General features: G+C 70.3%; 56 protein-coding genes and 1 pseudogene (1 of these 57 running past the window's edge). 32 read left to right on the forward strand and 25 right to left on the reverse strand.

Annotation, left to right across the window (positions count from 1 at the left end):
* Window positions 1–69 precede the first annotated feature (69 nt).
* Window positions 70–639 carry an NUDIX hydrolase gene (locus tag D3869_RS05795; RefSeq protein WP_137139288.1) on the reverse strand — a complete coding sequence of 190 codons (570 nt, stop codon included), beginning with the start codon at window positions 637–639 and terminating at the stop codon, window positions 70–72.
* 210 nt (window positions 640–849) lie between these two features.
* Between D3869_RS05795 and rmuC the strand changes: the two genes are divergently transcribed.
* The 7 genes from rmuC to D3869_RS05830 all read left to right on the forward strand — a co-directional run bounded on the left by rmuC (window position 850) and on the right by D3869_RS05830 (window position 6864).
* Window positions 850–2340 (forward strand): DNA recombination protein RmuC, encoded by a 1491-nt coding sequence (gene rmuC, locus D3869_RS05800; protein WP_137139289.1) that lies wholly within the window; start codon window positions 850–852, stop codon window positions 2338–2340.
* Window positions 2341–2541: 201 nt separating this feature from the next.
* Complete coding sequence (locus D3869_RS05805) at window positions 2542–2751, forward strand: cold-shock protein (RefSeq protein ID WP_014239340.1); 210 nt, start codon at window positions 2542–2544, stop codon at window positions 2749–2751.
* Between the two features lie 108 nt (window positions 2752–2859).
* Complete coding sequence (locus D3869_RS05810; protein ID WP_014239339.1) at window positions 2860–3090, forward strand: hypothetical protein; 231 nt, start codon at window positions 2860–2862, stop codon at window positions 3088–3090.
* A gap of 140 nt (window positions 3091–3230) precedes the next feature.
* Window positions 3231–3737, forward strand: coding sequence for a peptide deformylase (gene def, locus D3869_RS05815; protein WP_137139290.1), 507 nt, complete (start codon window positions 3231–3233; stop codon window positions 3735–3737).
* A 24-nt stretch (window positions 3738–3761) separates the two neighbouring features.
* Window positions 3762–4730, forward strand: a complete 969-nt coding sequence (gene fmt / locus D3869_RS05820) for a methionyl-tRNA formyltransferase (protein WP_137139291.1) — start codon at window positions 3762–3764, stop codon at window positions 4728–4730.
* Complete coding sequence (gene truA / locus D3869_RS05825; protein WP_137103521.1) at window positions 4712–5449, forward strand: tRNA pseudouridine(38-40) synthase TruA; 738 nt, start codon at window positions 4712–4714, stop codon at window positions 5447–5449. Before fmt ends, truA begins: the two co-directional genes overlap by 19 nt.
* 83 nt (window positions 5450–5532) lie before the next feature.
* Window positions 5533–6864 carry a branched-chain amino acid ABC transporter permease gene (locus D3869_RS05830; protein ID WP_137139292.1) on the forward strand — a complete coding sequence of 444 codons (1332 nt, stop codon included), beginning with the start codon at window positions 5533–5535 and terminating at the stop codon, window positions 6862–6864.
* Window positions 6865–6884: 20 nt separating this feature from the next.
* On the opposite strand, the gene D3869_RS05835 is transcribed toward D3869_RS05830, so the two are convergent.
* The 5 genes and pseudogenes from D3869_RS05835 to leuC all read right to left on the reverse strand — a co-directional run bounded on the left by D3869_RS05835 (window position 6885) and on the right by leuC (window position 9992).
* A complete protein-coding gene (locus tag D3869_RS05835) occupies window positions 6885–7325 on the reverse strand; it encodes an EVE domain-containing protein (protein WP_137139293.1) in 441 nt (146 codons plus the stop codon).
* A gap of 8 nt (window positions 7326–7333) precedes the next feature.
* Window positions 7334–7711, reverse strand: a complete 378-nt coding sequence (locus D3869_RS05840; protein WP_137139294.1) for a VOC family protein — start codon at window positions 7709–7711, stop codon at window positions 7334–7336.
* A 105-nt stretch (window positions 7712–7816) separates the two neighbouring features.
* The gene (locus D3869_RS05845) at window positions 7817–8296 is read right to left on the reverse strand and encodes a helix-turn-helix transcriptional regulator (protein WP_247895738.1); all 480 of its coding nucleotides are present in this window, start codon (window positions 8294–8296) and stop codon (window positions 7817–7819) included.
* A 45-nt stretch (window positions 8297–8341) separates the two neighbouring features.
* Window positions 8342–8506, reverse strand: a pseudogene (locus tag D3869_RS34395) (helix-turn-helix transcriptional regulator); the annotation flags it as partial.
* Between the two features lie 82 nt (window positions 8507–8588).
* Window positions 8589–9992 carry a 3-isopropylmalate dehydratase large subunit gene (leuC, locus tag D3869_RS05850; RefSeq protein ID WP_137139296.1) on the reverse strand — a complete coding sequence of 468 codons (1404 nt, stop codon included), beginning with the start codon at window positions 9990–9992 and terminating at the stop codon, window positions 8589–8591.
* Between the two features lie 248 nt (window positions 9993–10240).
* Here leuC and D3869_RS05855 point away from each other — a divergent pair, with 248 nt between their 5' ends.
* Both D3869_RS05855 and D3869_RS05860 read left to right on the forward strand, forming a co-directional pair.
* Entirely contained in the window at window positions 10241–10438 is a 198-nt protein-coding gene (locus tag D3869_RS05855; protein WP_137139297.1) for a hypothetical protein, read from the forward strand.
* A gap of 110 nt (window positions 10439–10548) precedes the next feature.
* Window positions 10549–11463 (forward strand): DMT family transporter, encoded by a 915-nt coding sequence (locus D3869_RS05860; RefSeq protein ID WP_175426403.1) that lies wholly within the window; start codon window positions 10549–10551, stop codon window positions 11461–11463.
* Between the two features lie 117 nt (window positions 11464–11580).
* Here the strand turns inward: D3869_RS05860 and rplS are convergent, their stop codons facing one another.
* The 5 genes from rplS to ffh all read right to left on the reverse strand — a co-directional run bounded on the left by rplS (window position 11581) and on the right by ffh (window position 15328).
* Window positions 11581–11976, reverse strand: a complete 396-nt coding sequence (rplS, locus tag D3869_RS05865; protein ID WP_137139299.1) for a 50S ribosomal protein L19 — start codon at window positions 11974–11976, stop codon at window positions 11581–11583.
* A gap of 40 nt (window positions 11977–12016) precedes the next feature.
* Window positions 12017–12817: a tRNA (guanosine(37)-N1)-methyltransferase TrmD gene (gene trmD, locus D3869_RS05870; RefSeq protein WP_119509113.1), complete on the reverse strand. Its 801-nt coding sequence runs from the start codon at window positions 12815–12817 to the stop codon at window positions 12017–12019.
* The gene (gene rimM / locus D3869_RS05875) at window positions 12814–13410 is read right to left on the reverse strand and encodes a ribosome maturation factor RimM (RefSeq protein ID WP_137103527.1); all 597 of its coding nucleotides are present in this window, start codon (window positions 13408–13410) and stop codon (window positions 12814–12816) included. Before rimM ends, trmD begins: the two co-directional genes overlap by 4 nt.
* 115 nt (window positions 13411–13525) lie before the next feature.
* Window positions 13526–13879, reverse strand: coding sequence for a 30S ribosomal protein S16 (gene rpsP / locus D3869_RS05880; RefSeq protein ID WP_014239325.1), 354 nt, complete (start codon window positions 13877–13879; stop codon window positions 13526–13528).
* An 81-nt stretch (window positions 13880–13960) separates the two neighbouring features.
* Window positions 13961–15328 (reverse strand): signal recognition particle protein, encoded by a 1368-nt coding sequence (gene ffh / locus D3869_RS05885; RefSeq protein WP_038526052.1) that lies wholly within the window; start codon window positions 15326–15328, stop codon window positions 13961–13963.
* Window positions 15329–15724: 396 nt separating this feature from the next.
* On the opposite strand from ffh, the gene D3869_RS05890 reads away from it, so the two are divergent.
* Window positions 15725–17089: a pentapeptide repeat-containing protein gene (locus D3869_RS05890; protein ID WP_137139300.1), complete on the forward strand. Its 1365-nt coding sequence runs from the start codon at window positions 15725–15727 to the stop codon at window positions 17087–17089.
* 39 nt (window positions 17090–17128) lie between these two features.
* Here the strand turns inward: D3869_RS05890 and D3869_RS05895 are convergent, their stop codons facing one another.
* From D3869_RS05895 to D3869_RS05910, 4 genes are all read right to left on the reverse strand, one after another.
* A complete protein-coding gene (locus D3869_RS05895) occupies window positions 17129–17824 on the reverse strand; it encodes a hypothetical protein (protein ID WP_137139301.1) in 696 nt (231 codons plus the stop codon).
* A gap of 147 nt (window positions 17825–17971) precedes the next feature.
* Window positions 17972–18613 carry a hypothetical protein gene (locus tag D3869_RS05900; protein WP_137139302.1) on the reverse strand — a complete coding sequence of 214 codons (642 nt, stop codon included), beginning with the start codon at window positions 18611–18613 and terminating at the stop codon, window positions 17972–17974.
* Window positions 18614–18639: 26 nt separating this feature from the next.
* Complete coding sequence (locus tag D3869_RS05905) at window positions 18640–19974, reverse strand: DUF2336 domain-containing protein (protein ID WP_137139303.1); 1335 nt, start codon at window positions 19972–19974, stop codon at window positions 18640–18642.
* Entirely contained in the window at window positions 19971–21563 is a 1593-nt protein-coding gene (locus D3869_RS05910) for a sensor domain-containing diguanylate cyclase (protein ID WP_247895739.1), read from the reverse strand. Before D3869_RS05910 ends, D3869_RS05905 begins: the two co-directional genes overlap by 4 nt.
* A 291-nt stretch (window positions 21564–21854) precedes the next feature.
* Between D3869_RS05910 and D3869_RS05915 the strand changes: the two genes are divergently transcribed.
* From D3869_RS05915 to D3869_RS05935, 5 genes are all read left to right on the forward strand, one after another.
* Window positions 21855–22526, forward strand: coding sequence for a pyrimidine 5'-nucleotidase (locus tag D3869_RS05915; RefSeq protein ID WP_372712354.1), 672 nt, complete (start codon window positions 21855–21857; stop codon window positions 22524–22526).
* 134 nt (window positions 22527–22660) lie between these two features.
* Complete coding sequence (gene dapD / locus D3869_RS05920; protein WP_014239316.1) at window positions 22661–23503, forward strand: 2,3,4,5-tetrahydropyridine-2,6-dicarboxylate N-succinyltransferase; 843 nt, start codon at window positions 22661–22663, stop codon at window positions 23501–23503.
* A 19-nt stretch (window positions 23504–23522) separates the two neighbouring features.
* The gene (gene dapE, locus D3869_RS05925) at window positions 23523–24713 is read left to right on the forward strand and encodes a succinyl-diaminopimelate desuccinylase (RefSeq protein ID WP_137139306.1); all 1191 of its coding nucleotides are present in this window, start codon (window positions 23523–23525) and stop codon (window positions 24711–24713) included.
* Between the two features lie 47 nt (window positions 24714–24760).
* Window positions 24761–25330 carry a hypothetical protein gene (locus D3869_RS05930; RefSeq protein ID WP_137139307.1) on the forward strand — a complete coding sequence of 190 codons (570 nt, stop codon included), beginning with the start codon at window positions 24761–24763 and terminating at the stop codon, window positions 25328–25330.
* Between the two features lie 110 nt (window positions 25331–25440).
* On the forward strand, window positions 25441–26127 hold the full coding sequence (locus tag D3869_RS05935) for a hypothetical protein (protein WP_137139308.1): 687 nt from the start codon (window positions 25441–25443) through the stop codon (window positions 26125–26127).
* 47 nt (window positions 26128–26174) lie between these two features.
* On the opposite strand, the gene cobT is transcribed toward D3869_RS05935, so the two are convergent.
* Entirely contained in the window at window positions 26175–27203 is a 1029-nt protein-coding gene (cobT, locus tag D3869_RS05940) for a nicotinate-nucleotide--dimethylbenzimidazole phosphoribosyltransferase (RefSeq protein WP_137139309.1), read from the reverse strand.
* A 177-nt stretch (window positions 27204–27380) separates the two neighbouring features.
* Between cobT and cobS the strand changes: the two genes are divergently transcribed.
* The 3 genes from cobS to D3869_RS05955 are packed head-to-tail and all read left to right on the forward strand — an operon-like array spanning window position 27381 to window position 29332.
* Window positions 27381–28160, forward strand: a complete 780-nt coding sequence (gene cobS / locus D3869_RS05945; RefSeq protein ID WP_137139310.1) for an adenosylcobinamide-GDP ribazoletransferase — start codon at window positions 27381–27383, stop codon at window positions 28158–28160.
* Entirely contained in the window at window positions 28157–28786 is a 630-nt protein-coding gene (locus D3869_RS05950; RefSeq protein ID WP_137139311.1) for a histidine phosphatase family protein, read from the forward strand. Before cobS ends, D3869_RS05950 begins: the two co-directional genes overlap by 4 nt.
* A 36-nt stretch (window positions 28787–28822) precedes the next feature.
* Window positions 28823–29332, forward strand: coding sequence for a pyridoxamine 5'-phosphate oxidase family protein (locus D3869_RS05955; protein ID WP_109070743.1), 510 nt, complete (start codon window positions 28823–28825; stop codon window positions 29330–29332).
* Between the two features lie 238 nt (window positions 29333–29570).
* Here D3869_RS05955 and D3869_RS05960 read toward each other — a convergent pair whose 3' ends face one another.
* From D3869_RS05960 to D3869_RS05970, 3 genes are all read right to left on the reverse strand, one after another.
* Complete coding sequence (locus D3869_RS05960; RefSeq protein WP_137139312.1) at window positions 29571–30698, reverse strand: UDP-3-O-(3-hydroxymyristoyl)glucosamine N-acyltransferase; 1128 nt, start codon at window positions 30696–30698, stop codon at window positions 29571–29573.
* 80 nt (window positions 30699–30778) lie between these two features.
* On the reverse strand, window positions 30779–31615 hold the full coding sequence (locus D3869_RS05965) for an ABC transporter permease (protein WP_051657739.1): 837 nt from the start codon (window positions 31613–31615) through the stop codon (window positions 30779–30781).
* Window positions 31602–32405 (reverse strand): ABC transporter ATP-binding protein, encoded by an 804-nt coding sequence (locus D3869_RS05970; RefSeq protein ID WP_137139313.1) that lies wholly within the window; start codon window positions 32403–32405, stop codon window positions 31602–31604. Before D3869_RS05970 ends, D3869_RS05965 begins: the two co-directional genes overlap by 14 nt.
* 109 nt (window positions 32406–32514) lie before the next feature.
* Here D3869_RS05970 and D3869_RS05975 point away from each other — a divergent pair, with 109 nt between their 5' ends.
* Window positions 32515–33855 (forward strand): ActS/PrrB/RegB family redox-sensitive histidine kinase, encoded by a 1341-nt coding sequence (locus D3869_RS05975; protein WP_137139314.1) that lies wholly within the window; start codon window positions 32515–32517, stop codon window positions 33853–33855.
* A gap of 14 nt (window positions 33856–33869) precedes the next feature.
* Window positions 33870–34454, forward strand: coding sequence for an ActR/PrrA/RegA family redox response regulator transcription factor (locus D3869_RS05980; protein WP_014239303.1), 585 nt, complete (start codon window positions 33870–33872; stop codon window positions 34452–34454).
* Between the two features lie 77 nt (window positions 34455–34531).
* Here the strand turns inward: D3869_RS05980 and D3869_RS05985 are convergent, their stop codons facing one another.
* The 4 genes from D3869_RS05985 to D3869_RS06000 all read right to left on the reverse strand — a co-directional run bounded on the left by D3869_RS05985 (window position 34532) and on the right by D3869_RS06000 (window position 37366).
* Window positions 34532–35500, reverse strand: a complete 969-nt coding sequence (locus D3869_RS05985; RefSeq protein ID WP_137139315.1) for a DMT family transporter — start codon at window positions 35498–35500, stop codon at window positions 34532–34534.
* Between the two features lie 70 nt (window positions 35501–35570).
* Window positions 35571–36329: a helix-turn-helix transcriptional regulator gene (locus D3869_RS05990; protein WP_137139316.1), complete on the reverse strand. Its 759-nt coding sequence runs from the start codon at window positions 36327–36329 to the stop codon at window positions 35571–35573.
* An 80-nt stretch (window positions 36330–36409) separates the two neighbouring features.
* Window positions 36410–36601 carry a YgaP family membrane protein gene (locus D3869_RS05995; RefSeq protein WP_137139317.1) on the reverse strand — a complete coding sequence of 64 codons (192 nt, stop codon included), beginning with the start codon at window positions 36599–36601 and terminating at the stop codon, window positions 36410–36412.
* A 72-nt stretch (window positions 36602–36673) separates the two neighbouring features.
* Window positions 36674–37366 carry a Crp/Fnr family transcriptional regulator gene (locus D3869_RS06000; RefSeq protein ID WP_137139318.1) on the reverse strand — a complete coding sequence of 231 codons (693 nt, stop codon included), beginning with the start codon at window positions 37364–37366 and terminating at the stop codon, window positions 36674–36676.
* Between the two features lie 226 nt (window positions 37367–37592).
* On the opposite strand from D3869_RS06000, the gene D3869_RS06005 reads away from it, so the two are divergent.
* The 8 genes from D3869_RS06005 (at window position 37593) to D3869_RS06040 (ending at window position 48692) form a co-directional block, all read left to right on the forward strand.
* Window positions 37593–39866: a GumC family protein gene (locus D3869_RS06005; RefSeq protein WP_137139319.1), complete on the forward strand. Its 2274-nt coding sequence runs from the start codon at window positions 37593–37595 to the stop codon at window positions 39864–39866.
* 117 nt (window positions 39867–39983) lie between these two features.
* Entirely contained in the window at window positions 39984–41429 is a 1446-nt protein-coding gene (locus D3869_RS06010; protein WP_137139320.1) for a flippase, read from the forward strand.
* Window positions 41430–41659: 230 nt separating this feature from the next.
* Window positions 41660–43015, forward strand: coding sequence for a nucleotide sugar dehydrogenase (locus D3869_RS06015; RefSeq protein ID WP_041810881.1), 1356 nt, complete (start codon window positions 41660–41662; stop codon window positions 43013–43015).
* 53 nt (window positions 43016–43068) lie between these two features.
* Window positions 43069–44070, forward strand: coding sequence for an NAD-dependent epimerase/dehydratase family protein (locus D3869_RS06020; protein ID WP_137139321.1), 1002 nt, complete (start codon window positions 43069–43071; stop codon window positions 44068–44070).
* Between the two features lie 13 nt (window positions 44071–44083).
* Window positions 44084–45058 (forward strand): GDP-L-fucose synthase family protein, encoded by a 975-nt coding sequence (locus D3869_RS06025; protein ID WP_137139322.1) that lies wholly within the window; start codon window positions 44084–44086, stop codon window positions 45056–45058.
* 6 nt (window positions 45059–45064) lie between these two features.
* Window positions 45065–46336 carry a glycosyltransferase family 4 protein gene (locus D3869_RS06030; protein WP_137139323.1) on the forward strand — a complete coding sequence of 424 codons (1272 nt, stop codon included), beginning with the start codon at window positions 45065–45067 and terminating at the stop codon, window positions 46334–46336.
* On the forward strand, window positions 46333–47544 hold the full coding sequence (locus tag D3869_RS06035) for a glycosyltransferase (RefSeq protein WP_137139324.1): 1212 nt from the start codon (window positions 46333–46335) through the stop codon (window positions 47542–47544). Before D3869_RS06030 ends, D3869_RS06035 begins: the two co-directional genes overlap by 4 nt.
* A complete protein-coding gene (locus D3869_RS06040) occupies window positions 47544–48692 on the forward strand; it encodes a glycosyltransferase family 4 protein (protein WP_175426404.1) in 1149 nt (382 codons plus the stop codon). The genes D3869_RS06035 and D3869_RS06040 overlap by 1 nt, the downstream gene beginning before the upstream one ends.
* A gap of 22 nt (window positions 48693–48714) precedes the next feature.
* On the opposite strand, the gene D3869_RS06045 is transcribed toward D3869_RS06040, so the two are convergent.
* A complete protein-coding gene (locus D3869_RS06045) occupies window positions 48715–49305 on the reverse strand; it encodes a demethoxyubiquinone hydroxylase family protein (protein ID WP_137139325.1) in 591 nt (196 codons plus the stop codon).
* A 4-nt stretch (window positions 49306–49309) separates the two neighbouring features.
* Entirely contained in the window at window positions 49310–51262 is a 1953-nt protein-coding gene (locus tag D3869_RS06050; protein ID WP_137139326.1) for a right-handed parallel beta-helix repeat-containing protein, read from the reverse strand.
* 280 nt (window positions 51263–51542) lie between these two features.
* Between D3869_RS06050 and D3869_RS06055 the strand changes: the two genes are divergently transcribed.
* The 4 genes in view from D3869_RS06055 to D3869_RS06070 are tightly spaced (at most 29 nt apart) and all read left to right on the forward strand, a layout consistent with a single transcriptional unit that may run on beyond the window.
* Complete coding sequence (locus D3869_RS06055) at window positions 51543–52985, forward strand: hypothetical protein (protein WP_137139327.1); 1443 nt, start codon at window positions 51543–51545, stop codon at window positions 52983–52985.
* On the forward strand, window positions 52982–54163 hold the full coding sequence (locus D3869_RS06060; protein ID WP_137139328.1) for an alginate O-acetyltransferase AlgX-related protein: 1182 nt from the start codon (window positions 52982–52984) through the stop codon (window positions 54161–54163). Before D3869_RS06055 ends, D3869_RS06060 begins: the two co-directional genes overlap by 4 nt.
* Window positions 54164–54192: 29 nt before the next feature.
* Window positions 54193–55227, forward strand: a complete 1035-nt coding sequence (locus D3869_RS06065; protein ID WP_137139329.1) for a glycosyltransferase — start codon at window positions 54193–54195, stop codon at window positions 55225–55227.
* A protein-coding gene (locus D3869_RS06070; protein ID WP_137139330.1) for a glycosyltransferase family 2 protein crosses the window boundary here: on the forward strand, window positions 55227–55483 show its 5' end (the start). Its footprint extends 673 nt past the window's final position; 257 of the gene's 930 nt are visible here — the first part of the coding sequence; it begins with the start codon at window positions 55227–55229; its stop codon lies off the right edge, out of view. The genes D3869_RS06065 and D3869_RS06070 overlap by 1 nt, the downstream gene beginning before the upstream one ends.

Here is a 55483-nt window from a genome sequence, read left to right on the forward strand (position 1 = left end):
GGCCGCACATGCGGCCGAAGCCCGCCGGCAAGTGAGGCGATGTGAGTCTAAAGCGAACGGAAGTTCGCTTTAGAGCATCCGCTCCCACTGCGCCAGCACGTCCGGCGTGGGGTTCACCGCCGGGGCGAAGTCCTGGCGGCCGAGACGCGACCGGTGCTCGCGCAAGGCCCACTGAACGGTCGGGAAGGCCAGATCGTCCCAGGGGATCTCCTCCCAGCGGAACAGACCGACCTCCTGGCTTTCCGGCCCGGCGGACACGTCCGGCGACAGCAGGCGGGCGCGGAAGATCAGTTGCACCTGGCTGATGCGCGGGATGTCGTAGACGGCCAGCAGCGAGTCGATGGCGATTTTGGCCCGCGCCTCCTCCCACGCCTCGCGCGCGGCACCCTCCATGGTGCTTTCCCGCTCCTCCATGAAGCCGGCGGGCAGCGTCCAGTAGCCCTTGCGCAGTTCGATGGCGCGGCGGCACAGCAGGATGCGGTCCTCCCACGTCGCCACCGACCCGACGACGATCAGCGGGTTCTGGTAGGCGATGTAGCCGCAGTCCGGACAGGTCAGCCGCTCGCGGTCCTCGCCGGGCGGGATGGTGCGGACGCGGGGGCCCTTATGGGGGCCGGGGGAGGACGGATCGTCGGGCATCCGTCGGATATGGCGCAGACGGGGACGGCGGGCAAGCCCGCATCGCCACCCGTGCCGCAGGCGGAACGGAGCCGCGGAGGGGTTCTTCTTTGTTCATTGCCCGTTCTCTTTCCTGATTCGTTCCTGTAGTCTCGCCTGAGATCTCGCCTATGGTCTCGCCTGTGGTCTCGCTTGTGGTCTCGGGATTTGCAGCGTTCTTTGGGGAATTTCATGCAGTTCGCGTTCGACGCACAGTCGGTGCTTCTCGGCGGCCTCGCCGGCGCCCTTCTCGGGGCGATCCTCGCCGGCATGATCGTGCGCCTCTACGCCGCACGCGCCGAGGCGGAGGCCGCCGCCATCCACGCCGAACTGGTCACCCGGCTCGACGTCGCCGAGCGAATCGAGGGCGACCTGCGCGAGGAGGTCGAGGCCCGCGACCACCAGATCACCCGGCTGACCGGCGAGCTGTCCGCCGCCCGCGAGCGGCAGGCGGAGCTGTCCACCACGCTGGCCCGCGAGCGCGCGTCGGCGGCGGAGAAGCTGGCCCTTCTGGAGCGCGCGCAGGCCACCCTGTCCGACAGCTTCAAGGCCCTGTCGGCGGAGGCCCTGCGCTCCAACAACCAGAGCTTCCTCGACCTCGCCAAGGAAACCCTGACGACCTTCCAGGAGCAGGCGCGCGGCGACCTGGAGAAGCGGCAGACCGCCATCGCCGACATCGTCGCCCCGGTGCGCCAGTCGCTGGAGCGCATGGACGGCCAGATCCAGGAGATGGAGCGCAGCCGCGCCGGCGCCTACGAGGGGCTGAAGCAGCAGGTGCTGTCGCTGGTGGAAACCCAGTCCCAGCTCCGCGCGGAGACCGGCAACCTCGTCCGCGCCCTGCGCAGCCCGGTGGCGCGCGGGCGCTGGGGCGAGATCCAGCTCCGCCGGGTCTGCGAGATGGCCGGGATGCTGGACCATTGCGACTTCGCGGAGCAGATGAGCGTGGAGGCTGCCGGCGGGCGGCTGCGCCCCGACCTCGTCGTCAAGCTGCCCGGCGGCAAGACCATCGTGGTGGACGCCAAGACGCCGCTGGAGGGCTATCTCGACGGCGTGCAGGCGGCCGACGACGGCGCCCGCCGCGACGGGTTGTCGCGCCACGCCCGCCATGTGCGCGAGCATATGAAGCAGCTCGGCACCAAGGCCTATTGGGACCAGTTCGCGGATTCCCCGGAATTCGTCGTGCTGTTCCTGCCCGGCGAGAACTTCTTCTCCGCGGCGCTGGAGCACGACCCGGCGCTGATCGAGGCCGGCATCGACCACCGGGTGATCCTCGCCACCCCGACGACGCTGATCGCGCTGCTGCGCGCCGTCGCCTACGGCTGGCGCCAGGAACGGCTGACCGACAGCGCCCGCGAGATCAGCGCCTTGGGCGCCGAGCTGTACAAGCGCCTGCACGACCTGGGCGGCCATATGGAGCGGCTGGGCGGGCAGCTCGAAAAGGCCGTGGGCAGCTACAACGGGGCGGTCGGCAGCCTGGAATCCCGCGTCCTGGTCACCGCCCGCCGCTTCCGCGACCTCCACGCCACCCCGGACAGCGCCGAGGAGATTCCCCTGCTGGAACCGCTGGACCACGCCCCGCGCCCGCTCCAGGCGCCGGAGCTTCGCGCGGCCGAGCCCCGGGCAGCGGAATTGAGGGCAACGGAATTGAGAGCCGCGGACCTGCGAGCGGCAGCCAGGGCGTAGGGCCGAAGCCTGCAACCAAGATTTGCCCGTCTTGTTTCGCCTTGCAAAGGACGGGAGCGGTCCCAATTTCCCTCCTGTCATTCTGCTTCGGACTGCCGGCCTGCTACGCCTTCGGGTGCCCAGATCGTCGCTATGCCTGGACACAGTCTGATGCGCCGCACCGGCCGATGCGGCGCCTTTCATACGAAACGGAGAGCAATCATGCCCGTCGGTACCGTCAAGTGGTTCAACAGCACCAAGGGTTATGGCTTCATTCAGCCGGACAACGGCGGCGCGGACGTCTTCGTCCACATCTCCGCGGTCGAGCGTGCGGGCCTGCGCAGCCTGAATGAAGGCCAGAAGGTGTCCTACGAGGAGCAGCGCGATCCGAAGCGCGGCAAGACCTCGGCGGAGAACCTGAAGGCCGTCTGAGCCACGTCTCACGGCACGGCATCGGAGGGGGCACCGGGAAACCGGTGCCCTTTTCCGTTGCACGCTTTTCCTCTACAAGCACCCCCCTGACGTTCGGAGTTTCCCCCCATGGCCAAGACCAAGAAGAAGCAGCCGGTGGACAGCGCCTTCGTGCTGTTCGACGTGCTGTACGAAGACGGCGCCCGCACCTCCAACCGCAAGGTCCCCGGCACGCTGGTCGGCGGGCTGGACGGCGACGAGCCGGCCCGCGGCTTCATCGAGGAGCAGGACCGCAAGATCGCCGAGATGTCCGGCAATCCGCGCGGCCCCATCAAGTCGATCACCCGCTCGCCCCTCTGAGACGAGGCCAGCATGGCTGGGCCGTCATGACAGGATCGGCGGGTCGCCGCGGGTTGTGCCTTGCGCCTTCCTTGACCTCGTGGCCCGCCCCTCATATTTTGACGGATTGTCGCACCTCCACGCACCGTTGCTGAGTTCCCATGGCCGTTCTCGATATCCTCGTCGCCCCGCACCCCGTCCTGAAGCAGAAGGCGAAGCCCGTCGAAAAGGTCGACGCCCGCATCGCCAAGCTGATGGACGACATGGTCGAGACCATGTACGCCGCGAAGGGCATCGGCCTCGCCGCGCCGCAGATCGGCGTCCTGGAGCGCGTGATCGTCGTGGACGTGCACGACAAGGATGAGAAGCCGAACCCCATCCGCCTCGCCAACCCGGAAATCGTCTGGAAGTCGGACGAGACATCGGTGTGCGAGGAGGGCTGCCTGTCGGTGCCCGACCAGTACGCCGAAGTCACCCGCCCCTCGTCGGTCCGCGTCCGCTATTTGGACGAGACCAACGAGACGCGCGAGATCGAGGCCGACGGCATGCTGGCCACCTGCATCCAGCACGAGATCGACCATCTGAACGGCGTGCTGTTCGTCGACTACCTGTCGATGCTGAAGCGCAACATGATCCTGCGCAAAGTCCAGAAGATGCAGCGCGCCTAACTTTCTGACGTTGGACGACTCTTCATGACGCCGCTCCGCCTCGTTTTCATGGGCACGCCGGACTTCGCCGTGCCCAGCCTGCGCGCCCTGGCCGATGCCGGGCACGAGGTGGTCTGCGTCTACAGCCAGCCGCCCCGCCCCGCCGGGCGCGGGCAGCAGGTCCAGAAATCCCCGGTCCACCGCTTCGCCGAGGAGCGCGGCATCCCCGTGCGCACGCCCAAGTCGCTGCGCAACGCCGAGGCCCAGGCGGAGTTCGCCGAGCTGAAGGCCGACGCCGCGGTGGTCGCCGCCTATGGGCTGATCCTGCCGCAGCCGATCCTCGACGCGCCGCGGCTGGGCTGCCTGAACGTGCACGGCTCCCTGCTGCCGCGCTGGCGCGGGGCGGCCCCGATCCAGCGCTCGATCCTGGCCGGCGACGCCGAGACCGGCATCACCATCATGCAGATGGACATCGGGCTCGACACCGGGGCCATGCTGCTGAAGGACGCGGTGCCGATCACCGCGGAGACCACCGCCAGCAGCCTGCACGACGCGCTGGCCGACATGGGCGCCCGGCTGATCGTCGAGGCGCTCGACGGCCTCGCCGCCGGCCGCCTGACCGGCGAGCCGCAGCCCGAGGCGGGCGTGACCTACGCCGCCAAGCTGACGCGCGAGGATGGCCGGCTCGACTGGACGCGTGATGCCGCCTTCGTGGAGCGGCAGGTCCGCGCCCTTACCCCCTGGCCCGGCTGCTGGTTCGACGCCCCGACGCCGACCGGCGGGGTGGAGCGCATCAAGGTGCTGAAGGCCGAATTGGCACCAGACGCCCGCAAGGCGGCGCCCGGCACGCTGCTCGACGACCGGCTGACCATCGCCTGCGCCGACGGCGCCGTGCGCCTCACTCTGGTGCAGCGGCCCGGCAAGGCCCCGGTGGACGGCGCCGCCCTGCTGCGCGGCTTCACTCTGCCCGTCGGCACCCGTCTCGGCGACGCCGCATGCAGCGCTGGAAACTGACCCTCGAATATGACGGCCGGCCCTTCGTCGGCTGGCAGCGGCAGGACAACGGCCCCTCCGTCCAGCAGACGCTGGAGGAAGCCATCGAGCGCCTGTCCGGCGAGACCGTGCGCGTCCACACCTCCGGGCGGACGGACGCCGGGGTGCACGCGCTGGGTCAGGTCTGCCATTTCGACCTGGAGAAGCCCTTCACCGGGCTGAAGCTGCGCGACGCGCTGAACTTCCACCTGAGGCCCGCCCCCGTGGCCGTCCTGCTGGCCGAGGCGGTGCCGGAGGAGTTCCACGCCCGCATGACCTGCCTGGGGCGCAGCTACGTCTTCCGCATCGTCAACCGCCGCGCCCCGCTCGCCCTGGAGACAGGCCGCGCCTGGCACGTCATGCGCCCGCTGGACGCCGAGGCGATGCACGCCGCCGCGCAGGTCCTGGTCGGCCGGCACGATTTCACCAGCTTCCGCGCCGCGCTCTGCCAGGCCAACTCCCCGGTCAAGACGCTGGAGCGGCTGGCCGTCGAGCGGGTCGGCGACGAGGTCCGGGTGCACGCTGCCGCCCGTTCCTTCCTGCACCATCAGGTGCGCAACATGGTGGGCACTCTGGAGCTGGTCGGGGCCGGCAAGTGGAGCGCCGACGACCTGCGCCGCGCGCTGGAGGCCCGCAACCGCTCCGCCGCCGGGCCGACCGCCCCGCCGGATGGGCTGTATTTCGTCAACGCCCGCTACTGACGCCCATAAGGCGGCGTCTGGCGCTCGTCGCCAATTGCCGATAGACTCTCAGGCGAAGCACAACCGGCCGGATTTCCGTCGCCGTGCACCGCCGTCCGCCACGCCTGTTCCCACCCTTCCTTCTGCTGATCGTCGCGCTGCTGCTGACCGGCTGCGGCGTGGACGGCGATCAGGCCGCGCTGTGCGGCAAGCTGATCCCCGCCTTCGACTCCGGACCCGTCACCATCCTGGGCACGGAAGCGCTGGGCGGCGACGAGCCGGCGCTGCGCCTGACCTACCGCACGGACACCGGACCCCACTGGATCGCCTGCCGCTTCGGCGGCCGCTTCTTCGATTCGCGCCGGCACGAGCTGGTGATGGTGGCGACCGACCGCATGGGGCGGCTGCGGCCCATGCAATTCACCATGCTGCGCATCTGGGCCGGCCTGCCCGCCTCCCGCCTCGGTTTGCCGCCGGAGACGAGCGGAGCGGAACGGGGACCGCAAACGGACTGGGCGCCGTTGCTGTTCTTCCTGCAGCAGGTCATCAACGCCGCCACGGTGGCCTGCGTCTACGGGCTGCTGGCGCTGGGCTACACGCTGGTCTACGGCATCCTCGGGCAGATCAACCTCGCCATGGGCGAGCTGACGATGATCGGCGCCATGCTGACCGCCATGGGGGCGGCGGCGCTGGGCATGGCCGGGCTGGGCGGGATGCCGCTGGCGGTGCTGGGCGTCTTCGCCACGGTGATGGCCTTCACCGCGGTCCAGGGCTGGACGATGGACCGGCTGGTGTTCCGCCGCCTGCGCCGCGCCCGCAACCACACGCCGCTGATCGCCGCGGTGGGCCTGTCCATCGCCTACCAGGAGGGGATGCGGCTCCTGCACGGCGCCCGCGACTGGTGGCCCGCCCCCTTCCTGGCCGACCGGCACGAGCTGCTCAGCGACGGCGCCTTCACCGTCACCGCCCTGACCTCGCAGGCGGTGATCCTGTTGATGACCGGCGGGCTCTACGCCCTGCTCTGGGCGATCATGCAACGCACCGCCTACGGCCGCGCCCACCGCGCCTGCGCCGACGACGTCGGGGCGGCGGAACTGGTCGGGGTGGATGTCGACCGCACCGTCGCCACCACCTTCGCCGTGGGCGGCGCGCTGGCCGCGGCGGCGGGGGCGGTGATCGCGCTCTACTATGGCGGGGTCAATTTCTACACGGGCTATCTGATCGGCTTCAAGGCGCTGGCCGCCGCGGTGGTCGGCGGCATCGGGTCGGTCCCCGGCGCCATGCTGGGGGGCGCGCTGCTGGGGCTGGTCGAGACCTTCTGGTCGGCCTATTTCGCCATCGCCTACAAGGACATCGTGGCCTTCGGCCTGCTCACCCTCTTCCTGATCTACCGCCCGGACGGGCTGATGGGGCGCCGCCGCGGGCGGGGGGACTGAGCCCCCGCACCGCAGGCCGGTCAGGGGAGAGCCGCCCCCATGGCCGCGGCGATGGTGTTCAGGTCGCGGTCGGTGACCGTGAACAGCCCGAAGCGCAACGGATAGCCCCAGTTCCGCACCCCGGCGGAGAAGTCCAGCCGGTCGAGCAGGGGCAGGATCGGCGTCTCCCGCCCGCCCAACCACCGCACGTCGCGGCGAAAGGGAACGAAGCCTCCGCCCATGTCGAACGGGTAAGGCGTGCCGTCCCGCACGATCCCCACGGCGGTGAAGGATTGCAGGCGGTCCTTCCCCTGGAAGCGCTCGGTCGGCGAATAGTAGGCGACGCGGTCCCCCGGACGGATGCGGCGCAGCGGCGCCGCCTTGCCGTGGCAGACCTGCATGAAGCCCTCCGCCCGCCCCCGCCGGACATGCTCGGCGGAGGCGACGGCGATCCAGCTGCGGCTGGTGGTGGCCTGATCCATGGCGGACCTCACGCTTCCGTCGGGGCGAAGACGCGCAGGCGGTGACCGTCCGGGTCCAGCGCGACGAAGGTGTGTCCGAAATCCATGGCGGTCGGAGGCTGGGCGATGGTCAGGCCGCGCCGCACCCAGTCGTCGTGAAGGGCCTGCACCGCCTCGGCGCCGGCCACCCGGAAACCGATCTCGCCGCTGCCGCCGAGCGGTCCCGTGGAGGCCGGCGGCTGCACCGTGTGGCGCGACCACAGCCCCAGCATGACGCCGGAGTCCAGGGCGAACATGGCGAAGGTCGGCGACGCCTCGACCGGCGGCTTGCCGGTCAGGTCGGCATAGAAGGCGGCGCTTGCGGTCGGGCTGTCCACATAGAGGAGGATGATGTTGGCGCTGAACATGGGCTGGTGTCCTCGCTGGTCTCCGGCTCGGGCGATCCCGTCCGGTGAAGACCAAGCTAGGGCAACACACTGACAGTTTCTGTCAGCAGTCGTGCGCGGCGACGCTCACCGCGCCGGGATGCCCTCGGCCTCGCGCCACTCCTTGAGCAGCGCCTGCCGCCGCCGCGGGTAGCGGGCCTCCAGCGCCGTCACGGAGACGATGCGGTCGGCGCGGAAATGGCGGATCGCCCCGCGCAGTTCGCACCACGCGACCATGACGCGCAGCCGGTCGAAGAAGCCGAGCGCGAAGGGCCAGACGATGCGTTCGGTGGCGGCCCCGTCGCGGTCGCGGTAGGCGATGGACAGCTTGCGCTCGCCGCGGATGGCCCGCCGGACCACGGCGAGGTCGACGCCGTCCCCGACGATCGGTTCCCCCGGCCCGACGAGCAGCGCCGAGGCGTCCATGCGGTCGCGGAGGTCCGGCGGCAGCACCGCCGCGATCTTGGCGAGCGCGTTCTGCGCCGCCGCCCCCAGCGCGCCGTCCGCCCGGTCGGCCACCCAGCGGATGCCGAGGGCGAGCGCCTCGATCTCCTCCTCCGCGAACATCAGCGGCGGCAGCAGGAAGCCGGGCTGGAGGAGATAGCCGACGCCCGGCTCGCCGTCGATGCGGGCGCCCTGCGCCTGGAGGGTGGCGATGTCGCGGTAGATCGTGCGCAGGCTGACGCCGAGTTCGTCGGCGAGGACGTGCCCGCTGACCGGCCGGCGGTGGCGCCGCAGGCACTGGATCAGATCGATGAGGCGTTCGGCGCGCGACAGCGGAGGATGCCCCTAAAAACGACGAAGCGGGGACGGCTGGAAGGCCATCCCCGCTTCGGGCGTCACAGCGGACCGCGAGCGCTTAGAGGCTGCGCACGTCGGTCAGGTGCCCGGTCACCGCCGCCGCGGCGGCCATGGCCGGGCTGAGCAAGTGGGTGCGCCCGCCGCGGCCCTGGCGGCCCTCGAAGTTGCGGTTGGAGGTCGAGGCGCTGCGCTCGCCCGGCGACAGGCGGTCGGCGTTCATGGCGAGGCACATGGAACAGCCCGGCTCACGCCACTCGAAACCGGCCTCGGTGAAGATCTTGTCCAGACCCTCTTCCTCCGCCTGCTCCTTGACGAGGCCCGAGCCCGGGACGACCAGGGCGCGCACGCCCTCGGCGACCTTGCGGCCCTGGGCGATCACCGCGGCGGCGCGCAGATCCTCGATGCGGCCGTTGGTGCAGGAGCCGATGAAGACGGTGTCCACCTTCACGTCGGTCAGCTTCTGGCCGGGCTCCAGGCCCATGTAGGCCAGCGAGCGCTCGACGGCGGCGCGCTTGCCGGCGTCGGCCACGTCCGCCGGGTTCGGCACGGTCGCGGTGATCGGGAGCACGTCCTCCGGGCTGGTGCCCCAGGTGACCTGCGGGATGATGTCGGCGGCGTTCAGAACGACGGTGGTGTCGTAGACCGCGCCCTCGTCCGACGGCAGGGTCTTCCAGTACTCCACCGCCTGCTCCCAGGCGCCGGCCTTCGGGGCCAGGGCGCGGCCCTTCACATACTCGAAGGTCTTCTCGTCCGGGGCGATCAGGCCGGCGCGGGCGCCGCCCTCGATGGCCATGTTGCAGACGGTCATGCGGCCTTCCATCGACAGGCCGCGGATGGCGTCGCCGGCGAACTCGATGACGTGGCCGGTGCCGCCGGCGGTGCCGATCTTGCCGATGATCGCCAGCACGATATCCTTGGCGGTCACGCCCGCCGGCAGCTCGCCGTCGACGCGGACCAGCATGTTCTTGGCCGGCTTCTGCAGCAGGGTCTGGGTGGCCAGCACATGCTCCACCTCGGACGTGCCGATGCCGAAGGCGAGCGCGCCGAAGGCGCCGTGCGTCGCCGTGTGGCTGTCGCCGCAGACGATGGTGGCGCCGGGCAGCGTGAAGCCCTGCTCCGGACCGACGATGTGCACGATGCCCTGGCGGACGTCGTCCATCGGGAAGTAGCGGACGCCGAAGTCGCGCGCGTTCTTGTCCAGCGTCTCGACCTGGATGCGGCTCTCCTCCTCGGTGATGCCCTTGGAGCGGTCGGTGGTCGGCACGTTGTGGTCGGGAACGGCGAGGGTCGCTTCCGGACGGCGCACCGGACGGCCGGCAAGCCGCAGCCCCTCGAACGCCTGCGGGCTGGTCACCTCATGGACCAGATGGCGGTCGATGTAGAGGATGCAGGTGCCGTCGTCCTGACGGTGGACGACGTGGCTGTCCCAAATCTTGTCGAACAGGGTGCGCGGCTTGGACATAGCAACTCTCTCTCGCGGCAATTCTCTCTCGCAAACCACAGACCGGACGAACGAAGCGTGCGGTAAGAGGGCCGCACAATAGCCGTCTCTTTCAACCAGGACAAGGCCGAGCCTGTGGAAAACACCCCGCATCCCGCAGCGAAAAATCGCCGCTCCTTCGCCCCGCCCATCGGCTGGCGGGCGGGGCGCTGCTTATGGTAGCGTCCGCCCACCGATCTCCTTTGCCCCATTCGATGAAGGGTCATCCCGTGACGGACCCCACTGTCCGCTGTGAGCGCTGCGAACGGCCGTATCCCGCCAACCTGCCCGGCTGCCCGAACTGCCGGCGCATCCGCCAGACCAACATCGCCATCGCCACCACCATGGTCCTTCTGGTGCTGTTCGCCATCGGCGGCTGGTTCGGCATCCAGGTCCTCACCGGCTTCTCCACCGGCGGCACGCCGTAACGCCGCCCCCTCGCGGGGCTGCCGCACCGGGAACGCAGACCTCCCGCCCCCACCCGCGCCGTAGGATGCGGCAAAATTCGGGGTTGGGAGGACTCATGGCGGATCAGGCCATGCCACGCGCCGCGGCCGGCCAGGGACCCGTCGGCGGGCCAGGCGCCGTGGTCTACGCGCAGCTTGCGGGAATCGTTCTGTTCTGGGGCGCCAACTGGCCCCTGATGAAGCTGGCCCTGTCCGACATCGGGCCGCTGACCTTCTGCTTTCTCCGTTTCGCCGGGGCGGCGGCGGTGCTGGCCCTGCTGTCGCGGGTGCTGCGCTTCCCCCTCCTGCCGCCGCCGGGGGAGCGCTGGCCGCTGGCCCTGGTCGGGCTGCTGCAGATCGCCGGCATGCTGGACCTCAGTTCCATCGCGCTGCGGGTCGTACCGCCGGGGCGGGCCGCGGTGCTGGCCTACACCATGCAGATGTGGGCGCTGCCGCTCGGCGTCCTGCTGGCCGGGGAGCGCTTCACGCGCGGGCGGGTGATCGGCGCGCTGCTGACCTTCGCCGGCGTCCTCGTCTTCTTCAACCCGGCGCTGATGGACTGGAGCGATCCGGCGGTGCTTCTGGGCAACGGCCTGCTGCTGGCCTGCGCGCTGAGCTGGGCGCTGGGCGCCACCCTCTACCGCCGACGCCGCGGCGGCTGGCGCACGCCCTTCTGGACCCAGACCTTCTGGCAGATCGCCGTCAGCGCCGTGGCGACCGCGCCGCTGGCCCTGGCGGCGGAGCACGCCCGGCCGATCCACTGGACGCCCGCGCTGGGCACCGTCCTGGCCTTCAACTGGGTGAGCGCGACGGGGCTGTGCTTCTGGTGGTGGGCGAAGTCGCTGACCGCGATGCCGGCGGCCCAGGCCGGGCAGATCATCTGCCTCGTCCCCGTCACCGCCCTGCTGCTGAGCGCGGTCTTCATGGGCGAGCCGCTGACCGCCGGCGTGCTGATCGCGGTGGCGCTGATCGGCGCGGGGATCCTGACGACGATGCGGGCACGGTAGGGGGTGACGTTCGAGGGTGGTTGAATCGCCCCCTCCCAGCTTCCCCAACGCCAAACACCCGCCCGGATCGCTCCGGGCGGGTGCTGGCTCAGGCGTACCGAACGAAAGGGCGCCGGATTACTCCGCGGCGGCCTTCGTGCTGTTCATGCCGCGGCCGGTGGTGCGCTCGGCGATACGGGCCGACTTGCCGCGACGGTCGCGCAGATAGTACAGCTTGGCGCGGCGGACGGCGCCCTTGCGGACCAGCTCGATCGACTCCAGACGCGGGGAGTAGAGCGGGAACACGCGCTCCACACCCTCGCCGTAGCTGATCTTGCGGACGGTGAAGGACGAGTTCACGCCGGCGTTCCGGCGGGCGATCACGACGCCCTCGTAAGCCTGGACACGCTCGCGCGTGCCCTCGACCACCTTCACGTTCACGCGGACGGTGTCGCCCGGCGAGAACTCAGGAATGGTCTTGCCGCCGAGGGCCTTCTCGATCTGCTCCTGCTCGAGCTGCTGCAACAGGTTCATGACACTACCCCTTTCCATCGGTGCGCCTCGCGGCGGACCGTCACTCTGGTTTCGGGCCGCGCCGGCGACCCCGTTTCCCAATCTGACCCTCGGCCTTCCTGCCCGCCTCGTAGCGGTCCCACAGGTCCGGTCGCCGGGCCTGGGTGATCCGCTCCGCCTCGGCGAGCCGCCAGGCGCGAACCTTCTCGTGGTGGCCGGACAACAGGATGTCCGGAACCGACCGTTCCACACCCTGCCCGTCGGTCCAGACCGCGGGCCGGGTGTAGTGGGGGTATTCGAGCAACCCCCGTTCGAAACTTTCCTCGCCCGCCGTCTCCACATTGCCCATGACACCGGGGAGCAAGCGCACCACGGCGTCGATCAGGCACAGGGCGGCGGTCTCGCCGCCGGACAGCACGAAATCCCCGAGGCTGACCTCCTCAAGGCCGTGCGCGTCCAGCACCCGCTCATCCACCCCTTCGTACCGGCCGCAAAGCAGGGTGACCACCGGGGTGGCCGCCAGCTCCTTGACCAGCTCCTGGTCGAGCACCCGTCCGCGAGGCGACAGGTAGATCGCCCGTCCGCGTCCAGGAGTGCCCGGAGGACCCGCCGTCGCGGTCAGAGCCGCGTCCAGCACGTCGGGCCGCATGACCATGCCGGCCCCTCCGCCGAAGGGGGTGTCGTCGACGGAGCGGTGTTTATCGCGCGCGAACGAGCGAATGTCCACTGATTCCAACGCCCAGACTCCATTTTCCAGCGCCTTTCCCGCGAGGCTGAGCCCCAGCGGACCCGGAAACATCTCCGGGAACAGCGTCAGAACCTTGGCCGTCCAGACAAGAGAACCGGAAGCGCCGTGATTCACGGGCGGGTTCCCTTGTTTTCAACGTCGTCTTCAGCGACATCCGCGCCCTCCGGCGCGTCCTCTCCGTCCTTTTCCGCCTCGCCTTCGCGCGCTTCGATGACCGCGGGAAGATCGACCACGACGCGGCCTCCCTTCACATCGACCACCGGAACGCAGGCGCGGGTGAAGGGCAGCATCTCCAGCGGCCCCGATTCCGTGCGGATCTCCAGCACGTCACCGGCTCCGAAGTCATACAGCGCCTTCACCGTGCCCCAGACGGTGCCGTCGGCGAGTTCCGCACGCAGCCCGATCAGGTCGGCGTGGTAGAACTCGTCCTCGTCCTCCGTCTCGGGCAAGGCGGAACGGTCCACGTAAAGCCGGACGCCGGTCAGCTCCTGCGCCTGTTCGCGCGTGGCGATGCCATCGACGCGGACCAGGAACAGGTCCTTCATGGTGCCCTGAAGCGTCAGCGCGAAGCGCCGGGCGCCCCGCTCGTCCGAGAGGGGGCCGTAGGACGCCACGGCCGGCGCGTCCTCGGTGAAGCTTTTCACCTTCACGAGACCGCGCACACCGTGCGCCCCGGCGAACTGGCCGACGCAGACTTTTGTGGACATGGCTTGAGCGTGTGCGTTGCGGGGCGTCACTTGCCCCCTCCCTACCCCTCCCCCGCCTTCGGCGAGGGAGGGACCCGCAAAGCGGGAGGGAGGGGGGCAAACACGCCGATCCCTATCAGCCCTCGGCGGCGGCCTTGGCGGCGGCCTCGGCCTTCAGACGCTCCTGCGCCTTGGCCTTCGGGGCGGACTTCTTCGGGGTCTCGCGGATTTCCGGCTTGGCGATCAGGCCGGCGTTCGCCAGGAACAGGGCGACGCGGTCCGTCGGCTGGCCGCCGACCGACAGCCAATGCTTGGCGCGCTCGGCGTCCAGGACGATGCGCTGCTCGTGCTCGCGCGGCAGCATCGGGTTGTAGGTGCCGATCTTCTCGATGAAGCGGCCGTCACGCGGGCTGCGGGCGTCGGCGACGACGATCGAGTAGAACGGGCGCTTCTTGGCGCCGCCACGGGCCAGACGGATCTTCAGGGACATGGGACAGTCGCTTCCTTGGTGTAGTCGCTTGGTGTGCGGTTGAAGGTGATCGCGCTCATCGCGCGTTGCGGTCGCCGGGGATCAGTTCGGTCCCCGGAAATTCTTCGGCAGGAGGCTCTGCAGCCCGTGGCGCATCAGCCCCTTCTGCCCCAGCTTCTGCACCTGCTTCATCATGCCGCGCATGGTGTCGTACTGCTTGAGCAGCTTGTTCACCTCCTGCACGCTGGTGCCGGAGCCGGCGGCGATGCGCTTGCGGCGCGACGCCTTGATGAGCTCGGGGTGCTTGCGCTCCTTCTTCGTCATCGAGGAGATGATCGCCTCCTGGCGCTTGATCACCCCGTCGTCGATGTTCGCGTCCTTGAGCTGGTTCTTGATCTTGCCGATGCCCGGCAGCATGCCCATCAGGCCGGACATGCCGCCCATCTTGCGCAGCTGTTTGAGCTGGGAGGCCATGTCGTCGAGGTCGAAGCCCTGGCCCTTCTCCATCTTGCGGGCGAGCTTCTCGGCCTCTTCCTTGTCGATGGTCTCGGCGGCCTTCTCGACCAGCGACACGACGTCGCCCATGCCGAGGATGCGGCCGGCGATGCGGTCGGGGTGGAAGGCCTCCAGGGCGTCGATCTTCTCGCCCATGCCCAGCAGCTTGATCGGCTTGCCGGTGATCTGCCGCATCGACAGGGCGGCACCGCCGCGGGCGTCGCCGTCCACACGGGTCAGCAGGATGCCGGTGATGCCGACCTTGTCGTTGAAGTTGGTGGCGACCGTCACCGCGTCCTGGCCGGTCATGGCGTCGGCGACCAGCAGCGTCTCCGCCGGCTTGGTCGCGTCGCGCACGGCCGCCACCTCGGCCATCAGCTCCTCGTCGATGGACAGGCGGCCGGCGGTGTCGAGCATGACCACGTCGTAGCCTTCGCGCCGGCCGGTCTCGATGGCGCGGCGGGCGATGGCGACGGGGTCCTGGCCGGGAACGATCGGCAGCGTGGCGACGCCGGTCTGCTCACCGAGGACCTTCAGCTGCTCCTGGGCCGCAGGACGGCGCACGTCCAGCGAGGCCATCAGGACCTTCTTGCGGTCCCGGTTCTTCAGGCGCAGCGCGATCTTGGCGGTGCTGGTGGTCTTGCCCGAGCCCTGCAGGCCGACCATCAGGATCGGCACGGGGGCGGCGGCGTTGAGGTTGATCTCCTCGCCCTGCCCCAGCATCTCCACGAGGTTGTCGTGGACGATCTTGATGACCTGCTGGCCGGGGGTGATCGAGCGCAGGACCTCCTGGCCGATCGCGCGTTCCTTGACCTGGTTGACGAACTGCTTGACCACCGGCAGGGCGACGTCGGCCTCCAGCAGCGCCACGCGCACCTCGCGCAGCGCGGCGTTGACGTCCTCCTCGCTCAGCGCGCCGCGGCGGCGCAGCTTGTCGAAGATGTCGCCCAGGCGTCCGGTCAGGCCATCGAACATGGGTCAGCGGTCCTCAGTTTCGGTCTCCATCCGCTCGAACGCGATCGGCTCAAGCACAAACGAGCCAGTGCGCGAAACTCGCGGACTGGCGGAGGTCCCCGGCACGCAGGCCGATGGTACCCGGTCGATGGCTCGACGGATGCAGGTCGGCGGACCATACGCATCGCGGGGTGCGGAGTCAACCATGCAGAAACGCCCTGCCCAAGCGGAGCCTCTTGCGCAACGGCGCGCAAAAGGTCACTATTTCCATACACAACAAGGGGCTTTGCGGCCCAGGGAAAGCGCCCGCGATAGAACGCATTCGAGGCGTACTTGAATAAAGCGTTACCGATTGTTAACTTTTTCTTCGCGGCTCCCCTTTAGAGTGTGTCGCGACTCCAACCCGGGATTTCCCTGATGCCCCCCGCGCAAGGCTTCGGAACGAACACGCCGCGCACGAAGCTGACGCAGAGTCAGCTGAACACGATCCTGCTCCGCCATCAGGCTTTCCGGAAAAGTCAGCCGGGCGGCGTGCGCGCGAATCTGAAGATGCGCGACCTGTCGCATCTGGACCTGTCCGGCATCGACCTGTCCGACGCCGACCTGTCCGGGGCGAAGCTGTTCAGCGCCCGGCTGACCCGGGCCAACCTGACCAACGCGAACCTCTACGCCGCCGACCTGCGGCTGGCCAACCTGGAGAAGGCCGACCTGCGCCGCGCCGACCTGCGCGGCGCCTGCCTGCGCGGCGCCGTTCTGTCGGAAGCCATGCTGGTCGAGGTGGACCTGCGCGACGGCACGCTGCTGCACTACACCCCGTCGGGCGAGATGATGGCGCACAACTTCGAGGACTCGGTCCTGACCTCGGAGCTGACGGCGGCGGTCATCCGCGGCGCCGACCTGTCGCGGGCCAAGGTGGCGAACGCCTTCGTCATGCAGACCGACCTGACCGACGCGATCCTGCGCGGCACCAAGTTCATGCGCGCGAACCTGACGAACTCCAACCTGACGGGCTGCGACCTGACCGACGCCGACCTGTCGGAGGCCAACCTGTCCGGCGCCCGGCTGTCCGGCGCGGTGATGACCAACTGCGCCATCGGGCGCGCCAACTTCACCAACGCCAACCTGATCGGCGCCATCCTCGACGCGGCCCAGCTCCGCTCCCCCAACCTGTCCGCCGCGGTGATGGCGAAGGTTCTGGAGAATCCGGACGACGACCTGCGCAACATCCTGACCCTGCACCTCTCCTGGATCGACAGCGGCGGCAAGGACGGCAAGCGCGCCGACCTCTCCTCCATCGACCTGTCGGGGCGCACCCTCGACGGCATCAACCTGTCGGCCGGCATCCTGCAGTGCATCACGCTGCGCGGCGCCTCGATGATGGGCACCTCGCTCGCCATCGCCGACCTGTCGCTGTCGGACCTGCGCAAGGTCAACTTCACCAAGGCCGACCTGCGCGGCGTCAATTTCGAGCGGGCGACCCTGACCGGCGCCAACCTGACCGAGGCGCAGCTCGGCCCCGTGCACATCCAGGGGTCCAGCAGCCACGTCTGGCGGGCCAACCTGCAGCGCGCCCGCATGGGCATGGCCATTCTGAAGGACGCCGACCTGCGCAAGGTCAATCTGTCCGGCGCCAACCTCGCCGGGGCGGACCTGCGCGGCGCCAATCTGAGCGAGGCCGACCTGACCGGCACCGATCTGACCGGCGCGGACCTCGACGGCACGGTTCTGGACGGGACCAGCCTGACCGACGCCATCGGGATCGAGGAGATGACCGGGACCTGATCCCGGCTTCAAACAGAGTCCGCCTCAGAGCCGTCGTCTTCAGGGACGCCGCTGCGTCCAGGGGCCGGAGCGGTAGGCCGTGCGGACGTGGTTGATCAGCAGGTTGCGCGCGTCGATCAGCTGGGCCATGCGGTCGCGGCAGGCGACCACCCCGGTGTCCGGGTGATAGACCGGGGCCAGCTCGCGGAAGCGCTTCACCACCCGGTCCTCGTCGAAGCACCATTCGTTGACGAAGCCGAACATCTGCGCGGCGTCGCGCACCTGCGTCAGCTTGCCGTCCAGCGGGCGGAAGGACACCCGCTCCAGCGCGTGGGCCAACGCCTTGTTGCGGTAGGTCAGGGTTTCCACCGCGCCTTCCAGCCGCCCCGCCTCCTCGGCGGGCATCAGCCGGCAGCCGGGTTCGGCCAGCGCCAGCGCCGCCGCCAGCGCCCGGCGAATCGCCGCGTCGCCGTGGCCGGGCGGCAGCCGCAAGTCCAGCACCGCCCGCTCCGCATCATCTTGCGGCGCCCCCGGGTCGGGCATCCGCTCGGGCGCCAGCAACAGCGCGGCGGCGGCGAGCGCGGACAGGTCGGTGCCGCGCCGGGTGGCCAGACGCGCGACGGCAGTCGCGAAGGCGGGGGCGCAGGGAACCCGGTAGGGGATGGCGGGCGGAGCGCCGACGCTCCTGGCCGACGGGAAGAACCCGGCGTCCGCTTCGGTCAGCGCGGCGAAGGGATAGCCATCCGGAGCGGTCATGAAGGGCACCAACGCGTCGTGCGTGTGGCGCGACTCTAACGCAATCCCTGGATTCCGCGCAACGGCCCACCCCGTCGCAGGAGGTGTAACGCGGAACGCGTCATCCACCGCCCGCCCGCGCTAGCACAGCCGCGCTCATCCGGCCGGTCAGCGGTGCATCAGCGCCGGCTTGGCCGGCAGCTTCTGCAGCATGTCCTCGATATAGGCCTCGTCGCTCTTGCCCGACATGGCGGCGAAGCCCTTCAGCATCTGGCTGCCGAAGCTGAAGACGCCGGTCAGGTCGATCTTCCACGCCCCGCCCTCGCGCACGAAGTCGGCGGGCACCAGGGCCGGGCGGTTGTCGACCATCAGGATGGCCGAGGCGCGGTCGCCGCGCACCCGCACCGGGCCGAGCCCGCTGCTGCCGATGACGTTGGGGCCGAGCCAGCCGTTCTTCATGCCGTGGTCGGCCAGCTCGCCGAGCGACATGCGGCGCAGATCCGCCGGGCTGACGTAGCGGCGCAGGCCCATGGCGGCGAACTTCTCCGCCGGCTCCAGCTTGGCGAGGCCGGCGTCGTTGCCGCTGCGGGCGACGCCGCGCACCTGCTCCAGCTTGTCGACCGAGGCGCGGGACAGCAGCGGGACGACCGCCGCGCCGCGCTTCTGCGCCAGGGCGGAGCGGGCGCTCTCGAAGACCGCCGCGACCTCCCGCTCCTCCGGAGAGGCGGGCGGCGGGGCGGCGGCAGCGGGAAGGGAGAAGACGGGAAGGGAAAGACCGAGGAACAACAGCAGCAGGGCCAGGGCGCGCATGAACGGGTCCGTGTGGTGGCGCGGCGTCAGGCTTTCTCCTCGACTCCGAAGAAGGCGAGCTGCCAGCGCATCTCGTCGTCAGACATCGGGTAAAGGACGCCTTCCCTTGCCATAAGCGCGGTTTTTGGCGGAATCTGGGCGATGCGCAATTGCACCTGCCGGGCGAAGCGCATCGACAGGCCGCAGCGCCAGACCAGGGAGGTGACGGCGCGCGGGGCGTGCGTGCCGATGATGCGGTCGATGATCGGCATGGGAAGCTGCGCCAGCTCGCCCAGCCCGGCCAGGACGAAGGCCCGGTCGCCCTCCGCCAGCGCGCCCTCCAGCAGCTTCTCCGTCAGCTTGCCTTCCTTGTTCAGCCTTGCCGCCTTGTCGGACGGGCGTTCGGCCGCCTTGTCCTTGTCGCCCGGCAGATGGCCAAGCTCCTCCTCCCCGAAATCGACGAGACCGCGGGGGCCACCGGGTCCACCGCCGCCGTTGCCCCCGGCCCCGCGGTTGACGCGCACCCGCACGCCCTCGGCCAGGGCGTGGGCGGCAGCGGGGTCGAGGTCGGTGCGCTCGCGCAGGACCTTCAGCAGGTTGTCGGCGACGAAGCTCGCCAGACGCGCCACGGCGCGGGCCGGCAGGCGGGGACGGCGCACCAGCGGGGCGTGCCAGGGCTCGTGCTGCGGCGCCTGGTCGAGGATGCGGTCCAGCGTCTCCTCGCGGATCTGGGCCGAAGGGTTGGCGAGCAGCGCGGTCATCGCCGCCTCGTCGTCGGAGCGCGCGATCGCGTCGGCGACGGAGGCCGAGATCTGCTTGCGCCCGGCGATCGCCGACAGGGCGCCGGCCACCGGCCCGCGCATGATGATGTCCGACAAGTCCTCGTCGGTCAGGATCGGCGAGAATTGCAGGACCGGGGCGCAGACCGACAGCTCCACGTCGCGGGCCAGCGTGTTGATGACGCCGTGGGGGGCGCCGGGCAGTTCCTTCAGCGCCTCCGACAGGATGCCGCGCACCTCCGTCGCCTGGTCGCGGGCCAGCGCCTCCAGGCACTCCAGAGTCAGCCGCTCGATCTGCGACGCCTGGTCGGCGGACAGGTCGGGCAGCAGCCGGGCGACCTTCTGGGCCAGGGCGCCGCGCACCGCGACCTCCCGGTCCTTGGCCAGCATCAGGTCGGCCTGCCGCGGCGTGCCGGCGTTGGTGGCGATGGCCTCCCGGACCTCCGTCGCGGTGTCGGCGGCCAGGAAATAGAGCAGCTCCGGCCGGGTCTCGGGCGACGCGGCGACGCGGCGACGCACCGCCGGGTCGGCGCTGCGCGCCATCCGCTTGGCCGCCTCGTAATCGGCGGGATCGAGAAGCTGGGGATCCCCGTGGACGGTCATCGGGACGCCTCCGCCACGGCGGCGTCCGTGGGGAGCGGGGCGACGGCGTAATGGCCCTTCCCGCGCTTCTTGGCGTCGTACATCGCCGAGTCGGCGCGATCGGTCAGTTCCTGCAGGGTCTCGCGCCCCACCCGGTGGACCGCGACGCCGATGGACAGGCCCAGCGGCTTGTCCGGCGCGGCGGACAGATGGCGCAGCGCGGCCATGCCGGCCAGCAGCCGCTCGGCCACCGCCACCGCCTGCGCCTCGTCGGTGCGGCCCAGCCACAGGACGAACTCGTCGCCGCCCAGCCGCCCCGGCAGGTCGCCCGGTCGGACGCCGTTGGTCAGCAGCCCGCCGATGGCCTTCAGCACGGCATCGCCCTGCTGGTGGCCGTGCAGGTCGTTCACCGCCTTGAAGTTGTCGAGGTCCACATAGAGAAGCGCGGACGGCCCGGTGTCCGGACGGCCGAGCACCTCCTCCAGCCGCTCGAAGAAGGTGCGGCGGTTGAACAGGCCGGTCAGCCCGTCGCGTTCCGACAGGCGGCGCAGCCGCTCCTGGTAGGCCAGATGCGCATGGGCGATGCCGATGTGGTCGGCGACGCCGGACAGCAGGATCCGGTCCTCCTCGTCCCAGGGATCGGAATCGTCGCCGCGCCAGATCACCACGGCGCCGTTGACGGCCTGCCGGTGCTCCGTCCGGGCGGCGAGCAGCCGGTTTGCCCCCAGCGTCAGCTCCCGCGCGTCCTCGCCGGCGGCGATCTCCTCCAGAAGCGGCCGCGACAGGTCGGACAGCAGCTCCTGCGGAATCTCCGCGGCGAAATCGGCGGCGGGACGCAGGGCGCCGGTTTCCGTCGCACGGTAGATGCGGCAGCCGTCGGCGCCCAGCGCGCGGGCGGTTTCCACCGCGGCGACATGCAGCGCCTTCTGGGCGTCGAGCTGGTCGCGCAGCGTGTGGACGATGTGGGCAAGCATCTTCTCGCGGTTGCGCACCCGCGCCAGCTCGGCGGAGCGCAGCACCTGCTCCGTCGTCTCCCGGCAGACGCCGCGCGCGCCCAGCCATTCGCCCTGCGGCCCGAACAGCGGCACCGCCGACACCACGAAGCAGGCGGGCAGATCGTCCACCCGCTTCAGCCACAGCTCCGCCTGATCGACGGGACGGCGGCTGTCGAACGGCAACGGCAGGTCGCCCCACTCGGTCACCGCCAGATCCTTAGGGTTGCGACCAATCAACGCATCGGAGGTGTAGCCCAGCGCGCCCTTGGGCGTGACGAAGACGAATCGCCCGTCGCTGCCCGTTTCCCAGGCAAAATCGCTCGAAACCTCGACCAGATCCTTGTAGCGGCGGCGCGACTCGATCAGCGTCTGGCGGAGCTGCCGCTCCAGCGTGGCGTCGCGCCCCAGCAGCAGGATCTCCCCGTCGGGCAGCGGCGTGGCCGCCCATTCGACGATCATCACGCCGCGCGGCAGCTCCACCGGAAGGGAGCGCAGGCCCGGGGCGACGCTGCAGGTCGCCAGCCACCCCTGGATGTCCGCGAGCCAGCGTCCGCCGGCGGACAGCAGCTCCTCCGCGGCGGCGTTCGCGGCGGCAACCGCGTGAGCGGAATCCAACCGGATCGCCGGACCGGGGAATGCGGCCAGGAGCGTGGGGGTGAGGACGGCGCCGGGGGGGTGGCCGGCGGAACTTCGGACATTGGGTCTGCGGACACGGTGCGAACCTGAGACTGCGCGGGGCGGAGTATACCGGAAAAATGCGTTTCTTCGCCGAATCTTTCTTCAGGCGGTCCGGGCACCTGCCATACGCAACCACTCATTGAAAGCGCTTCCACTCCGGAGCGGAAACAGGCCATGCGGCGAAGCGGCTTGCGGGAGGGCCGGCGAAGCCCCATTCTTCAGCCCATGATGGCTTCCCTCCGCGACACCGGGGTCTGGATCTTCGACCTCGACAACACCCTCTATCCCGCCTCCTGCAACCTGTTCGCCCAGGTGGACCGGCGCATCGGCGATTTCATCGCCGGGCATTTCGGCATCACCTACGACGAGGCGCGCGTCATGCAGAAGCGCTTCTTCCGGGAGCACGGCACGACGCTGCGCGGCCTGATGGTGGAGCACGACGTCGATCCGGTGCCCTTCCTCGACTATGTGCACGACATCGACGTCAGCCCGGTGGCCCCCTGCCCCAGCATGGCGGACGCGCTGAACCGGCTGCCGGGGCGCAAGATCATCTACACCAACGGTTCCGTCCGCCACGCCGAGAACGTGACGCGGCAGCTCGGCATCGACGGCTGCTTCGAGGCGACCTTCGGCATCGTCGAGGCCGGCTATGTACCCAAGCCCGACCCGCGGCCCTACGACATCCTGGTGGATCACTACGGCATCGACCCCGCCCGCGCCTGCATGGTGGAGGACATCGCCCGCAACCTCGTCCCCGCCCACGCGCTCGGCATGACGACGGTGTGGGTGCGCAGCGAAGCCGACTGGGCCCGCCCCGACGAGGGCGGAGTCGGCACCGGCAGCCACATCGACCACACCGTGGACGACCTGCCGGCCTGGCTGGAGGAGATCGCGGGCTGAGAGGCGGCCGCAAGGCCCCTCGACCCTCCGTAGGAACCCTTTAAGAACCCATTGAGAACAAGGCAACGTTGACAAGGCGGCGCGGCCCGGCCCATGTTCCGAACCCTCGAACAGACAGCCCAGCGAATGCCGCCATGAGCCACGCCAGCCTCGAATCCGCCGTCAACGCCGCGTGGGAAACCCGCGACACCCTGAATGTTTCGACCAAGGGCGCCGTCCGCGACGCCGTGGAGGAGGCCCTGTCCGGCCTCGACTCCGGCGACCTGCGCGTCGCGCAGAAGACGGACGCCGGCTGGGTCGTGAACCAGTGGCTGAAGAAGGCGGTCCTGCTGTCCTTCCGCCTGAACGCCAACGAGACGATCCCCGGCGCGCCGGGCGGCGCCTCCTGGTACGACAAGGTGCCGCCGAAGTTCGAAGGCTGGTCCGAGGCGCAGTTCCAGGCCGCCGGCTTCCGCGCCGTTCCGGGCGCGGTCGTCCGCCGCTCCGCCTACGTCGCGCCGAACGTCATCCTGATGCCCAGCTTCGTCAACGTCGGCGCCTATGTCGACAGCGGCACCATGGTGGACACCTGGGTCACCGTCGGCTCCTGCGCGCAGATCGGCAAGAACGTCCACCTGTCGGGCGGCGTCGGCATCGGCGGCGTGCTTGAGCCGCTCCAGGCCAACCCGGTCATCATCGAGGACGATTGCTTCGTCGGCGCCCGCTCCGAGGTGGTCGAGGGCGTGATCGTGGAGCGCGGCGCCGTGCTGTCCATGGGCGTCTTCATCAGCGCCTCCACCAAGATCATCGACCGCAACACCGGCGAGGTCTTCGTCGGCCGCGTTCCGGCCTACTCCGTCGTGGTGCCGGGCACCCTGCCGGGCAAGCCGCTGCCCGACGGCACCCCGGGTCCGGGCCTTTATTGCGCCGTGATCGTGAAGCGCGTGGACGAGCAGACCCGCGCCAAGACCTCCATCAACGACCTGCTGCGCGACTGACGCCGGGGAAGACCGCAAGATGACCACCGCCGCCGCTCCTTCCTTTGACCCCTGCGATCCCGTCGCGGTGGCGCAGGCCCTGATCCGCTGCCCCAGCGTGACGCCCGAGGACGGCGGCGCTCTGGGCGTCCTGGAGGCGGCGCTCGCGCCGCTGGGCTTCGTCTGCCACCGCCTGCGGTTCGAGGAGGAGGGCACGGCGCCGGTGGACAACCTCTACGCCCGCCTGGGCACGGAGGGGCCGAACTTCTGCTTCGCCGGGCACACCGACGTGGTGCCCCCCGGCGAGTTGAAGGGCTGGTCCATCGATCCCTTCGCCGCGGAGATCCACAACGGCCGCCTCTACGGCCGGGGTGCGGTGGACATGAAGGGGGCCATCGCCGCCTTTGTCGCCGCCGCGGCCCGCCATGTGAAGGCGGCCAAAGAAACGGGCAATGCGCCCAAAGGCTCGATCAGCCTGCTGATCACCGGGGACGAGGAAGGGGTCGCCATCAACGGCACCCGCAAGGTGCTGGACTGGATGCAGGCCAAGGGTGAAAAACTCGACGCCTGCGTGGTCGGGGAGCCGACCAACCCCAAGGCGCTGGGCGACATGATCAAGATCGGGCGGCGCGGCAGCATGACCGCCTTCCTGACCGTCCACGGCGCGCAGGGGCACGTCGCCTACCCGCATCTGGCCGACAACCCGCTGCCCCGGCTGGCCCGCATGCTCGCCGCCATCACGGCGGAGCCGCTGGACGCCGGCACCCCGCATTTCCAGCCGTCGAACCTGGAGCTGACGACCATCGACGTCGGCAACCCGGCGCACAACGTCATCCCGGCGCAGGGCAAGGCGACGCTGAACATCCGCTTCAACGACCTGCACACCGCCGACACGCTGCTGGCGTGGCTGCGCCAGCGGCTCGACGGGGTGGGCGGCTCCTACGAGCTGGACCATTTCGTGTCGGGCGACAGCTTCCTGACCCCGCCCGGCCCGCTGACCGAGCTGGTGGCGGAGGCGGCGGAGCGCGTCACCGGGCGCCGTCCCGAATATTCGACGACCGGCGGCACGTCGGACGCCCGCTTCATCAAGAATTTCTGCCCGGTGGTCGAGTTCGGCCTCGTCGGGCAGACGATGCACAAGGTGGACGAGCACACCGCGCTGGACGACCTGACCCGCCTGACCGAGATTTACGGCGAGGTTCTGCGGAACGTCTTCGACCGGATCGGTTGACGTAAGGCTTCCTCCGCCCGTTCCCACCACCCTCCGGTGACCGCAACATGCCGCTGACCGCCCGGGACGTCGCCTCTTCCGTCTTCGGCGCCTATCGTCTGGCGCGGTTCGACCCCACCGGATTGCAGCATCTGGACCGCACCCCCGAAGGGGCGTGGAAGTCCTTCTACGCCGCTGTGATCGTCGCACCGGCCTGGACTCTGCTGCTGGCGATCCGGCTGTGGGGCCAGGTGCCGGACACGCCGCTGTTCCAGCTCGTGGTGGTGGAGGCCATCGCCTACGTCATCAGCTGGACGGCCTTCCCCGTGGTCATGCACGGGGTGAGCGGGCTGCTGGACCGGCAGAACCGCTACGTCGATTTCCTGTGCGCCTACAACTGGTCGTCGGTCGTGCAGATGGGCATCTATCTGCCGGTGGTGATCCTGGCCGCCACGGGGCTTCTGCCCGGCCCGATCTCCGAGGGGCTGGTGTTCGGCATCATGCTGGCGATGCTGACCTACCAGTGGTTCGTCATGCGCACGGCGCTGGACATCTCCGGCGTCGCGGCGGCGGTCCTGGTCCTGCTTGACCTGTTCCTGTCCGCCCTCATCACCGATTTCGCGGATGGGCTGCTGTAACCATCGTCTCTTCACGCCGCGCCGTTGAGCGGCGTCTGACCTGTAACCCATGCCGGCGCATCCGGAACCACCGGTTCGGCCCTGGGGGATTATAGGAAGGAGACGATTTGATGCTGCCTGTCGCCAGCAACACCTATGCGGACACGATCTTTAAATCGGGTGTCGGCAAGAAAGGACTCCAGGAATCGCGCACGGCGATCATGGAGGCTCTGCGCATACTGAAGCCGGTCCCTGTCAACGTCCCGCAATCCTTCAACCTGCCTGCGGAGCCGGCGGCCCCCCTCGCGTCTCAGAAGATCATCCCGACGATCAAGGCGTTGCGGAACGGAAGGGCGGAGCCGGGCCAGATCAGCATCGTGCTGGTCGGCGAAACCCACACCAGCGCCGACGACCGAGAGCGGGCCGAAACCGTCGCCACGGCGGTTCAGAACCGGGACATCGTTCCGGACATGGTCATCCGCGAGCGGGGACTGACATACGACACTCGACCGACCGTCTCTCCGGTGTCCGAAAGCTATCTGACCCAGTCCCTGCTCTACGGCGCGCCTCATCACGACTTCGGCTTGGACATGCTGGACGTTCACCAACGCAGTTCGGTCATCGCCGGCTATATTGCCGGAAGCCTTGCCGGAGGCGACCAGACCACCCATGACATCATCCTGATCTTCTTCGGCGAACAGCACAGCGACATCCTCACCGAGTTGGAATACTACATCGGCAACGGATCACGGTTCGGCATCGAATGGCTCCAGCGGCGGCCCCGACGTTACTTCATGGTCCGCTCGCAGGAACGGTGACGTTCGGCGGCACGGTCCCGAAAGCGCGGACCGTGCCGGCTCCGACCTCACACCCCGCGGGTGCTGACGCCCGCGTCGGCGAAGGTCGCCATGCCGGCGTGGCAGGCGCAGGCCGACTTCACGATGTTGATGGCCAGCGCCGCGCCCGAACCCTCGCCCAGACGCATCCCCAGATCGAGCAGCGGCTCCTTGCCGATGGCGGCGAGCAGATGGTCGTGGCCCGGCTCGACCGAGCGGTGGGCGACCATGCAATGGTCGAGCGCCCGGCGGTCGGCCTTGAACAGCACCGCCGCCGCCGCCGTGCAGGCGTAACCGTCGAGCAGCACCGGCACCCGCGCCATGCGGGCGGCCAGGATGGCGCCGGCGATGGCCGCCAGCTCATAGCCGCCGAAGCAGCGCAGCGCCTCGAACGGGTCGTTCTTGGCCTGCGGGTTGGCGGCCAGACCGGCCTCGACGGCGGCGACCTTGCGGGCCAGCCCCTCGTCGTCCACGCCGGTGCCGCGGCCCGTCCAGTCCTTGGCCTCGCCGCCGAACAGCGCGTGGCAGAGCGCCGCCGCCGCGGTGGAGTTGCCGATGCCCATCTCGCCGAGCGCCAGAAGCTGGACGCCCGTCTCCACGGCCATCATGCCGTAGGCCATGGCTTGGCAGCAGTCCTCCTCGCCCATCGCCGGCTTCTCGGTGAAGTCGGCGGTGGGGGTCTCCAGGTCCAGCTCGTAGACGCGCAGGTCGGCGTCGGCCACCTCGCAGAGCTGGTTCACGGCGGCGCCGCCGTTCTGGAAGTTCTGGACCATCTGGGCGGTCACCGCCGCCGGGTAGGCCGAGACGCCGCGGGCGGCGACGCCGTGGTTGCCGGCGAAGACGGCGACGCGCGGCCGGCGCACCTCCGCCGGATGCTGGCCCTGCCACGTCGCCATCCACTGGGCGATCTCCTCCAGCCGGCCGAGCGCGCCCGCCGGCTTGGTGAGCTGCCGTTCGCGCTGGAGGGCCGCCGTGCCGGCGTCGAGGTCCGGCCCCGGCAGGTTGCGCACCAGCGCACGGATTTCCTCGAAGGTGATGGCGGGCTGCGTGTTGCTCATGGCGAAGGGTCCTGGCGCTGACGGCAGAGGATGCGGTGAAGGGTAAACAGTGGAAAAAGCGGCGCGACCTTGGACCATTCCCGATCCGCTGTCAAAGCGCCTCTCGTCCGGTCTGTCATCCGTTGTTGGGCTGTTATCCGTTGCGGCGGGCCTGGGGTTGCCGTACTCCGAAGCGCCATGTCCGCAGATTCCCCCGCCCCGCCCGTCTCCAACTGGATCGCCGATCTGGCGCTGGCCGTCGTCTTCCTGACGCGTCTGCCGCTGCGCCTGTCCGGCCCGCTGGCCGGGGACGCCCACGCCCGCGCCATGGGCTGGTTCCCGCTGGTCGGCGCCGGGGTCGGGCTGTGCGGCGGCGCCGTCTACGGACTGGCGGCGCTGGCCCATCTGCCGCCGCTGCCGGCGGCGCTGCTGGCGCTGGGCGCCATGGTCTGGCTGACCGGCGCCCTGCACGAGGACGGGGCGGCGGACGTCGCCGACGGCTTCGGCGGCGGGCGCGACAAGGCCCGCAAGCTGGAGATCATGCGGGACAGCCGGGTCGGCAGCTACGGCGTGCTCGCCATCGTCTTCTCGGTCACGGTCCGCGCTTCGGCGCTGGCGGCGCTGGCCGAGCCGCGCCTCGTCATCCCCGCCCTGCTCGCCGCGGGCGCCCTGTCGCGCGGCGGCATGGCGGTGATCGCCCGATTCATGGACCCGGCCCGTGCCGACGGTCTCGCCGCCCGGCAGGGACGCCCGTCCCCCGGCACGGTGGCCCTGTCGCTCGCCTTGGCGCTGGCCGCGGCCGTGACGGCGCTGAAGGGGCTGGCGCCCGCCGCGATTCTGGCGGCGATCCTGGCGGTCGCGGCGGTGGCTTGGCAGGCGCGGCGGCAGATCGGCGGCCACACCGGCGACGTGTTCGGCGCCGCCCAGCAGGTGGCGGAGGCCGCCGTTCTGCTCACCCTGGCCGCGACTGTTGCATGAAAAACACTCGCTGGTGGCTCATCCGCCACGCTCCCGTCCCGAATCCGGGCAAGGTGATCTACGGGCGGAGCGACCCGGCCGCCGACACCGGCGATTCCGACGCGCTGGCGGCGCTGGCGGCGCGGCTGCCCGCGCAGGCGGTCTGGGTGACCTCGCATCTGCGCCGCACCCGCCAGACGGCCGCGGCGCTGCGCCTGCCCGGAAGCGACATGGCGCTGGTCGAGCGGGCGCTGGCCGAGCAGGATTTCGGCCGCTGGGAAGGGCTGTCCCACGACGACGTGGCGGGGTTGCATCCCGAGGAGGCCCGCCGCTTCTGGACCGATCCCGCCGTCGAGTCCCCACCGGACGGCGAGAGCTTCGCCGCGGTGATGGAGCGGGTGGCCGGGGCGGTCGCCCGCCTGACCACCCTCTACGCCGGACGTGACATCGTGGCGGTGATCCACGGCGGTTCGATCCGCGCGGCGTTGGCCCTGGCATTGGATCTAACGCCGCAGGCGGCGCTGCGGCTGTCGGTGGCGCCGCTCTCGCTGTCACGAATCGACCATTACGGCCGCGAGGGAATGGACGGCTCCTGGTCGGTCGCGGCCCTGAACGCGCTTGGAACCTTTCCAGGCAGCGGGCGTTGACCGGACTCCGTTGGGCTACCAATAGAGGGGCAGACCATGGCAAGAAGCGCTGACGATCGCGAGGCCGCCGAGAAGCTCTGGGGCATGATCAAGGGCCTCCGCATCTGTATGATGACGACGCTGGACGAGAACGGCATTTTGCATTCCCGCCCGATGGCGACCCTGCCGCACGCGGGATTCGACGATGGAACCTTGTGGTTCTTTACACGGGCCGACTCGCCGAAAGTCCATGAACTGAAAACCCACTGGCGCGTGAACCTGTCCTACGCCGATCCCGACAAGCAGGATTACGTGTCGGTGTCCGGTGTGGCGGAGACGGTGCGCGACCGCGACAAGATCCGCTTCCTGTGGCGGGACATCCTGTCCACCTGGTTCCCGCAGGGGGTGGACGACCCCGATCTCGCGCTGCTGAAGGTCAGCGTCGATCAGGCCGAATATTGGGACAGCCCGTCGAGCGCGATGGTCTACGCCTACGGCTATGTGAAGGCGAAGATCACCGGCGAGCCGCCGAAGCCGGGGGATCACGCGAAGATCGCGTTCCAATAAGCGCATCACAGGGGCAGGGTTTGCCCCACCCTTCCCTCCCCCGCTGACGCAGGAGAGGGAGCTTAAAGCGGATTGCAATCCGCTTTGGACCGCGACGGCGGTTTCGGTCGCACATGCGACCGGAGCCCGCCGGCGAATGAGGCGATGTGAGTCTAAAGCGAACGGAAGTTCGCTTTAGTCCCCTCCCCTGCGATAGCGGGGGAGGGTCAGGGAGGGGGCAAGCAGCCCCCCATCGCCCTCACTTCTCCTCGACCGCCGACTTTCCGCCGCCATCCAGCGCCCCGACCCGCTTCTTGAGGTCGGTCACATCCGCGAACATCCGCTTCAGCCGGGCCAGCCCCTTGTACTGGTCGAAGGCGCGGTCGCGCGGCACCGCCGGGTAGCCCATGTAGACGGCCTTGGCCGGAATGTCCGTCCCCACGCCGGAATTCGCCGCCACCACCGCGTCGTTGCCGATCTTCACGTGATCCGCCACGCCGACCTTGCCGGCCAGCACCACGCGGTCGCCGATGGTCGTGCTGCCGGCGATGCCGACATGGCCGCACAGCATGCAGTTGGTGCCGATCTGCACGTTGTGGCCGATCTGCACGAGGTTGTCGATCTTGGTGCCGGAGCCGATGCGGGTCGCCGTGATGGTGCCGCGGTCGATGGTCGCGTTCGCCCCGACCTCCACATCGTCGCCCAGGATCACCGTGCCGATGGAATTCACGCGGTGGATCAGCACGTTGGTGCCGACCACCTTGCCCGTCGCCTTGGCCGACTCCACGCTGCCCGGCTCGGGCGTCACGAAGCTGAAGCCGTCGTTGCCGACCGCGGCGTTGGGGTGGATGATGCAGCGCTCGCCCATCACCACCCGCTCGCCGATGCGGGCGCCGGGGTGCAGCAGGCAGTCCTTGCCGATCACCGCCTCCGCCCCGACCGTGGCGTGGGGCATGACGATCACCCCCTCGCCCAGCACCGCCTTCGGCCCGACATAGGCGAAGGGACCAACCGACACGCCCGCGCCCAGGATCGCCTCCGGCGCCACGAAGGCGGCGGGGTGGACCCCCGGCTCGGCGTGGACCGGCTTCTCGAAGACCGTGGTCAGCCCGGCCATGGCGAAGCGCGGGCGCTTCACGACGATCCAGCCCTTCAGGTTGGCCGGCACCTCCGCCCCTTCCGCGACCACGGCGGCGACGGCCCGGCCGTTGGCCAGCAGCTCCGTCATGCCCTTTTCCATGCCGAGCGCCAGATCCTCCGGCCCCTCGGCCTCCGACGGGTGGACGGCGCGGGCGATGCGCAGGCTGCCGTCGCCCTCCAGCGCCGCGCCCAGGGCGGCGGCGATCTCGGCGAGGGTGACCGGGGCGGCGGGGGAAACGGGAGTCATGGCGGGGCTCTGGCTGTCGGTCCGAAGAGGCCGGGACGCTACCACGGCGGGCCGGTGCTGGCGAGGGCCAGCGCTTTTTGTCATTCCCCGGTCTGCAGCAGCGCCCCGCGCACCCGCGCCTGATGGAAGGAATAGAGGAAGGCCGCCGTGCACAGCCCCATGAACAGCGCGTTCAAGCCCACCGCCCAGGCCAGATGGTCCCAGCGCATGGTGCCGTCGAACAGGATGGCGCGCATCCCCTCGAAGACGTGGGCGGAGGGCAGCGACAAGGCGACCCATTGCAGCCAGCCCGGCAGGACGCTGACCGGGTAGTAGACGGCGCTGACCGGGGCGAGCATGAAGACGACGATCCAGGCCAGCCCTTCCGCCCCCATGCCGTAGCGCAGGATCAGCGCGACAATGACCAGCCCCAGCGACCAGCCGAAGACGATCAGGTTGGCGAAGAAGCCGGCCAGCGGCAGCCCGAGGTCGAACAGCGAATAGCCGAACAGCGGGATCGCCAGCAGCGCCGCCGGGACGACGCCGATGACGGTGCGGATCAGGCTCATCCCGAACAGCGCCGCCACCCATTCGCCGGGGCGCAGCGGGCTGACGAAGAGGTGGCCGAGGTTGCGCGACCACATCTCCTCCAGGAAGGACACCGACACGCCGAGCTGGCCGCGGAACAGCACGTCCCACAGCAGCACCGCGCTGACCAGCACCCCCGCCCCCTGCGCCACCCAGGCGCTGGAGGAGGCCATGAACTGGTTGATGTAGCCCCACAGGATCATCTGCATGGTCGGCCAGTAGGCCAGCTCCAGGAAGCGCGGCCAGGAGCCACGCAGCAGGTACCAGTAGCGCAGCACCATCGCCCCGACCCGGCGCAGCGAGAAGGCCGGATTCGGGTGAACCATCGCAGCGGCGTCACTCGGCAGCATCGGCGGCCTCCCGCCGGGCGTCTTCCCCGCCATTGGCGCGGTCGCGGGCGATGTCGAGGAACACGTCCTCCAGCGAGGTCCGGCCGTAGCGGGCGAGCAGCCCCGCCGGCGACCCGCGGTCGACGATCCGCCCCTGGCGCATCATCAGCACGTCGTCGCACATCCGCTCCACCTCCAGCATGTTGTGGGAGGCGAGCAGGATGGTGGCCCCCGACTCCAGGCGGTAGCGCTCCAGATAGGTGCGGATCCAGTCCGCCGTGTCGGGGTCGAGCGAGGCGGTCGGCTCGTCCAGCAGAAGAAGCTCCGGCCGGTTGAGCAGCGCCTTGGCCAGCGCCACCCGCGTCTTTTGCCCGGCTGACAGCCCGCCGGAGGGCCGCTCCAGGAAGCGCGTCAGCTCCAGATGTTCGGCCAGCTCCTCGACCCGCCGCTTCACCCCCTTCAGCCCGTAGAGATGGCCGTAGACGGTCAGGTTCTCCCGCACGGTCAGCCGGTGCGGCAGCTCCACGTAGGGGGAGGAGAAGTTCATGCGGGGCAGCGCCGCGTGGCGGTGGCGCACCATGTCCACGCCCAGCACCTCCACCGTGCCAGAGGTCGGCAGCAGCAGCCCGAGCAGCATGGAGATGGTCGTCGTCTTGCCGGCCCCGTTGCCGCCGAGAAGCCCGGTGACCGACCCCGCCGCGACGGTGAAGGAAATGCCGTCCACGGCGGTGACCTCGCCGGACCGGACGGTGCCGTAGCGTTTGGTCAGGTTCACGGCCCGGATGGCGTGCTGTTTTGCGCATTGATCCATAGGCGGAGAATATGGCCGCTTGGCGCGCAAACGCCAGAGTGGCAAAACAGCACCCAGCCATTCGATGTGACGCCGCGGGAAGAGCGGCCTTGCCGGAAAGTCCGTCCCCATGACCGTCGGTTCCGCAACCGCCGCCGCCTCCCTTCGCCACGCCATGACCCACGCCGGCCGGCCGGGTCCGGCCCAGTGGACCAACCTGGACGGGCGCGTCACGCTGCGCACCCTGATCCTGATCCGCTGGATCGCCGTGATCGGGCAACTCGCCACCGTGGCGACGGTGCAGCTCGTCATGGGCTTCCCATTGCCGCTGGGGCCGGTGCTGGCGGCCATCGGGGCCTCGGTCCTGCTGAACCTCGTGGCGATGGCCCAGCGCGGCGGGCGGCTGCGGCTGGCCGACCGCGACGCCGCGCTCTACCTCGGCTACGACATGCTGCAGCTCACGCTGCTGCTCTATCTGACCGGCGGCCTCGCCAACCCCTTCGCCATCCTGCTGCTCGCCCCGATGACGGTGGCCGCGGCGATCCTGTCGCGCTACAGCGTGGTTCTGCTGACCGGGCTCAACCTCGTCTGCCTGACCGTGCTGGCGCTGTGGCACTTCCCGCTGCCCTGGCCGGAGCCGATGCCGTCGGTCGCCCCGCTCTACGCCTTCGGCATCTGGCTGTCGCTGTCGGTGTCGGCCGGCTTCATCAGCGGCTACGTCTTCCGCGTGGCCGAGGAGGCGCGGCGCTTCGCCAACGCCCTGTCGGCCTCGCAGGTGGCGCTGGCGCGCGAGCAGCGGCTGTCCTCGCTGGGCGCCCTGGCCGCCGCGGCCGCGCACGAGCTGGGGTCGCCGCTCGGCACCATCGCGGTGGTGGCGAAGGAGCTCCTGCACGACATGCCGCCGAACAGCCCCTACACCGAGGACGTCGCCCTGCTGCAAAGCCAGGTGATGCGCTGCCGCGAAATCCTGGCGGAGCTGGCCCGCAAGCCGGAGGCCGACGGCGGCGACCCGTTCGAGCGGCTGCCGCTGACCGCGCTGGTGGAGGCGGCGGGCGCGCCGCACCGGCTGGGCCACATCCAGTTCACGGTCGAGCGCAGCGACGGCTCCGTGGGGGAGGAACCGATCGTCCGCCGCAGCCCGGAGATCATCCATGGTCTGGGCAACTTCATCCAGAACGCCCACCAGTTCGCCGGCGGACGGGTGACGGTCGCCGCCTCCTGGGACGCCAAGTCCGCGACCGTCGTGGTGATGGACGACGGGCCGGGCTATCCCGCCCATCTGCTGAGCCGCATCGGCGAGCCCTACCTGTCCGCAAGAAGCGAGCGGTCGGGCCATATGGGGCTGGGAATCTTTATTGCACAAACGCTGCTAGAGAAAACGGGCGCCCTTGTAGCCTTTAGCAATAACCGTAGCGGCGGCGCGCGAGTTGTCGTACGTTGGGACCGTGGTGTCTTAGAACCAGAGGACTAGTGGTGGATAGCGCGATGACCACGGACGAGAGTCCAACGGGCGAAACCGCCAAGCTGACGTTCACGGGTGACGTTACCCGCAGCCTCCTCATCGTCGACGACGACGCGCCTTTCCGAACCCGCCTCGCGCGCGCCATGGAAAAGCGCGGTTTCAACGTGGTGGCCGTGGACAGCGTGCAGCTCGGCATCGACGTCGCCCAGGAATCGGCGCCGGCCTTCGCGGTGGTCGACCTGCGGCTGGCCGACGGCAGCGGCCTGGACGTGGTCAAGACCCTGCGCGACGCCCGCCCCGACGCCCGCATCGTCATGCTGACCGGCTACGGCAACATCGCCACGGCGGTGGCCGCGGTGAAGGCCGGCGCGGTGGACTACCTGCCGAAGCCGGCGGACGCCGACGCCGTGGAATCCGCCCTGCTGGCCGACGGCCGCCCGCTGCCCTCCCCGCCGGAGAACCCGATGTCCGCCGACCGCGTGCGGTGGGAGCACATCCAGCGGGTGTTCGAGCAGTGCGACCGCAACGTCTCCGAAACCGCCCGCCGGCTGAAGATGCACCGCCGTACCCTGCAGCGCATCCTGAACAAGCACGCCCCGCGCGGCTGATCCGTCTCCTTCCGACACGACAACGCCCCCTCTCCACAGCGGTGAGGGGGCGTTGTCGTTTCATGGCCCGGCCGGCCTTACGCCGGTGCCGGTTGCCGCGCGGCCTCCGGGGACGGCGGCTTCGGGCGGTGTGCCGCGACGCAGGACAGAACGCTGCCGGTCACGCAGACGAGGGCGGCAAGCTCCATCCCCGTCGGCAGCCGCTGCTCCCACAGGAAGCCGTAGAGCAGAGCGAACAGGGTTTCGAACAGGATCATCTGACCGACCAGGGTCAGCGGCAGCAGCCGGCTCATCCGGTTCCAGAGGGCGTTGCCGACGATGGAGGCGAGGATGGCCACGCCGGTCACCACGGCGGCGAAGCGCAGCCAGTCCCCGGCGGCGTGGCCGATCGGGGCGAACAGGAAGGCGGGAACCGCGAGCAGCAACGCCTGCGCGCCGGTCACCACGCCGGTCAGCAGGCTCCAGTCATGCGCCGAGACGTGGCCGAGCCGGGCGAGCCAGCGGCTGTTGCCCACGGCGTAGACCGTCCAGGAGACGAGCGCGCCGACCGCGCAGAGCAACCCGGTCATCCCGGCCATCGGCATCCCCGTTTTGGTGTCACCCAACGCGTCGCCCAGCGATTGCCAGCCGATGCACAGGATGCCGGCCGCGCCGAGCAGCAGCGACGGCAGAAGCTTCCGGACGGGAACCGCCCCATGATCCCGGCTGCCGATGACGGTGACCGCGACCGGCAGGAAGCCGATCACCAGCGAGGTCATCGCCATCCCGCCCAACTGAACGGCGTTGGCCAGCAGGGCGTAGTAGAGGATGTTGCCGAGCAGGCTCAGCCACGCCAGCGCCCACCACTCGCGCCGGCCGAACCCGGCGCACAGGGTGCGCCAGCGCGGCAGCACGAGCAGGACGGCAAACAGGCCGTAGGCGAGGTAGCGCCCGGCGGCGAGCTGAAGCGGCGTGAAGGCCGACGCCAGTTCCGGGGCGAGGAAGACCAGCCCCCACAAGGCCCCCGCGACGATGCCGCAGGCGATCCCCAACCACGTCGTGCCCATCCTTGCTCCCAACCCTCACTGGTTTGCGGGGTGAGGATGGCATGGGACGCGGCGGTGGTCTTGTCCCGGGCTACGGACTTTTGTGCCGGGTCTCGCGGCTTTGGCGCCGGTAGGCCGCGGGGGTCAAACCGGTGGCCCGCCGCATCGCCCGTGTGAACGCGCTCTGGTCGGCGTAGCCGGTGCGGTAGGCGATCTCCGCGATCGGCAGCTCCGACCGCGCGAGCCACTCGCACGCCCGCTTCAGCCGGACCTCCGCCAGCCACGCGCGCGGGGTGGTGTCCAGTTCGGCGCGGAACAGGGCGTGCAGCCGGCTGACGCTGAGGCAGGCCCGCTCGGCCATCGTCTCGGCGGTCCACGGCTTGGCGAGGTCGGGCTCGACCACGGCCAGCAGGGTTCCGAGCCGCGACCGGGGCCGCGCGGGTTCCTCGGCGAGCGCGTCGAGCAGCAGGGGCACCCAGAGACGGAGGGTGTCCGCCGACACGCCGCCGCTGTCCAGCATCAGGCCCATGTAGTCGATCAGCTTGCCGGCCACCGGGGTCAGCGCGACGAAGGGATGGCGGATCAGCCGGTCGCCGACCGCCGGTTCCAGGACAACCGGGTCGAGATCCAGGATGAGCGAGCGGTTCGGCCCGTCGCTCGCCTGGGTGTGCGGGGAGCCGGCTTCGACGAACGCCGCCCGGCACGGCCCGAGACGGCCGCCCTTCCCGGCGATGTCGATCTCCAGGGCGCCGTTCAACGGCAGAACGAGCTGAGCGAAATCGTGCCGGTGGGCGCTGTGCGCCGCCCCGTAGCTGCGGACATCGATGCTGAGTCGCGGCGATGTGGACATCACCTTTCTATAACCGAAACCCGGCGCGCCGGCCACCCGCCGAAAGGGGCGGCGGGGGCGCGGCGCTCCGCCCCCGTCCCTCACTTCTTGACCGGACAGCTTCGCACGCCGAACAGGGTGTAGGCCGGGCAGAAGCCGACCACCGCGGTCAGTAGCGGGACGAGGCCGACCCAGCCCCAGGGGGTCTGCGGACCGACGAAGACGAGGGCGATCAGGACGAGGCCGACGATGGCGCGCAGCGCGCGGTCGATGGTGCCGACGTTGACGGGCATGGATGCACCTTTGGATTTGGGTGGGTGGTGCGCCCATCCAAGCCCGTTTCCGCCCGCCGGTCTGTGACTCCGTCACACCCCGTCCGTGCGCTCCAGCGCCAGCAGCGCCTCGGGATCGCGCACCCCGACGCGGCCGCGCGACAGCTCCACGAGGCCCCGCCGCTCGAACTCCTTCAACTGGCGGCTGACCACCTCGCGCGCCGTGCCCAGCTCGACGGCGAGCGTCTGGTGGGTGGTGTCCAGCCCGCCGCGCGCGTCGCGGTGATCGACCAGGAAACGGGCCAGCCGCAGGTCGATGCGCCCGAAGGCCACCTCCTCCACCAGCATCATCATGCCGAGCAGCCGCGTGCCGAAGGAGGCGAAGACGAAGTCGCGGAACGGCGCGGAGCGCGCCAGCAGCTCATGGAAGGCCCCCGCCCCGAGCGCGATGGCGTCGAGGTCGGTTTCGGCCACGCCCTCGGCGCTGTAGTCGGCGCGCGTCATCAGGCAGGCGGTGGTCAGGATGCAGGTCTCGCCCGCCCCGACGCGGTAGAGGACGATTTCCCGCCCGGTCTCGGCGGTCATCTGCACCCGCACCGTTCCGTCCAGCAGCATGAGAAAATTGTGGCACAGGCTGCCGATGCGGAACAGCACCGTGCCGCGCGGCACCGCCATCCGGGTTCCCTGGGCGCGCAAAAGGGCCCGCGCGTCGGGCTCCAGGGCGGACAGGGCCGGGAACGCGCCCGCCCAGTCGGCGTCAGTCTTTTCAGCATGTTGCGGCAGCATGCCCAGCCCCCTTCGATCGGCGATGACCATTATCCGCGAAGGGGCATCCCCGGTCCACCCCGCCGACCGCCCAACCCAATGGCGACTCCGGGGAGGGGTACCCAATGAGCGTGTCTTCCCCACCATATGCCCTCCGGGCAGCATGAAACGGCCGGACGGTCGATGACGTTCTAGGCACCGTAACGCCCCGAACGGGGTGCCGTTCGGCATGCGAGGAGGACCCGCTTTGGCGACCCAGGACATTCAGGATCAACCCCAGCGGCGGCAATCGGCACCGGTCCCGGGACCGGTCTCGTTCGACCTGTCGACCGCGGCGGCCAGCGCGGTGCGCCGCACCACCGGCATGCTGCTGCGCCACAAGCTGCTGATCGGGACGGTGATCGTGCTGGGGACGGGCATCGCGGGTCTCGTCGCCCTGCGCATGACGCCGCTCTACACCGCCCAGACCCTGATCATGGTGGAGCACCGCAAGAACCAGGTGATGAACTACCAGGAGGTCGTCTCCGGCCTCTCGACGGAACTGGGCGCCCTGCAGAGCGAGGTGGCGATCCTCAAATCCCCCGCCTTCGCCGAGAAGGTGGTCGACAAGCTCGGCCTGATGAACGACCCGGAGTTCAACGCGGCGCTGCGGCCCGAGCAGACCAACTGGTTCTATTATCTGAACCCGAAAAACTGGGTGCCCGACTCCTGGTGGAACAGCGCCCGCGGCGACCGGCCCGAGATCACGCTGAGCCCGGAGGAGAAGACAGCCAACGAGCGGACCTCGGTCGTCAACAGCTTCATCGAAAATCTGGCGGTGCGCCCGCAGGGCCGCTCCTACGTCATCGCCGTGGACTTCGACAGCGAGGACCCGCGCAAGGCCTCGCTCATCGCCAACACCATCGGCGAGATGTACCTCGTCGACCAGCTGGACGAGAAGTTCAAGGCGGCCAAGCGCGCCACCGCCTGGCTGGAGGAGCGCATCACCGAGCTGCGCCGCGAGGCCAAGACGACCGGCGAGGCGGCGGAGAAGTACCGCGCCGAAAGCGGCCTGACCAACGCCAACGGCGAAACCACCCTGATCGCCCAGCAGCTGGCCGAGCTGAACACCAGCTACGTCCTGGCCCGCACCAAGCGGCAGGAGGCGGAGGCCAAGCTGCGCGAGGTGTCCACCCTGGCGCAGAGCCCGCGCGGCGTCTCGGCCATCGGCGACGTGCTCGGCTCCCCCCTGATCCAGGCGCTGCGCCAGCAGGAGGTCGAGCTTCAGCGCAAGATCGCCGACGCCGCCAACAAGTACGGCGCCCGCCACCCGACGCTGACCGCGCTGCAGAGCGAGCTGCGCGACCTGCAGGGCCAGATCAAGGCCGACGTGGGCCGCATCGTCCAGAACCTGAGCAACGAGGTGGAGCTGGAGCGCGGGCGCGAGGCCGCCCTGAAGGCCAACCTCGACCAGCTCCAGGCCCAGCGCAACCAGCAGCAGGAATCCAACGTCACACTGCGCACGCTGGAGCGCGACGCCGAGACCTCGCAGACCATGTACGAGGCGATGCTGACGCGCTTCCAGGAGATCGCCGGCCAGACCGAGATCCAGCAGCCCGACGCCCGCATCGTGTCGGAGGCGGCGATTCCCCTGAACCCGTCGCAGCCCAACAAGAAGATGATCGTTCTGCTGGCCCTGATCGCCTCGGCCACGCTGGGCGTTCTGCTGGCGATGCTGCGCGAGCAGTCGGAGCGCGGCTTCCGCAGCCCGCACCAGTTCGAATCGGCGACCGGCGTGCGCTCGCTGGGCATCGTCCCGGCCATCGGCCGCCGCCGCCGCGGGACCTCGCCCGCCGCCTACGCCATCGACAAGCCGATGTCGGCCTTCGCCGAGGCGATGCAGAACCTTCGCACCACGCTGCTGCTCGCTAACCCGGACGGCCACCAGCGGGTGATCCTGTTCAGCTCCTCCGTCCCCGGCGAGGGCAAGAGTTCGATCGCCGCGGCCTTCGCCCGCATCTGCGCCAACGCCGGCCAGAAGACGATCATCCTGGACTGCGACATGCGCCGCAAGGGCCTGCACCCGATGCTGGGGCTGGAGAACCGGCACGGGCTGTACGAGGTGCTGTCCGGCGAATGCGCGCCGAACGAGGTGATCCAGACCGACCCGCGCACCGGCCTGCATTTCATCGCCTCCGGCCGCGGCTCCGCCCTGCCGCAGGACATGCTGGGCTCCAGCCGGATGCACCAGCTCATCTCGCGGCTGGCGCTGGAGTATGACCGGGTGATCCTGGACAGCCCGCCGGTGCTGGCGGTGTCGGAGGGCAAGCTGCTGGCGGCGCTGGCCGACCAGACGGTCTTCATCGTGCACTGGGGCAGGACCAAGCGGGAGACCGCCATGGCCGGGCTGAAGGAGATCGTCGAGGCGGGCGGCGAGGTTGTCGGGGTCCTGTTCTCCCAGGTCGATATCCGCCGCCACGCCCAATACGAGTTCCCGGACAGCGGGCGCTACCACGGTTACCGCCGCTACTACGCGAACTGACGGCGGCGCCTGAGAGAAGCGACGGTTTCGGGCCCCCACCCAACCCTCCCCCGCTTTGCAGGGGGAGGTCGGGAGGGGGGCTCCGACACGACACGCCCACACACCCGCAAAGACCAAATGACTGCCGGACGACGCATTTTCCTGAACATCCGCGCGCTGGGTCTGGCCCGCGTCGCCACGCTTCTGAGCGGGCTGATCACCACGGCCTGGACCGCGCGCGCGCTCGGACCGGACGGGTTCGGCGTGCTGGGTTTCGGCACCTCCATGCTGGCCTACGCCGCGCTGTTCGTGAATCTCGGCCTGTCCACCTACGCGGTGCGCGAGATCGCCCGCGACCGGCAGAAGGCCACCGATCTCGCCGACCACGTGCTGACGCTGCGGATGCTTCTGGCCCTGCTGGTCGGCGGGCTCTACGCCCTGTTCGTGCTCCAGCTCGACAAATCGGCGCTGGTCAAGGCGGTGCTGCTGGTCCAGGCCATCCAGCTTCTCGGCAACGCGCTGCTGCTCGACTTCGTCTATCAGGCGACCGAGCGGATGAGCGTCATCGCGGTGCGCGAGATCGGCACGTCGCTCGGCAACATGGTCGCGGTGCTGGCGCTGGTGCGCGGGCCGGACGATCTGGCCATCGCCGCCGGCATCACCGCCGTCTCCTTCGTCATCAACGCCGCCCTGATGCTGGCCCGCTTCAGCCGCGATTTCCGGATGCCGCGGCCGCGGGTTGACCTCGCCAAATGGCGGGAGATCCTGAAGACCTCCGCCCCGATGGCGGTCAGCGTCTTCGCCTGGGCGCTGTTCTCCCACCTCGATCTGGTGATGCTGGGCTTCATGGCCCCACAGACGGAGGTCGGCTGGTACGCCGCGGTGACCAAGCTGCTGGTGCTGTCGCTGACCGCGGGGAACATCATCCTCAGCGCCTTCATGCCGCAGCTCGCCGCCGCCTATGGCGACCGCGAGGCGATGCGGGCGCGGATGCGCGACTACGCCGCGACCATCCTGTCCATCGGCGCGCTGATCGCGGCCGGCGGCTTCACCCTGGCGCCGGCCATCCTGGGCACCGTCTTCGGCCCGGCCTACGCGCCGGCCGCCGACACGCTGCGCCTGCTGATGATCGCGGTCGCCATCGTCCACATCAACCTGACGATGGGCAACCCGCTGCTCGTCTGGCACCGGCAGACCGGCTACATGACCGCCATCCTGGTCGGCGGGCTGACCAACGCCGCGCTGAACCTGATCCTGATCCCGCGCTACGGGATCGAGGGGTCCGCCGCCGCCACCATCGTCGCGGAGCTGACCGCCATGACCGGACTTGCCTGGCTGCACCGCCAGGCGGTCGGCCAGCTCTATCTCGGAATCGCCGCGCGGGCGGCGCTGTGCGCAGCGTTCGCCATGGCAGCGACCATGGGGCTGACCCACGCCCTGCCCGACCTGATGGCCCCCGCGCACCCGCTGCCCGCGCTGCTGATCGGCGGCAGCGTGCTGGTCGCGGTCTACGCGCTGGCGGCCCTGGCGACCGGGCTGATCCGCCCGTCGCGGCTGCGCCGGCTGATCATGGCGGCGGCATGATGCGCCCGCCTCATCCCGAATCCCGCAGGACGCCGACCGGACGCACCCTTGCCGCCGGTCCGGGGTACCACGAACAAAACAATGCCCGATCAACGGCATAGCCAATTCACGCCACCACGAATGGCCGGAACAATGCCGCGTTGCAAGACGTTCGGATTGCGCATGGCGCGGGTGGCGGATGGCGGCGCCTTTGGATGCATGCTCCAATCACTAAGCAGGATCGAAAGACTATGCTCCCAAAGTCCTTTCCCGACCGGAACGTCTGCGTGCTCGGTCTCGGCTATGTCGGGCTGACGCTGGCCGTCGCCATGGCGGATGCGGGATTCCAGGTGCACGGCGTGGAGGTCCGGGACGAGGTGCTGGACAAGCTGGCCCACGGCGTCCCCCATTTCCATGAGCCTGGCCTCGCCGAGAAGCTTCGCCACGTGATGGAGCGCGGGCGCTTCACCTTCGGCCGCACGCCGGACGGTTGCCGGGACTGCACCGTCTTCATCATCACCGTCGGCACCCCGCTGGACCGCGACGGCCGCGTGCGCACCGACATGATCGAGGCGGCGACCCGTCAGGTGGCCGACCGCATCCACGACGGCGACCTCGTCATCCTGCGCTCCACCGTGAAGCTGGGAACGACCCGCGAGGTGGTGGCGCCGATCCTGCGGCGCACCGGCAAGCGCTTCGACATCGCCTTCTGCCCCGAGCGCACGCTGGAGGGCCAGGCGCTGATCGAGCTGAACCAGCTTCCCCAGATCATCGGCGCGGAAAGCGTCGAGGTGGCGGCCCGCGCCTCGCAGATCTTCGGCATGCTGACCCCGACGACGGTCAAGGTCTCGACGCTGGAGACGGCGGAGATGATCAAGCTGGTGGACAACACCTACCGCGACGTCACCTTCGCCTTCGCCAACGAGATCGCCCGGCTGTGCAACGCCATGGAGGTGTCGGCGCTGGAGGTGTCGCGGGCGGGCAAGCTGGGCTACCCGCGCACGCAGCTCCCGCTGCCCGGCCCGGTCGGCGGCCCCTGCCTGGAGAAGGACCCCCACATCCTGATCGAATCCGCGCGCGGGTTCGGGGTGGACATGGACATCACCGCCGCCGGGCGCCGCATCAACGAAAGCCAGCCGGTCGAGGTGTCGCACTTCCTGGAGCGGCTGACCGGCTCCATGCAGGGCTTCCCGCAGGAACCGACCATCAGCCTGATGGGCCTCGCCTTCAAGGGCCGTCCGGCGACCGACGACCTGCGCGGCACCATGGCCAAGCCGCTGTTCGAGGAGTTGCGCACCCGCTTCCCCAAGGCGCGCTGGCGCGGCTTCGACGCGGTGGTGGCGGCGGACGACATCCGCGGCTTCGGGCTGGAGCCCGCCAACAGCATGGCCGAGGCGGTGCAGGGCGCCAACCTCGCCGTCATCCTGAACAACCACCCGGTCTTCACCTCCATGCCGCTGCCGGATCTGGCGCGCCGCATGGACCGTCCGGGGGTCATCTACGACTTCTGGAACAACTTCAACAGCCGCGAAGTGGACCTGCCCGAAGGCACGGCCTACGTGGCGCTGGGCAGCCACGGCGCCGCCCGCTTCGCCCATGTCGCCTGAAGAGGCGCCGCTCAACGAAGCGTCGCCCGACGCTGTTGCCTGAGGAAGATCCAATGCCGAAACATTACCTCGTGACCGGGGGCAGCGGCTTCATCGGCGCCGCCCTGGTCCGCCGGCTGGTGCGCGACGGACATCGCGTGCGCGTTCTCGACGACAATTCCCGCGGCCACCCGCGCCGGCTGGGCGACGCCGTCCAGGCGGTCGAGTTCGTGTCCGGCGACATCCGCGACCCGGCGGCGGTGGACAAGGCGGTGCGCGGCGTGGACGGCGTGCTGCATCTGGCCGCCGTCAACGGCACCAAGCACTTCTACGAGAAGCCGGAGGTGGTGCTGGACGTCGGCGTGCGCGGCATGCTGAACGTTCTGGACGCCTGCCGGGCGAACGGGGTGGGCGATCTGGTGGTCGCCTCCTCGTCCGAGGCCTACCAGACCCCGCCGACGGTCCCGACGCCGGAGGACATCCCGCTGGTCGTCCCGGACGTGCTGAACCCGCGCTACAGCTACGGCGGCTCCAAGCTGATCTCGGAGCTTCTGGCGGTCAACTGGGGCCGCACCGGCTTCGACCGCGTCGCCATCTTCCGCCCGCACAACGTCTACGGCCCCGACATGGGGTGGGAACATGTGGTGCCGGAGTTCGTGCGCCGCGCCGTGGCCGCCATCGACCGCAGCACGGAGGTCCTCGTGCCCTTCCCCATTCAGGGGGACGGCACCCAGACCCGCGCCTTCGTCCACATCGACGACGCGGTGGACGGCATCATGACGGTGATCGAGCGCGGCGAGCATCTCGGCATCTACCATGTCGGCACGCCGGAGGAGATCTCCATCGCCGAACTCGCCCGGCAGATCGTCGCCGCGCTGGGACGGGTGGCGGACATCCAGGCCGGCCCGCCGGCCCCCGGCGGCACCCAGCGGCGCAGCCCCGACATCGCCCGCCTGTCCGCGCTCGGCTACGCGCCGCGCATCCCGCTCAAGGACGGGCTTCCGGGCGTGGTCGACTGGTACGCCGCCCGCAGCCGCGACCAGGGCCGGGATGGAATCGCCAGCGCCGCGGAATAAGGAAGACACGCTCATGGAACGAAACAGCCGAATCTTCGTCGCGGGGCATCGCGGCCTTGTCGGATCGGCCATCGTCCGCCGGTTGGTGGAGGACGGCCACACCGATCTCGTCCTGCGCGGCCGCGACGAGCTGGACCTGACCGATCAGGCGGCCGTGCGCGCCTTCTTCGACCGGGAGAAGATCGACTATGTGCTGCTGGCCGCGGCCAAGGTCGGCGGCATCCTGGCCAACGAGCGCTTCGGCGGCGACTTCATCCGCGACAACCTGTTGATCCAGACCAACGTCATCGACGCGGCCTGGCGGGCGGGGGTGAAGAAGCTGCTGTTCCTCGGCTCCTCCTGCCTCTACCCGAAGTTCGCGGAGCAGCCGCTGAAGGAGGAGGCGCTGCTGACCGGCCCGCCGGAGCCGAGCAACAAGCCCTACGCCATCGCCAAGATCGCCGGCATCACCCTGTGCCAGGCCTACCGGCGGCAGTACGGCTTCAACGCCATCTGCGCCATGCCGGCGAACCTCTACGGCCCCGGCGACCATTTCGACCCGGAGGGCTCGCACGCCGTCCCCGGCATGATCCGGCGCTTCCACGATGCCAAGATGGAGGGGGCGCCCAGCGTCACCCTGTGGGGCACCGGAACGCCGCGGCGCGAGTTCCTCTATGTGGACGACATGGCCGACGCATGCCTGCATCTGATGGACCATTACGACGGGGAGGACATCATCAACGTCGGCTCCGGCGAGGACGTCCCGATCGGTGATCTGGCCCGCACCATCCGCGGCGTGGTCGGCTACGAGGGCGCGCTGACCCAGGATCTGAGCAAGCCGGACGGCCACCCGCGCAAGCTGATGGACGTGTCGCGCCTGCTCGCCACCGGCTGGCGTCCCAAGGTCGGGCTGGAGGAGGGGCTGACCCGCACCTACGCGTGGTTCCTGGAGAACGCCGCCCCGCCGGTTCCCCGCCCCGGATCCGTCGCCGGCGAAGCCGCGGAGTGACCGCCCATGCCCGATGACTCCACACCCCTGCGCGCCGCGGTCTCCTCCGGGACGGCGGCTCCGTCCGCCCTGCCGCCCTCGGTCCTGCTGGTGGCGATGAGCTATTGGCCGGAACCCGCGGGCAGCGCGCCGATGATGACCGACCTCGCCACCGCCTTCGCCGCGGCGGGAACGGACATGACCGTGCTGACCGCCCGTCCCAACTATCCGGGCCAGGCCATCTACGACGGCTACGCCGACGGGGCCGAGGACCGCCGCACCGTGAACGGCGTCCGCATCGAGCGGCTGCTCACCATCCCGCCGAAGGGCGGCGGCATGAAGGCCCGGCTGATCCACGAGGGCGTGCTGCACGCCGGCTTCCTGGCCGCCCGCGCCCGCGGGCGCGTCGCGCGGCACAAGGCGGTGCTGTCGCTCTGCCCCTCCATCTTCAGCGTCGCCGTCGCCGACCGCTTCCGGGCGCCGGGCGGACGGCACATCGCCATCGTCCACGACATCCAGTCGGGCCTCGCCGGCGCGCTGGGCATGGGCGGCGGGGCCGCGCTGAAGGCCATCCAGGCGGTGGAGCGCACCGCGCTGAACCGCGCCGACGGCATCGTCGTGCTGTCGGAGGCGATGGCCGACGTGCTGCGCGACCTCGGCGTGCGGCGGCCGATCACGGTGATCCCGCCCCACGTCGACGCCGACGCCGTCCGCCCCCTGCCCCGGCCCGAGGGCCAGCCGCCGACCGTGCTCTACAGCGGTGCCTTCGCCCGCAAGCAGGGGCTGGACCAGGTGCTGGAGATGGCCCGCCACCTCCACGCGCTGCGCCCCGACGCCCGCGTGCTGCTGCGCGGCCAGGGCGGGCTGGAGGAGGAGCTGAAGGCCCAGGCCAAGGCCATGGCGCTGCCCAACGTGGAGTTCGCCCCTCTGATCCCGTCCGACCGGCTCGGCGAGGGCTTGGCGGAGGGCGACGTGCATCTGGTGCCGCAGCGCCCCGAAGGGGCGGCCTTCGCCATGCCCGGCAAGGCGGTGACCATCCTGGCGGCCGGACGGCCCTTCGTCTGCACCTGCCTGCCGGGCTCGGCGCTCGACCGGCTGGGGACGGAGATCGACGCCTTCCTGCGCACCCCGCCCGACGCGCCGGAGGCCATGGCGCAGGCCGTGGCCGACCTGTTGAACGACCCCGCCCGGAGCGCCGCGATGGGCCGCCGGGGCCGCGCCTGGGTGGAGGGCAACGCCAGCCGCAGCGCCGTCCTGGCGCGCTACGCCGCGCTGCTGCTGGGAGACGACGCCGCATGACGAAGCCCGCCCTGGTCTTTTCCTGGGAGATGTTCGGCCCCTACCACATGGACCGGCTGGAGGCGGTCGGGCGACGGCTCGGCCATCTCTACGACGTGGTCGGCCTGGAGGTCGGGTCGAAGTCCCACACCTACGCCTGGGACTCCACCGGAGAGGGCCAGCATTTCCGCAAGGTCACGCTGTTCCCCGGACGCTCCAAGGCGGACATCCCGTCCTTCCAGGTCTACCGCGCCCTGCTGCGCGAATGCCGCAAGGCGGGGGCCAGCCACGTGTTCCTGTGCCATTACGAGGAGCCCGACGTCTTCGCCTTGGCGGTGACGATGCGTCTGATGGGCCGGCGCGTCGTCAACATGAACGCCTCCAAGTTCGACGACAAGCCGCGCGTCCTCTGGCGCGAGGCGCTGAAGTCCCTGCTCTACAAGCCCTATCAGGCGGCGATCGGGGGCAGCCACCGCACGGTCGACTACTACCGCTTCCTGGGGCTTCCCAAGGATCGGCTGTTCATCGGCTACGACACCCTGTCGCTGGAGCGGGTGCGCCGGCTGTCCGGCATGACACCGGCCCCGGACGGCGTGCCCTTCGCCGAGCGGCACTTCACCATCATCGCCCGCTTCGTGCCGAAGAAGAACCTGTTCCGCGCCGTCGAGGCCTACGACCTCTACCGCCGGCTGGCGGGAGACGCGGCGCGGCCCCTGCACCTCTGCGGCTCCGGCCCCCTGGAGGCCGATCTGCGGGCGGAGGTTGCGAAGCGCGGGCTGGAGGGGCACATCATTTTCCGCGGCTTCCTTCAGGAGAAGGGGATCGCGGAGACGCTGGGCTCCACCCTGTGCCTGCTGCTGCCCTCGCTGGAGGAGCAGTTCGGGCTGGTGGTGAACGAGGCGCTGGCCATGGGCGTGCCGACAATCCTGTCCGACCAGTGCGGCGCCCGCGACGTGCTGATCCGCAGCGGCCTGAACGGCCACATCGTCGAGCCCGACAACCCGGAGGGGCTGGCCCGCCACATGCTGTCCGTCGCGTCGGACGAGGCGGAATGGCGCCGCCTCAGCCTCAACGGACGGCCCTTCCAGGCGCTGGCCGACGCCGGCTATTTCGCGGAGGCCGTGGAGAAGGCCCTGCACAGCCTGGGCGCCCGCAAGGATGCCGACCAGGGCGCCGCCCAAAGCACCGATGAAAGCGCCCACAAGGGCACCCGTGAAAGCGAAGCCTGATGACCGACCGCCGCAACACCCCCCACATCGTCGTCTCGGGCCGCCTTCCCCCGCCCATGGACGGGATGAGTCGGGTCACCGCCCTGGTGCTGGACCGCCTGCGCGATCGCGGCCCGGTGCAGGCCACGGTGGAGGTCGCGGACCTGTCGCCGGGCTGGAACGGCGGCGGCCTGCGCTACCACGCGGCCAAGGCCACGCGTGTCCTGCTGGCGGGCCTGCGTCTGGCGGCCGGGGCGACGATCCCCGGCCGGCGGTTCTACATGCCCGTCGATTCGGGGCTGGGGATCTTCTACACGGCGGCGCTGGCCGGAACGGCGCGGCTGTTCGGCTATGAACGGACGCTGCACCACCATTCCTTCGCCACCATCTCCAAGCCGACCTGGCGGATGAGCCTGCTGACCCGGCTGGCCGGCACGGATTGCATGCATGTTCTGCTCTGCCCGGCCATGCAGGCGCGGTTCCAGGCGCTCTACCCGGCGGCGAAGACGGCGATGAGCGTCTCCAACGCCATCTTCACCCCGCCGGTGCCGCGGCCGCGCCACGGCAAGTCCGGCCCGCTGCGCATCGGCCACCTGTCCAATCTGTGCGCCGACAAGGGGCTGGACACGCTGTTCACCCTGCTGCGCGCCCTGCGGTCGGAGGGGGTGGACGTCAAGCTGGTGCTGGCCGGGCCGGGGCTGGGGCGCATGGACAACGCGCTGGTCGCGGCGGGGCTGGCGGCCTTCGACGGCGACGTGGAGTATCATGGCCCGGTGGACGACGACGCCAAGGCGGCCTTCTACCGCGACATCGACGTCTTCGTCTTCCCCACCCGCTACCGCAACGAGGCGCAGCCGCTGGTGCTGTTCGAGGCGATGGCGGCGGGCGTGCCGGTGCTCGCCTACGACCGCGGCTGCATCGGCAGCGACATCCCCCGCCCCGGCCTCGTCCCCCAGGACCGGGATTTCATCCAGGCGGTGCTGCCGGCGCTGCGCCTGTGGGCCAAGGACCGCGACGCTCTGGCGCTCGCCTCCGAACAGGCCCACGCCCGTGCCCGCGCCGCCCATGAGGCCGGGCACAGCGGCATGGACGCGCTGCTCGACCGCATCGCCGGCCCGCTGCCCGAAGCCGCCGGGCCGGCCGTCCGCCCGAAGCGCGCCATGGGCTGAGCGCGCCGGGGGCTGAGCGCCGTCACACCCAGCGCGCCGCCCTCACCCCCACACGGGACAGGAACACCGCCAACCCGGCCAGCGCGCGGGCGGTCCAGGGCGGCGCCGGGTCCAGCCGGGCGGCGTCGCGGGCGTGGAGGCGCTCGTCGAGGCGGCAGGCCTCCAGCACATTCAACAGGTCCGGATCGGGGGCGAGCCGCCGCGCCAGGGCGATCTGCCGGGCGTAATGCCCGTCCACCCACGCCTCCACCCCGGCGACCACCGCGTAGAAGTAGGGCGGGCCGAGCCAGGCCGGCAGCCCGCCCATCACCCGGCCCGACCAGCGCCAGAAGGCCATGGGGGCGCTGCGCCTCTGCGGCGGCAGGACCGCCTCGAACAGCCGCAGGTGCCGCCGCTCGACCCTTCGGTGGGAGGCGGCGAACCGCAGGATCTCCGGGTCGGTCGTGGCGCCGGCGACCCCGTCGTAGAGGGCGACCGCCACGGTCTCGCCGACATGGCTGGCGCGCAGCTCGCGCAGGATGCGCGGCGGCAGGGCGGACAGATCGAGTTGCGGCGGCGCCAGCCCGATGGTGGCGGATGGCGGAGCCTCAGGCGACGGAGCGTGCGTGTCCACGTGTTCAGCGCGCCCCTTCCGGGCCGATGCGCGACCAGGGAAGCTCCTGGAAGCCGATCTTCAAAGCGGGGGAGTTCGGGCGCAGGCGGTAGTCGTCCTTCGCCGGGTTCATGAAATAGGGGTCCGGCTGGTTGCCACCCTGGACGGAGCGCGCCTGCGTGCGTTCCACGGGCGCCCCCGGCGCGCGCAGGCCGCGGCCCGGACGGTCGAAGATGTTGTTCTCCAGCCGGTACTCGCCGCCGGTCAGCGCCGTCACCAGCTGCTCCACCGGGACGCGGGCGTGGATGATGTTGCGGCTGGCCTCGTTGTCGCGCAGGAAGCCCGCCGTCCCCGCCTTCGGCACCCACTCGAAGCGCAGGAAGCGGTCGCGCTCGTCGGTCAGCACGGCGATGTTGTTCTCCACCCGGTTGCCGTCGCCGCCATGGACGAAGACCGCCGCCCAGCCGGTGTCCTCCAGGAAGTTGCCCTCCACCCGCACGCCGTTGGTCAGGTCGTCCAGATAGACGCCGAAGCCCTTGTAGCGGGTCATCCAGCGCCCCGCCGCATCGGTGGCGATCCCGCCGGTCCCCCGGATGTCGTTGAAGCGGATGACCAGCCTGGTGTCGATGTCGCTGCGCCCCAGCGTCTCGATGGCGCCGAGGTCGGCGGTCTCCCGCCCGACGTCGCGGATGCGGTTGTACTCGATCACGTTGTCGGTGTTCTTGGTCTCCGGGTTCCAGTTCTTCATGGAGATGCCGTAGCGCGCGGCGTGCCGGATGTCGTTGTGGGCGATTTGCGTGCGGGTCACCCCGGCGCTCATGATGCCGCCGCCGTAGAAGTTCACCTCGCCGACGTGGCGGATGGTGTTGGCGATGATCCGGTTGCCGGCGCTGCCCGGGGTCAGCTCGATCCCGCTGCGCCCCAGATGCTCCAGCCGGTTGCCGCGCACCTCGCTGTCCGCGACGCCGACCAGCAGAACGCCCGTCCCGACGGCGGAGAAGCGGTTGTCGCGGACGCGGTGCCCCGAACCGCCGGCCAGCCGCACCGCCGCCCCGTTGTAGGGCACGTCGGCGAAGAACAGCCCGTCGAGCGTGATGGAGTCCGCCTTCTCCGCCTGGATCAGCGGGGCGGTGCGCGCCACCACCGCCTCGCCGTTGCGGGCGAAGCCCGCCGGATCGTGAGGGCGCAGCAGCAGGCGCCGGTCCTTGGCGCTCCAGGCGAACTGGCCGGGGAATTTCAGGAAGTCGGGATGGCCGAGCAGGCGGAAGGTGCTGCCGTCGCGGAACGGGTACCAGCCGTCCCGGTCCAGAACCAGCGTTCCGCTGCGGTCGATGCGCTCGATGCCGCGGATGTCGTCGGCCTGCCGCTCGCGGTCGAGCGCCTGGACGCGGACGCCGGGGACCGCCCAGGCCGCCTGGACGGTGCCCGGCGGGAAGCGGAACTGCCGCTTGTCGCCGCCGCCCTTGGTCTGCTGGGCGATGAACCAGCCGCTGCGGATCGGGTCCTGCGGGTCGAAGGCGCCGCTCTGCGCCGCGCGCAGCCGCACCCCGCCGGCGCTGACGTCCAGCCCCGGCTCGCGCGCCAGCGGGGCGGAGACGACGCCGTCGCGCTCCGCCGTGAAGCCCGTCACCACCTCGCCGCCCGACAGGACCGGGGTCTCGCCGGGAAAGGCGGCGATGCGCAGCCCGGAATCCTCCGGACCCAGCGTCACCGTGTCGGTCAGCCGGTGGGTGCCGCCGCGCAGCAGAATCAGGTGCAGGCCGCGCTTGCGCGCCTCCTCCACCGCGCGGGCCAGCGTGGCGACGGGGCCGTCCCGCCCGTCCGGTGTGGAGGCGGCGACCCGCCCGGACCAGCGGTCGTCGCCCTGGGGGGAGACGTGGATCGCCGGCTCCGCCGCGACGGACGGGGCGGGGCCAGCCAGCAACAGGACCAGCCACAACAGCCCGCCCGCGAAGAGTCCAGGAATCCGGCGCGTCATATCACCTCCGTTCGGCTCCCCAGCGAAACTGGCGGCGGGGGGCGGATGAAGCAAAAGCGCGGACGGGGTGCCTCGAAGGCGCGGCGCGGATAGCCCTGACCGGGCGACCCTCGCCGTCTGCGCTTCCGGACGGGGGGACCCGACCGGGTCCGGCGGTGTTGCTTCCGGGTGCGCCACCCTCGCCCTTGGGGGTCGGCACGACGACACCGCCCCACCGGCCGCAACACCACCGGCCGTGGCCGGCGGCGCCGCGCGTTCACGAGGTCAAGCGGAGTCCGGTATGATCGAAACGGCGTTGATCGCGCAGGTGCTGGTGGTGGCCCTGGTCATCGTGGCCTATCTCAGCACCGGCACCGCGTCGATGTTCCACCCGTTGACCTACTATCTGATCTTCCACACGCTGGTCTTCGTGATCCGGCCCCTGCTGGTCCATGGCTTCGGCATCGACAACGCCTGGCTGTTCATGGGCTACTGGCCGAGCGCGGCGGAGTTCGTGAAGTCGCTGACGGTCAGTTCGGTCGCGCTGATCGCCTTTTCCATCGCCTGCGGCTGGGCCGGGCGGGTCAAGCCGGACCTCAGCCGGGCGCCCACCTTCACCTTCGACCGGCTGGACATCACCGCCTTCGCCCTGACCGTGGCGGCGCTGGGGCCGCTGGCCATCTATTCGGCGATTTTGCGCCAGGACGGCGCCGACTTCACCGGCACCGGCGACGTGCAGATGGAGCGCGACCCGCTGACCGGCCAGCCGGTCTACGTCAACACCACCGGCTACATCGCCGAGGCCCATTCGATGGGCCTGCCGCTGACGCTGGGCATCATCTGGGTCAGCCGCTTCCACCCGCTGTCCTTCATCCCCTTCATCGCCTTCGTCAGCTACCGCGCCTATCTGGGCTGGGGGCGCTGGGCGATCATCATGGGCGTGCTGGGCATGGTCCTGCTGATCCTCTACCACACGCGCACCAAGTGGTTCCGCTGGTGGCAGCTCGCCTGCGGCCTGCCGGTGCTGCTGCTGTTCCACACGCTGGGCAACAACCGCGACTTCCTGCGCGGCGTGCTGGCCGGCACGGAGAATCCGAGCAAGCTGTTCAGCATCTTCCAGGGCGGCGAGGGCTCCTTCGTCGAGAGCGTGTCGAACCAGGACATCGCCAACTTCGACTTCCTGGCCTTCATCCTGTGGGCGGTGCCGCAGCAGTCGGGGACCTACACCTGGTTCACCCAGTATCTCCAGCTCTTCACCGAGCCGATCCCGCGCATGCTGTGGCCGGACAAGCCCATCGGCGCGCCGGTCAAATGGGTGTCGCTGCACGATTTCGGCAACTTCTCCAACCTGACCACCTCGCTGGCCGGCGACGGCTGGATGAGCGCGGGGTGGATCGGCGTGATCGTCACCATGGTGGTGGTCGGGCTGATCCTGGGCCGGCTGCACCGCTGGTTCTGGGAGTCGGGCTTCACCAACCGCTACGCGGTGCTGTTCTATTGCGCCTTCATCCCGCTGTCGCTGCAATGGTACCGTGACGGCAACATCACCATCGTCAAGTTCGGCTTCTTCTCGCTGCTGCCCATCCTGCTGTGGATCGGCGCGACCAAGGCGTTGCGCCTGTGGATCGGCGACTCCGCCGGATCGCCGCTCGCCCAGAGCCGCATGTCCGTCTTCCACAAGCCCGGCTTCCACAAGCCCGGCTTCCGCCTGCCCGGCCTCCGGTTCCCCGCGGACCGGGCGTGAGGCGACCGGTGGGGGGCGGGCTGGACAGGATCCTTCTGCGCGGGCTGGCCCTGGCCGCGGCGCTGGTCCTGCCGCTGGCCTTCGTCCTGGACCCGCCCGACGGCGACCTGACGGAACTGGGCGGCTATGCGGAAAACCGCTTCGGCCCCAGGACGCCCGAAGCGATCTTCGTGCCGCCGCTGGCCGAAGCGGCGCGGCCCGGCGCCGATTACGACGCGCTGGTGTTCGGCGACGGCTTTTCCCGGCCGGAGGCGGAGGAGCGCCACGGCCGCTACGGCCGTTACTGGACCGACCACCTGCGCAACCTGACCGGCCTGACCGTCGGCGTACGGACCGCGGGCGTGGCGCCGCTGGCCGCCTATCTGGCCTCCCCCGATTTCCGGGAGCGCCCGCCGCGCGTGGTCATCCTGCAGTTATCGGAGCGCGACCTGGGGGAGCGCGTCGGCGGGCTGGACCTGTCCACCGTCACCACCCCCCGCCCCCATGGGGTGACGACGCTGCGCGCCCTCGCCGTCCAGCCCCTCAACCGTCAGCCGCGCGTCCTGGAGCGCGCCCGCGCGCAGGCCTGGAACCCGCCGCCCGTCGGCCACGCGCTGGACCTGCTGGTCAAGGCGCTGCCGCGCGCGCTGCTGAACGCGACCGGCGGCCCGGTGGAGGAGCGGCCCCTGGCCTATGCGGGCCTGTTCAGCTCCGCCGCCGCGACGACCACCCTCTTCCGCGCCGAGGATTTCCAGCCCTGGCGCACCGACCACCGGCTGCTGGAAGAGCGCCGCGCCGGGCTGCACGCGATCCAGGACGCGGTGGAGGCCAACGGGGTGACGCGCTTCCTGCTGCTGATCGCGCCCGACAAGGGGACGGTCTACGCCGATTTCCTGCTCGATCCGCCACCCCGGCGGTCCGCCGTGGACGAGGTCATGGCCGCCGATCCGACGCTCCAGGCGGTGCCGCTGGCCTCCGGCCTGACGGCGCTGGCCGCCGGCGGGGTGCGGGATGTCTACGCGCCCAACGGCAGCCGCTGGGGATTGGAGGGGCAGCTCTACGCGGCACGGATGGTCGCCCGCACGCTGGGGCGGCTGGGCGTGCTGTCCGGCGCCACCGATGCCTCGCCGGACGTCGCCATCCTGCCCTGCCGGCCGGGCAGGGGCGACTGCGCTCCCAACCGCACCCAAACCGACTGATGGACAGGACCAGGAGGAACCGCCCAGCCATGGCTCAGGACCAATTTTCGGCAAACAGCGTCCCGGCGGACATCGCTTCGACAGACATCGCTTCGACGGACATTGCCCACGGCGTCGTGGCGATCGTCGTCACCCACAACCGCCTGCCGCTTCTCGCCACCTGCGTCGCGGCGATCCTCGGGCAGCAGCCGCGGCCGGAGCGGCTGGTGGTGGTGGACAGCGGCTCCAGCGACGGCACGCCCGAGTGGCTGGCCGCGCAGGCGGAGGAGCGGGGCGACGCGCTGGTCGTGGTGCGGCAGGCCAACTGCGGGTCAGCCGGCGCCTACCACACCGCCTTCGAGACAGCGCTCGGCCTCGGCGCCCGCTGGATCTGGAGCACCGACGACGACGGCATCCCGCAGCCCGGCGCGCTGGCCGAGCTGCTGGCCCAGGCGCGGCACCACGGCCTGTCCATGGTCGGCCCGCTGGTGCTGGCGGCGGAGGACCGCTCCACCCTGGCCTTCCCCATGCAGGGCACCCGCGACCCGGACAGCCTGATGGCGCGGGCGGTCGACGGGCTGGCGCCGGGCACCATCGCCCTGTTCAACGGCACGCTGATCGGGCGGGCGGTGTTCGAGCGGATCGGCAACGTGAAGCGCGAGATGTTCATCTGGGGCGACGAATACGAGTTCACCCTGCGCGCCCGCCGCGCCGGGCTGAAGGTCGGCACGGCGGTCAAGGCCCTCCACGTCCATCCCGGCATGTCGCGGACGGAGCACAAGGTGCTGGGCGGCCGGCTGGGCACGGTGGAGACGATGCGGGCCGACCGGGCGCCGCATTTCTTCCGCAACATGGGCTACATCCACGCCAACTACGAGAAGGCCGGGGTGATCCCGCGCATGATCGCCAAATACACCGCCCATTATCTGGTGAACCGGGATTTCCGCGGCCTGCGGGTCTTCCTGAACAGCTACCTGTCCGGCCTGCGCGACGAGTATCCGGAGGAGCTGAAGCGCCCGCCGGTCCGGCTGCCCCTGCCCGAGCGGCCGCGCGCCGCTTCGTCCTCCTCCAGCGAGGTCGCCTGATGCCCACCGTCAGCGCCGTCATCGCCACCTTCAACCGCGCGCCGGAGCTTCGCACCGCGCTGTCCCGCCTGCTCGCCCAGACGCACCCCGTCGCGGAGATCCTGGTGGTGGACGACGGGTCCACGGACGGCACCGACGCCATGGTGCGGGGGGAGTTCCCCAGCGTCCGCTACGTCCGGCTGCCGCACAACGCCGGGCTGATCTACGCCCGCAACTTCGGCTTCGTGAACACGACGGGCGATTACGTGCTGTCGGT

This window comes from Azospirillum brasilense (assembly GCF_005222205.1).
Lineage (GTDB): Bacteria > Pseudomonadota > Alphaproteobacteria > Azospirillales > Azospirillaceae > Azospirillum > Azospirillum brasilense_G.

Coding starts and splice junctions, on each gene's coding strand:
- D3869_RS05795 (WP_137139288.1), bottom strand. CDS start 639: ATGCCCGACGATCCGTCCTCCCCCGGCCCCCATAAGGGCCCCCGCGTC.
- rmuC (WP_137139289.1), top strand. CDS start 850: ATGCAGTTCGCGTTCGACGCACAGTCGGTGCTTCTCGGCGGCCTCGCC.
- D3869_RS05805 (WP_014239340.1), top strand. CDS start 2,542: ATGCCCGTCGGTACCGTCAAGTGGTTCAACAGCACCAAGGGTTATGGC.
- D3869_RS05810 (WP_014239339.1), top strand. CDS start 2,860: ATGGCCAAGACCAAGAAGAAGCAGCCGGTGGACAGCGCCTTCGTGCTG.
- def (WP_137139290.1), top strand. CDS start 3,231: ATGGCCGTTCTCGATATCCTCGTCGCCCCGCACCCCGTCCTGAAGCAG.
- fmt (WP_137139291.1), top strand. CDS start 3,762: ATGACGCCGCTCCGCCTCGTTTTCATGGGCACGCCGGACTTCGCCGTG.
- truA (WP_137103521.1), top strand. CDS start 4,712: ATGCAGCGCTGGAAACTGACCCTCGAATATGACGGCCGGCCCTTCGTC.
- D3869_RS05835 (WP_137139293.1), bottom strand. CDS start 7,325: ATGGATCAGGCCACCACCAGCCGCAGCTGGATCGCCGTCGCCTCCGCC.
- D3869_RS05840 (WP_137139294.1), bottom strand. CDS start 7,711: ATGTTCAGCGCCAACATCATCCTCCTCTATGTGGACAGCCCGACCGCA.
- D3869_RS05845 (WP_247895738.1), bottom strand. CDS start 8,296: ATGTTCGCGGAGGAGGAGATCGAGGCGCTCGCCCTCGGCATCCGCTGG.
- leuC (WP_137139296.1), bottom strand. CDS start 9,992: ATGTCCAAGCCGCGCACCCTGTTCGACAAGATTTGGGACAGCCACGTC.
- D3869_RS05860 (WP_175426403.1), top strand. CDS start 10,549: ATGCCACGCGCCGCGGCCGGCCAGGGACCCGTCGGCGGGCCAGGCGCC.
- rplS (WP_137139299.1), bottom strand. CDS start 11,976: ATGAACCTGTTGCAGCAGCTCGAGCAGGAGCAGATCGAGAAGGCCCTC.
- rimM (WP_137103527.1), bottom strand. CDS start 13,410: ATGTCCACAAAAGTCTGCGTCGGCCAGTTCGCCGGGGCGCACGGTGTG.
- rpsP (WP_014239325.1), bottom strand. CDS start 13,879: ATGTCCCTGAAGATCCGTCTGGCCCGTGGCGGCGCCAAGAAGCGCCCG.
- ffh (WP_038526052.1), bottom strand. CDS start 15,328: ATGTTCGATGGCCTGACCGGACGCCTGGGCGACATCTTCGACAAGCTG.
- D3869_RS05890 (WP_137139300.1), top strand. CDS start 15,725: ATGCCCCCCGCGCAAGGCTTCGGAACGAACACGCCGCGCACGAAGCTG.
- D3869_RS05895 (WP_137139301.1), bottom strand. CDS start 17,824: ATGACCGCTCCGGATGGCTATCCCTTCGCCGCGCTGACCGAAGCGGAC.
- D3869_RS05900 (WP_137139302.1), bottom strand. CDS start 18,613: ATGCGCGCCCTGGCCCTGCTGCTGTTGTTCCTCGGTCTTTCCCTTCCC.
- D3869_RS05905 (WP_137139303.1), bottom strand. CDS start 19,974: ATGACCGTCCACGGGGATCCCCAGCTTCTCGATCCCGCCGATTACGAG.
- D3869_RS05915 (WP_372712354.1), top strand. CDS start 21,855: ATGGCTTCCCTCCGCGACACCGGGGTCTGGATCTTCGACCTCGACAAC.
- dapD (WP_014239316.1), top strand. CDS start 22,661: ATGAGCCACGCCAGCCTCGAATCCGCCGTCAACGCCGCGTGGGAAACC.
- dapE (WP_137139306.1), top strand. CDS start 23,523: ATGACCACCGCCGCCGCTCCTTCCTTTGACCCCTGCGATCCCGTCGCG.
- D3869_RS05930 (WP_137139307.1), top strand. CDS start 24,761: ATGCCGCTGACCGCCCGGGACGTCGCCTCTTCCGTCTTCGGCGCCTAT.
- D3869_RS05935 (WP_137139308.1), top strand. CDS start 25,441: ATGCTGCCTGTCGCCAGCAACACCTATGCGGACACGATCTTTAAATCG.
- cobT (WP_137139309.1), bottom strand. CDS start 27,203: ATGAGCAACACGCAGCCCGCCATCACCTTCGAGGAAATCCGTGCGCTG.
- cobS (WP_137139310.1), top strand. CDS start 27,381: ATGTCCGCAGATTCCCCCGCCCCGCCCGTCTCCAACTGGATCGCCGAT.
- D3869_RS05950 (WP_137139311.1), top strand. CDS start 28,157: ATGAAAAACACTCGCTGGTGGCTCATCCGCCACGCTCCCGTCCCGAAT.
- D3869_RS05955 (WP_109070743.1), top strand. CDS start 28,823: ATGGCAAGAAGCGCTGACGATCGCGAGGCCGCCGAGAAGCTCTGGGGC.
- D3869_RS05960 (WP_137139312.1), bottom strand. CDS start 30,698: ATGACTCCCGTTTCCCCCGCCGCCCCGGTCACCCTCGCCGAGATCGCC.
- D3869_RS05965 (WP_051657739.1), bottom strand. CDS start 31,615: ATGCTGCCGAGTGACGCCGCTGCGATGGTTCACCCGAATCCGGCCTTC.
- D3869_RS05970 (WP_137139313.1), bottom strand. CDS start 32,405: ATGGATCAATGCGCAAAACAGCACGCCATCCGGGCCGTGAACCTGACC.
- D3869_RS05975 (WP_137139314.1), top strand. CDS start 32,515: ATGACCGTCGGTTCCGCAACCGCCGCCGCCTCCCTTCGCCACGCCATG.
- D3869_RS05980 (WP_014239303.1), top strand. CDS start 33,870: ATGACCACGGACGAGAGTCCAACGGGCGAAACCGCCAAGCTGACGTTC.
- D3869_RS05985 (WP_137139315.1), bottom strand. CDS start 35,500: ATGGGCACGACGTGGTTGGGGATCGCCTGCGGCATCGTCGCGGGGGCC.
- D3869_RS05990 (WP_137139316.1), bottom strand. CDS start 36,329: ATGTCCACATCGCCGCGACTCAGCATCGATGTCCGCAGCTACGGGGCG.
- D3869_RS05995 (WP_137139317.1), bottom strand. CDS start 36,601: ATGCCCGTCAACGTCGGCACCATCGACCGCGCGCTGCGCGCCATCGTC.
- D3869_RS06000 (WP_137139318.1), bottom strand. CDS start 37,366: ATGCTGCCGCAACATGCTGAAAAGACTGACGCCGACTGGGCGGGCGCG.
- D3869_RS06010 (WP_137139320.1), top strand. CDS start 39,984: ATGACTGCCGGACGACGCATTTTCCTGAACATCCGCGCGCTGGGTCTG.
- D3869_RS06015 (WP_041810881.1), top strand. CDS start 41,660: ATGCTCCCAAAGTCCTTTCCCGACCGGAACGTCTGCGTGCTCGGTCTC.
- D3869_RS06020 (WP_137139321.1), top strand. CDS start 43,069: ATGCCGAAACATTACCTCGTGACCGGGGGCAGCGGCTTCATCGGCGCC.
- D3869_RS06025 (WP_137139322.1), top strand. CDS start 44,084: ATGGAACGAAACAGCCGAATCTTCGTCGCGGGGCATCGCGGCCTTGTC.
- D3869_RS06030 (WP_137139323.1), top strand. CDS start 45,065: ATGCCCGATGACTCCACACCCCTGCGCGCCGCGGTCTCCTCCGGGACG.
- D3869_RS06035 (WP_137139324.1), top strand. CDS start 46,333: ATGACGAAGCCCGCCCTGGTCTTTTCCTGGGAGATGTTCGGCCCCTAC.
- D3869_RS06040 (WP_175426404.1), top strand. CDS start 47,544: ATGACCGACCGCCGCAACACCCCCCACATCGTCGTCTCGGGCCGCCTT.
- D3869_RS06050 (WP_137139326.1), bottom strand. CDS start 51,262: ATGACGCGCCGGATTCCTGGACTCTTCGCGGGCGGGCTGTTGTGGCTG.
- D3869_RS06055 (WP_137139327.1), top strand. CDS start 51,543: ATGATCGAAACGGCGTTGATCGCGCAGGTGCTGGTGGTGGCCCTGGTC.
- D3869_RS06065 (WP_137139329.1), top strand. CDS start 54,193: ATGGCTCAGGACCAATTTTCGGCAAACAGCGTCCCGGCGGACATCGCT.